The sequence below is a fragment of the Pseudomonadota bacterium genome (assembly GCA_027620075.1).
Classification (GTDB): Bacteria; Pseudomonadota; Alphaproteobacteria; order Rickettsiales; family UBA6187; genus 1-14-0-20-39-49.
Genome location: JAQCEY010000003.1, coordinates 230,686 through 283,158 on the forward strand (window position 1 = coordinate 230,686; position 52,473 = coordinate 283,158).

Here is a 52,473-nt window from a genome sequence, read left to right on the forward strand (position 1 = left end):
TACCAAGTTGCCGATTATCAATAATTTCCATTTTGCCTTATATATAATTAGTGATTATTTAAAATTCTCGCCCACGACAAAAATAACCGATGCTCGCTATTTCAATTAAATAAATATATTGAATATTATTTTTTCTGTTCAAGTGCAAGTTGCTTGTGCTAGAGTGTTTTTGTACTTCACGTTTTATAGTGAATTTTTATATGTATAATGTTTGAACTTTTCAATGATTATTAAAAGGTGTTGAAAACTTAGAAGCCTCCCCAACCCTCTCCCTGCGGGAGAGGGTTGGGGAGAGGGCGATACATGCAGGTATAAAAAATACTTGCGAGTTTTTACCCCTCACAAAAACACTTCGTGTTTTTAACTCTCCCTCAAGGGGAGAGTAGTTTTTTAACTTTTGCAGAGGATTCTATACTTTATAACAAGGAAATTGTCGCAACTAATTATGTTACAGAGAATATTTAACTTTTTGCAAAAAATGTGTTACAATGTAAGTCTTGAACATAGGGTTGAACTATGAGATTATCGGACAAATACCGTAGTAAAGGTTTCTCTCTTGTAGAGTTGGGTGTATCACTTGCTATTATAGGCATGATAGTAAGCAGTGCCATGTCCGTAGCAATCACAAATGATTTTGATGTCAAAAAAAATGAAACCGAAGCTAAATTAAACAGGATAGAAGAGGCATTGGCAGGATATGTATCCTTGAACCACAGGCTTCCATGCCCTGCAAACGGTGCTACTACCATTGCAAACACGGCATTCGGTCAGGAGGGTGTCGTAGGACCTTCTGCGGCTCCTGCCATCTGCCCTAACTCAAACTTCACAGCAGGTACATGGAATAATATAGGGGTGGTTCCTGTTGATACTTTGCAATTACCCGATGATTTTATGTTTGATGGTTGGGGAAGAAGGTTTACATATGTGGTTGATAGAAAATACGCAAATAATGACGTAACTAACACATCCTGCCCCGATACAAGTACTAGATGTTTTGTAATGAGCAGCGACCCGACCATAAATATAAATCAGTCATCGGGACGACGCATAACCACAAATGCCGTATATGCTCTAATCAGTCACGGTGAAAATGGGCATGGTGCATTTACTAAGAACGGTAGTGCAACAAGGTTGAACGGCTTTCCGGTCGGCAATCCTTACAGAGATGCAACGGCATCCGCCGATGAGATAAATAACTCGCATCTTTCAAATGCGGGAGCTGAGGGAACGCATGATGAGGATTATGTCGTAAGAGAATATATCAGAGTTGATAATAAAGCTGCTGCTGCCGCCGCAAGGATATATTTTGACGATATCTTGCGGTATAAAGAAAAGCATGTTTTGGTTAAAGATGCAGGGGCAATAATATTTGACCCTATATGTGTCACTTCCGGTGATATAGTCGATAGTCCGGGTAATAATCAATGCACGGGGGCTTCGGGGGAAGATGATTGCGAATCATTTGCCGTAGAGATATATAAAAGGTGTTTAAAGTAAAATAGATTTGTAAAATGAATTATAAAAACAAGCAGTTTGGATTTTCACTAGTCGAGCTATCGGTGGTTCTTGCCGTAATAGGTCTTACCATAAGCGGAGCACTTGTTATTGCTACCAAAAAAACAATATCCGACAAGATAGAAGAAACTAATTATAAAATGGACAAGATTGAAAATGCAATGGACGCATATCTTGCACGCCACGGCAGGCTTCCTTGTACGGCAGACGGTAGTCTGGAAAAAAGTAATGTTGATTTCGGATGGGAAGATAATATACCGACAATCAACGGTGTGAATGGTGAATGTGACAAAAGTAACTACGATGATGCCGGTAGCGTTTATTACGGTGGCGTGCCTACCAAAGACCTGATGATATCAGATGAGTTCATGTTCGATGGTTGGGGAAGACGCTTTTCTTATGCTATAGATGCAAGGTTTGCCCATAACGGCCCTGATTTTCAGGGTAGTGGGGGTGATCCAGATTGTAGCACTGCAAGTCAAGGCTGCACGAACCCTCTTTGTGATGATTCGGGAGCAGGTGCGAACAGTGCTTGTTTTAGATATCAGGCCACCGGATCTATAACGGTTGAAGATGCATCTGGACAAGACCGTACTACTGAAGCGGTTTATGTTCTGATAAGTCACGGTAAGAACGGTTTAGGTGCATGGCCGAACTTTGGCGGTGCTACTTTAACCGCACCTACTGATGCGAATGAGCGTGAGAACGCTGGAAATGACGAGGGTGCTTTTGACACTACTTTCGTACAAAAAGATACAACAACCGCTTTCGATGATATTGTAAGATACCGTACAAAATGGCAGATAATGGAAAATGCCGATATGATAGATGACTTCGATATATGTATTTCCGCTAAAGATGTCGTTGAAGTTGCTAATGGCGGTACGGGTAACTTAACCGATTCATGCAGCGGAGTAGTTGATCCTTCCGTCTGTCAGGGACTTGCTGCCCAAGTCTGGTCATGGTGCCTTGATATGTGAGTAGCGGTAAAGATTATTTTATTGAACACTCCATGCTTATTGCGTAAATTCTTTCTTAACAAATATGTCCTTATGTATTATTGTTCTGTGCAATAATGAATTTCAAGGCTATTTTATGAAATATAAGCGTGTTTTATTAAAGCTATCGGGTGAATCACTGATGGGCAAAGGAAACTACGGTCACGACAGGGAAACCATTGAAAGGATATGTTACGATATAAAACAGGTGCATGAAAAAGGAATTGAGGTATGCCTTGTGGTCGGCGGAGGCAATATATATAGAGGAGTTTCTGCCGCAGCGATAGGAATGGAAAGGGCAAGTGCCGATTATATGGGAATGCTTGCAACCGTTATAAACGCTCTGGCATTGCAAAATGCTCTTGACGGAATAGGAGTGCAAAGTAGGGTGCTTTCGGCTATACCGATGACAACCGTATGCGAGCCTTATATCAGACGCAGAGCGGTAAGGCACATGGAAAAAGGACGTGTGGTGATATTTGCCGCAGGTACGGGTAATCCGTTCTTTACAACCGATACGGCAGCATCACTTCGAGCCGTTGAAATGGGCTGTGATGCTATGCTCAAAGGTACTCAGGTCGACGGAGTATATTCGGCAGACCCTAAAAAAGATAAAAAAGCCAAACGCTATGATGTATTGACTTATAAGGAAGTTCTGACTAATGATTTGGAAGTTATGGATGCCTCTGCCATATCATTGGCACGTGAAAATAAAATCCCGATTCTGGTGTTTTCTATTCATAGCAAAGGGGCTTTCGCAAAAACCGTTTCCGGTGAGGGAATATTTACAATAATCAGGGAGAAGAAATAATGTCACAAGTAAGCATAAATGATTTAAAAAAACGTATGGAAGGAGCGATTGGCTCACTGCACCATGACCTCAAAGGGTTGCGTACGGGTCGTGCTAATGCGGCATTGCTGGATCATGTTAGCGTTGAAGCGTATGGTTCGAAGATGCCGCTTGACCAGTTGGCTACAGTTAGTGTGCCGGAGGCAAGGTTGTTAAACGTACAGGTGTGGGACGCATCAAATGCTAAAGCCGTTGAAAAAGCCATTTCAAATGCGGGCTTGGGTCTTAATCCGCAAACTGACGGTAATGTTATAAGAGTGCCTCTGCCCGACCTGAGTGAGGAAAGAAGGAAAGAAATGGTGAAAATAGCCGGTCAATACGCTGAAAAAGCAAGGGTGGCAGTGCGTAACATAAGACGTGACGGTATGGACAACGCAAAGAAAATGGAAAAAGACGGCGATATATCAAAAGATGAGCAGCATGATATAGGTGAGAAAATACAAAAGCTTACAGATGACTTCATTAAAACTATTGATGATACTTTGTCCACAAAAGAAGATGATATAATGGCTGTTTAGTGTTGAGTGGTTTTATATTGAATAACGCAATGTTCTGTAAGCGGTAGAGTAATTAATATGACCTGACACCAACATTTAACACTGATAACTATATGATGAAGGCTGATAGAAAAATGGAAAATGAATTTCCTCCCGTTCATATCGCTATAATAATGGACGGCAACGGTCGTTGGGCAAAGCAGCGTAATATGCCGAGAATATCAGGTCACAAAAAAGGTGCGGAATCTGTCAGGGAGGCTATAGAAGCGTGTATAGAAAAATCTGTTTCCCACCTGACTTTATACGCTTTCTCATCAGAGAACTGGAGCCGTCCGGTAGATGAGGTGGAAGGGTTGATGGAGCTGCTTAACTATTATTTGGGTAAGGAGCTAAAGCAGTTAAACGAGAAAAACATCAAACTTAACATTATCGGTGACAGAACTCTTCTATCTGATAAAATAAATGCGAAAATACAACAAGCAGAAGAGCTGACAAAAGATAATAAATCGCTGTGCCTGACTATAGCCCTTAGCTATGGCGGTCGTCAGGAAATAGTGTCGGCAGCTAAAAAGATAGTAAGCAACGTAATAGAAGGCGGTCTTGATAAAGATAAGGTAGATGAGAAAGTTTTTGAAAGCTTCCTCTATACGTCGGGTATTCCTGATCCCGACCTTCTTATAAGAACAAGCGGAGAAAAACGCCTTAGCAACTTCCTTTTATGGCAGTTGGCATATACCGAGTTGTTTTTTATAGATGTTTTATGGCCAGATCTTAAAAAACAGCATATATTAGATGTTATAAATGATTTTACAAAAAGAGAGCGGCGTTATGGAAATTCCTAAAATATCTGCAAATCTGAAACATCGTATAATATCGGCTGCCATTCTTGCCCCGTTGGTTTTGTTGATATTGTGGACGGGCGGAGCTTTTTTCAGTACGCTGGTGGTGCTTATGGCGGTTATAATGTCGTTCGAGTGGAAAGGGATAGTTGATAACGTACCTGAAGGCGGCAAAAAACTTGATGAAAAACAGCAGAAAATATGGACGGCAACCGGTGTTATGTATGTTTCTGTATTTGCCTCAAGCCTGTTGTTGCTAAGAAATGTTGAAGGCGGTGAGGATCTGGTGCTTTTTATGCTGCTTTTGGTATGGTCTACCGATATTGCGGCGTATTTTTCCGGCAAATTGATAGGGGGGGCGAAAATATGCGTGAAGATAAGCCCTAATAAAACATGGGCAGGTCTTCTGGGCGGAATGGCTGCCGCAGCACTGATAGGGGGGATTGCCCATTTTATATTTAACGTACACAGTTTTACGGTAATGTTCATAGGCGGTGCATTGATGGCGGTTCTGGCACAGGCGGGTGACTTTTTCGAATCATGGGTGAAACGTAAATTCGGTGTTAAAGATAGCGGTAATATAATTCCGGGTCATGGCGGTGTTATGGACAGAATGGACGGATTTGTAACCGTTTCGACAGTGTTTGCGTTTCTGGTTCTAATAAATGGCGGTAGTTTCTTGCAATGATATCAGATGATGCACCGGATTCTATAACTATACTGGGTTCTACCGGCTCAATCGGTTGTAACACCGTAAAGGTAATAAGCGAGTCGGATAAAAAATATTCCGTGACGGCACTGACGGCTAATTCAAACGTAGAGCTTTTAGCAAAACAGGCAAAGGAACTAAGAGCAAAATATGCGGTAATAGCTGATGAGTCTTTGTATGGTGATTTAAAAAGACTACTTGCAGGTAGTGATATACAAGCATTGGCAGGATTCGGTGAGGTAGCAAACGCCGCCTCTATAAAAACTGATATAGTTATGTCGGCGATTGTGGGTGTGGCAGGACTTGTGCCTACTATGGAGGCAATAAAACAGGGAAGTAAAATAGCCCTTGCAAATAAAGAGTGCCTAGTCTGTGCCGGCGGTATCATGACCGATGCGGTAAAGCAATATAAAGCCTCCCTTATTCCTGTTGATTCGGAACATAATGCCATTTATCAGGTGTTCGATTTTGATAACCCGCAAAATGTTTCCAAAATAATACTTACAGCGTCAGGAGGACCTTTCAGGACTTATACCAAAGAACAGATGACCTCGGTTACGCCTCAGCAGGCATTAGCTCACCCTAACTGGGATATGGGCAGTAAGATATCGGTTGATTCGGCAACTATGATGAATAAAGGGCTAGAAGTAATAGAAGCATATTACCTGTTCCCCGTCGAAAAAGAGCAGATAGATGTTGTCATACATCCTGAGTCTATTATTCATTCAATGGTGGAATATCATGATGGTTCGGTGCTGGCACAGCTTGGCACTCCCGATATGTGTACGCCTATCGGTGTTGCATTGGCATGGCCTCAAAGGCTTAAGATAAATACACAAAAGCTTGACCTTACAAAGATAGGGAGCCTTACTTTTGAAGAGCTTGATAATAACAGGTTTGAAGCTGTAAAACTTGCTAAACAGGCATTGCAGGAAGGAAGCATGATGCAAATAGCATATAACTGTGCCAACGAGGTGGCAGTCGAACAGTTCCTGAATGGAAATATAGGATTCAACGATATAGTAAGAGTTACAAAATCAATAATGGATTCTGTAAAATCCGGTAGTTTACAGAATATTGATGACGTGTTATTAGTGGTAGACGAGATAAATAAAAAAACAACATCGCTAACAAGTAAAATCGTAGCTTGAGGTTTTGATTTTTTATAAATTTCGTTGTAAAGTTAAACTCCTTAAATTAAAAAAAGTTATAAATTATGGTTCAAAGTCACGCCGCATTAGAAACTTATCTGGCACCATTAAAAGAATTGTTCGAAGAAGATGGAGTCGCAGAGATATCAATCAACAGACCCGGAGAAGCATGGATTGAGAAGCGCGGCGATATGTACATGGTAGAGCTTCCGGAGTTTGATTTTGAGCATTTAAAAGGTCTTGCAAGGCTTATTGCACAATCAACTGAGCAAAAAGTAAGTGAGGAACGCCCGCTTTTATCGGCAACCCTTCCTAACGGATTTCGTATTCAGGTGGTGTTCCCTCCTGCAGCGGAACCCGGACATGTAATTATGTCAATTCGTAAAGGCTCTACACTTAACTGGAACCTTGATGACTATGAAAAAATGGGAGCTTTCTCGCACACGGCAGTAGATGAACAAGACGATCCGCATGATAAAGAACTATCTGAATTGCTTGATAAAAACGAAATAAAACAATTCATGATAAAAGCTATTCAGTATAAGAAAAACATTATCATAAGCGGTGGTACTTCAACAGGTAAAACGACATTTACAAATGCTTGCCTAAAGGCAATCCCTGCCGAAGAACGTCTTATAACCGCAGAGGACGCACGTGAGGTTATTCTTGATCAGCACCCTAACCGTGTACACCTTCTTGCCTCAAAAGGAGGGCAGGGACGTGCACAGGTAACTACACAGGATCTTATTGAAGCCTGCTTACGTCTGCGTCCCGACAGGATAATCGTGGGAGAGGTTCGTGGTGCCGAAGCATTCAGTTTTCTGCGTGCTATCAATACCGGACACCCCGGTTCTATTTCAACACTGCACGCAGATACGCCGCAGATGGCTATGGAGCAGTTAAAGCTAATGGTTATGCAGGCGGGGCTTGGTATGCCTCCTGCCGAGGTAAGGCAATATATCTCGCAGGTAGTTGATATTGTGGTACAGCTAAAAAGAAGCGGTAAAGTACGTCATATTTCGGAAATATATTTCAAGAACAGACACCGCAAAACGGAAGAGGAATAATGTCCGAATTATCAAGAGCATTCAGGAATTTTGTTGCAATATCATTTGTATTTTGCGTGGTTCTGGGTATTTGCCTGACGGTTTCTGCATTTTTAGTAGTAATACTGGTTGAGGAAGTAAGAAGCGTTAGGTTTACAGGTGATATTATCGCAGATGTCGGTTATTTCTGGGGGCGGTTCATAGAATATTGGAAAGTCTGGTGGGATAATAAATACACTTTAAAGCCACTTGACGGTATAGTGTTATCAAACGGTAATATAAGTAAGTTCTTTGTAATAAAACTTTTTGCCGCAACTATATTCCCTGTTATTTCGATGGGTACTCTTATATTAATATTCAGGGCGCCGTTAATGGACTGGCGACCTTTCAGGAAAAAAGAGTCATTACACGGTGATGCTAAGTGGGCAACCGATAAAGATTTAGAGAAGGCAGGCTTACGTGCTAAGAAAGGAGTGTTGTTAGGCAAGGATAATAAAGGGAACTTTCTGGTAGCAGGAGGCTTTCAGCACGCTTTGCTATTTGCTCCTACCGGTTCGGGAAAGGGTGTTGGATTCGTTATACCTAACCTGCTTTTTTGGGAAGATTCATGTTTTATTCACGATATTAAACTGGAAAACTATGAGCTTACAAGCGGGTGGAGAAAAGAAAAATTAAAACAGAACGTATATTTATGGAACCCTGCCGACTCAGACGGCATAAGCCATTGCTATAACCCTTTGCAGTGGATTAGCCTCAAGCCCGGACAGATGGTTGATGACGTACAGAAAATAGCTAACATATTGCTTCCCGATACGTCGGATTTTTGGGAAAGTGAGGCAAGAAGTTTATTTACGGGGATAGTGCTGTATTTGTGTGCCGTACCTGAGAAGGTACAGTCTTTCGGGGAGGTAGTCAGAACCTTGCGTAGTGACGATGTGGTTTATAACCTTGCGGTGGTGTTAGATACCATAGGAAAAGACATTCACCCCGTTTCATATATGAATATAGCTTCATTCCTGCAAAAGGCAGACAAAGAGCGTTCGGGCGTTATATCGACATTGAACTCCAAGCTAGAGCTTTGGGCAAACCCGCTAATTGATACCGCTACCGCTACAAGCGATTTTAATATCAGTGATTTTAAAAGGCAGCCTACGACGGTGTATGTAGGGGTGACTCCCGATAACTTAAAGCGTCTGCAACCTTTATTGCAGGTGTTCTATCAGCAGGCAACCGAATTCCTTGCCCGTTCCATACCCACCGCAGAGGATAAGTATGGCGTTTTATTTATGATGGACGAGTTTCCGACACTTGGAAAAATGGATCAGTTCAAAGCAGGTATAGCATATTTCCGTGGATATAAATTAAGGCTTTTCCTTATCGTACAAGATACCGAGCAGCTTAAAGATATTTATGAGGATGCGGGAATGAACTCGTTTCTTTCTAACTCTACATACCGTATAACATTTGCCGCAAATAACGTGGAAACGGCAGAACTCATCTCTAAAATGGTAGGTAACAAAACGGTTGAACAGGTTTCTGCGAATAAACCCAAGTTCCTTGACCTTAACCCCGGTGCACGTTCCCTGCACGTTTCGGAAACACAAAGAGCCTTGTTACTTCCACAAGAGGTTGTGAGTCTGGATAGAGATCTTCAAATACTTCTGATAGAGGCAAGCCCTCCTATAAAATCTAAAAAGATAAAATATTATAAGGATTCTTTCTTCACTAAGAGGTTATTACCGCCGATATTTGTTCCGACACAAGAACCTTATGACCCTAGAAAACACGGCAAAAAAGCAGTTCAGGAACAACAGGAAGTGCAAGAAGAGGAGCAAGCGGCTTAGTATTTCGAGTCACCGTCAATATACCCTTCTTCATATTCTTCCTCATCAAGCCCGTCTAATTCGGCTAAGTCATCAAATAACTCGGAAATTGAATTTCCCCCACGTTGCTGATTATATAAGGTTTTGTCAACACAAGCGTTAAAAATATCAGTAGGGTTGTCATCGGCTATAAGCTGAGTGTAGCATACTGTTAAGGTTGTATTAAACTCGCTTCCGTCAAATAAAGCGATAGTTTCAGAGGATATGTTATCTATTATACGGTTTATTATAACGTCTTTGGCACTTTGTGTATTACAATCAAGTAAAACCAGACCGATTACCTCGTTTTCAATATGTGCCGCAATATCCTCATTACGGCATGTTTTCTTAATAATGTCCGTGTATTTATTTATAACTTTAGATACGGTCATTTCATCATGCTTTGCAAGCTTTGAAAAATTATCTATTCCAAGTGTTACGAATGTGACTTCAATAGGATCTTCGGCAATAAATTTATAGGCAGTGTTATATGCGTGCATTAAAGTGCTGATATCATTAGAACCACGCCCGTTCATTTCAGAGGCTATCTCATTTTTTAGCTCCTCAATTTTCTTGGTAAGCCTTATATCCCTTAATAATATCTCATAATCCTGAACTGTCGGATTTTTAGATGTTAGATAAAATATCTTCATGCTAACTTCTATTTTTTTGCCGTTCTTATTTTTTACCTGAAAATTAGGTATCTTTCTTGCAACCGAGGCAAAATCATATGAAGGATCTTCAAACTCAATATTTTCTTCGAGAGATTCATTTATCCTTTCGGGTAAAAGTGAAGCAATCCTGCCTCCGACAAGTTCTTCGGGCTTATATCCTGTTAATTTTTCCGCAGCAGGGTTCATACCGACAACTTCAACAACTTTATTATTGTTATGCTGCCTGATGGTTATTAGTGCGTCACCCTTCCTTTTAGCTGATAATGTAGTTTCCATTTATTAATCACTTTATCTTTAATTAAGCCGGATTAAGCCTGCATCGTTGATATTTTAGTGCATTTGAATTGCAGAACATCTTTCACCAAACTAACTGTTACAACGCCACCTTTAGATAATTTTCCGAATAATATCTCATCTGCCAGCGGTTTTTTAATCTGTTCGTTTATTATTCTTTCTAAAGGTCTTGCACCGTTCTTCGAGTCATAGCCGTTTTCGGCAAGGTGTTTCCTAACCTTCTTATTCATCTCTATCTTTACCGCTTTATCCGCAAGTTGCAACTGCAAATTAAGTATAAATTTATCTACTACTTTTTCAACTACCTTAGGAGATAGCGGTGTAAACGGAATTATAGCATCAAGCCTGTTCCGAAATTCGGGAGAGAATGTTTTATTTATAACATCGGAATCCTCACCGTTTCTATCAAAGCGACCGAATCCCATAGGTGCTTTGCTTACTTCCTCCGCACCGGCATTGGTGGTCATTATTATTATACTGTTGCGGAAATTCAAATTCTTGCCGTTATTATCGGTTATTCTTCCATAATCCATCATCTGCAACAAAAGGTTGTATATGTCGGGGTGAGCTTTTTCTATCTCGTCAAATAATATTACCGAATAAGGGTTTTTTTCTATAGCCTCGGTCAATATACCGGCTTTGTCATAACCTACATATCCCGGAGGTGCGCCTATTAACCTTGCTATCGAATGCTGCTCCAGATATTCCGACATATCTATTCTTACCAGCTCCATATCCATTATAAGTGCAAGCTGTGCCGCAAGTTCGGTTTTCCCCACCCCTGTAGGGCCTGAAAATAAATAACTGCCCATCGGTTTGATATTGTCCCTAAGACCTGCTCTTGACATTTTTATAGCGGTAGATAAAGACTCAATCGCAAGATCCTGTCCGAATATTATTTTCTTTAAACATGATTCGAGTTTCCTTAACTTTATACTCTCGTCCATTCCTACGTTGCGGATAGGGACTTTTGCTATTTTCGCAACTATGTTTTCAATATCGGATACACCTATTACCGCTTTCCTTTTTTCTTTCGGTGCAAGCTTTTGATGTGCGCCTGCTTCGTCTATTATATCTATTGCCTTATCAGGCAATCTTCTATTGCTGATATAGCGTCTTGAAAGGTCCACCGCAGATATGATAGCATCTTGAGTATAAGAAACACCATGATGTTCTTCATAGTAAGGTTTTAAACCCTCAAGTATGGAAATACACATATCCCTTGTCGGCTCTTCAACGTCTATCCTTTGAAAACGTCTTATCAATGCCTGATCTTTTTCAAAGTGGCTGTGATATTCCATATAAGTTGTAGAGCCTATACATTTGAACTCGCCCCTTGCTAAGGCCGGTTTTAAAAGATTGCCGGCATCTAAAGAGCCGCCGCTTGTAGAGCCGGCTCCTACTATGGTGTGTATTTCATCAATAAATATTATGGCATGGGGTAATTTTTCTATTTCGGCAATTACAGATTTTATCCTTTCTTCAAAGTCACCGCGGTATTTTGTACCGGCAAGTAACGACCCCATATCCAGAGCGAATATAACCGCTTTTTTCAAAATCCCCGGAACCTGCCCCTTCGATATTTTTAGTGCAAGACCTTCTACAAGAGCGGTTTTCCCCACACCGGGTTCACCGACAAATAACGGGTTATTCTTGGTTCGCCTGCATAGAATTTCAATCGTCCTTTGCACCTCTTCTTCCCTGCCGATAAGAATATCTACCTTGCCGGCCTCTGCCTTTTTGTTCAGGTTAATACAATATTGTGACAATGCGCTGTTATTATCTTTTTCGGTATTTACGGTAGACGGCGATACGGTAGGCTTAGGTTCATGTGCCTTCTCAAAAAGCTTTTTCGGAAATTCATCAAACAAGCCCTGCTCGTCATCGTTATAATCATCACCCTCGTCAGCGAATTTAATCACACCGTGCGATATATAGTTAATTACATCAAGATACGTAATTCCCTGTCCCTTTAAAAAAAAGACGGCATGTGATTCATGCTCGCCGAACATCTCTGCCAATACGTTCGCACCCGTCACTATCTTGCTGTTAGCCGAATGTGCATGTATCGCCGCCCTATGAATTACTCTTTGGAAACCGGCAGTGGGCTTTACGTCCGTGTTGTTCTCAACAACTAACGCCTCAAGGTCATTGCCTAAAAAATGCTTTAACTCCTCGCATAATGAAGGAAGGCTTCCCCCACACCCGTTAAGTACTGCACATGCGTCCGGATCTTCAGTCAATGCCAGCAATAAATGTTCTAAAGTAGCGTATTCGTGCGAACATTTATGAGCCAGCGTTAATGCTCTGTGCAAACTTAATTCAAGGTTTTTTGATAGCATTACTTTCGCCCCTTCTAAGTGATATGTTAAGAGTTATTCCACTTTCAAATGCACTTTCGTTAGCAAATAATATCTTTGTCTCTGCAACATCCTTGGTATAATTCTTCAATATGATGCGGTCGGTCTTGGAAAATATTTTTAATTCGTTTGATATCTGTTTGTTGTCTTTGTGGAAAACTTCCGATAACAGGTAATATACAAAACTGTTAGACTCATTTTTATTACCTGTTTCGTTCTTTATAATAATGTCATAGAAAGAAGGGTAATGTGAGCTGTAATGAATATTTTTTATAATATTACTTATACATTCTGAAAATTTATTTTTATCATAATTCATAATATAAACACTCAATCTAAGTATATCCCAGAACCAATTATAACCAACATTCCTTACTAAATTGTTAACGTGGTTCATGATAATTTAACCGAGACTAAAAAGACTCAGGCTTCGTTGACACTATTGAGACTTCTGCAGAATGACATGTTCAACCACTAAACTTATAGTTGTGAAAACAATTAACCGTACATACCGATGATAAATCCGCATACTAATTGAATAATCAATATGCACAACACTTTAACGAATAATGTATATTTAAACAATCGTTATACAACTCTAGGTAGTTAAAAGCGGCATCTATAAGCCTTATTGTAATAAAAATGTTAGTAATTTATTAAGGTTTTGAATGTATAATGATTTTAGATTTGAAATAAAATTTCATTTTTTGGTTTAGGGGATAAATGCAAGCAAAAAAGAGAATTTTATCTGAAGTTGATATTGATGCACTGCTAAAAAGTCCGAAAGATATCAAGTTGGATATAATAAAGAAAATAGGTAAATATTATACCGCAGGCAGTTTTTCAGATGAACAAAAAAAGGCCGCCGAGAAGATAATATCTACCATCGCCGATAGTGAGTCGGATGAGCAGGTCAGGCAGGCTATGTCCGAGTCCATCAAAAATTCTAATGACATTCCTCATAAAATAGTAATGCATCTGGCGGAAGACGTTACTATCGTATCCATACCGGTATTGGAATTTTCTCCTGTTCTTACAGATGAAAACCTTATCTATATAATACAAAAAACAGATGACATTGAAAAAGAAAAAAGCATTTCTAAAAGGGTTAATGTTTCGCAAGTAGTATCAAATGCCCTGATAGATAAGAAGCATGAGCCTGTTATAGTAACATTGCTGCGTAATAAAAGCTCACGTGTGCCTGACAAGGGTTATGAGGATATCATAAAAATCTTTGCCCATAAAAAATCAATTATGGAAGAAGTCATGCAGCGTCCTAAAGTGCCTTTATATATAGTACGTGATGCTGCTCGAAAAATGTCGCCGGATAATACGAATGATACGGTAGAGAATAATGCCGACATGGAATATAACAGCTTTATAAAGCGAGCAAGGGAAAAAGGTATTAACGATGATATAATGCCGATTTATGCTTTATGTAAGGGAAGTTTTAAGCTGTTTAAATTATGTGTGGCAAGAAATATTTACATACCGGTTGTAAATATTTCAAAGCTACTTAATAATGACGAAAGCGGTGAAAAATTCGATATCATATATCAAAGGGCAAACCTGCCGGAGAAACTTCATAGTTCTAGCAAGGTACTGTTTTTGGTATTAAGGGATTTCAGTGAAGATATTGATACCGAAATATCAAGCCTGACTGAATCGGAAGCTAAAAGAGTAATAAATAATATGATAATGCTCGCAGAAGAAATGGATGTTACCGAAAATCTTGAGTATCTGGTGTCATTAATCAATATTGGGGTAAATAAGTAATTAAAGCCTGAGGAATAAAAGTTTGTTATGAGTGCAGAAAAAAATATAGTATCTCATGTAGATATTGAATTGCTTTTAAATAGTCCTTTAGAAGCAAAAATAGACGTAATAAAAAAAATAGGTAAGTATTACACTGAGGGAAGTCTGTCCATTCAACAAAAAGAGGCTGTAGAAAGAATACTAAGTACACTTATAAAAGAATCCGATACTCAGGTTAAACAAGGAATATCCGAGTCTATAAAAAGTGCGTCAAACGCTTCAAATGAACTTGTTATGCAGTTGGCTCAGGATATTGATATTGTTGCAATACCTATATTGGAATTCTCAAAAGCCTTAACCGATGAAAACCTAATCTATATAATAGAAAGAACCGATGACATTGAAAAACAAAAAATCATATCAAAACGTGAAGCGGTTTCAGAGGGTGTTTCGGAGGCACTTATACATAAAGGACATGAAGACGTTGTAGTTACTTTATTAAATAACAAAGGAGCTGCAGTTTCAGAAGACGGATATAAAGAGATAGTTGAAAAATTCCCTGAGGTAAAGAATATCCTTGGTTCAATAAAACAAAGGGCAAAAGTACCTTTAAGTATTCTCAAGACCGTTAAAGAAAAGCTTATTGTAGAGGGTGATGAACAAGATATTGATAATAAGAAATCCAAGCAAGATGTCGATAAGGAATATTACCAGTTTACGCAAGTTATCAAAAAACGTGGTGTGCAGGATAATATAGCTCCGATTTATGCTTTATGTATGGGTAACATAAAGCTTTTCGAAACATGTGTTGCAAGAAAGTTAAAAGCACCAGTTATGAATGTCAGAAAAATACTGGATAGTGATGCATCAAATAGTTTTAGTGAACTTTATAAAAGAGTGGGACTGCCGGATAACCTGTTTGATTCTACCGAAACACTACTTTGTGTTCTCAATAACCTTAGCGAAGAGCTTCCGGGTACAGGTGTAAAGCTCTCGGACAGGGATTCAAAAAGAATCATCACAAATATGCTTATGTTCGATGAAGAGGAAGGCGGTATAGAAAATATCGAATATATAATAACCCTTATAAAAAGCACCGTAGAAGGGAATGGTTAAGACGATTGCTTTTTAGCGTCCGGTTTCCTTATATAAAGAGGAGAGATAATTTTCGGATAATCATTAGCCTTGAATTTTTTATATGCGGCATATGCTATAGATACCGATTCAGATGCTGCGTTCTTGTTAATGATTTTATAATCGCAGTTATTTTCCGACAGTATATCCGCTACAAGCATACTGCCGTTACCGGTTAATATGATTTCATTGTTTTTATTGAACTTGATTATTTGGTCGTAGCTAATTAATTCCGGTTCGGTCAGAGGTTCTAGATTTGTGCCAAAAAGCTGTGTATATAGCTGCTTCCTTTTGGCATCTAGTACGACAAGTATATCCCTTTTGTTATTTTTAAGGTCAAGCTGCATGGCAACAGACTCAAAGCTTGTGACAGGTACTATAGGCGTTCCGGTTACAAGGTTAATACCCTTTACACCCGATAGCCCTATCCTGACACCCGTAAAGCTACCCGGACCTATATTTACCGCTATAGCATCTAGCTCTTTATAATTAGTGCCGCCGTTTTTTAGTACGGTCCGGATTAGCGATATCATTTGTTCGGCTTGTTTGCCGGACTCGGTCTGAGTAATTTCACAGGCAATATTGCCGTCTTTTAGCAGTGAAACGGAACAGTCGCCGTGAGTAGTGTCTACAGAAAGAATTTTCATATTGTATAAAGAACAAAAAATAAAAATTGGAAAATAGTATAGTTTTTATATAGTAACGTATAATTAATTTCAATCAGAGTATTTTTCATGGCGTTTTCAAACAAAAAATGTGTTCCTTGTGAAGGGGGAGTCAAGCCGTTATCTCAAAATGAAGTAAAGAAGCTTTTAAGTGAAATCGAAGGCTGGCAGACAAATGCCGAATTTAATTCGATTCTAAAAGATATCAAATTCAGGAATTTTGAACAGGCATTGGAATTTGTCAATAAAGTAGGAAAAATAGCGGAAGAACAAAACCATCACCCCGATATTAAAATGGGCTGGGGATATTGTAGTATAACCTTGCAAACCCACTCCATAGGCGGTCTGCATGAAAATGACTTTATTGTTGCAGCTAAAATAAACGAGATAAAATAGTGGAACTTATTGAGATAAAACCTGAAGAATATAATGTTCAAACGGACATAGTATATGCTACCGACAGGAACGTTACCGGCAAAGCTATATATAAGAACGGTTACTGTTTTTTACACACGGATGCGGCGGCGGCTTTAAAAAAAGCCTCAGAATTTGCAAATAAAATAGGTTATAAAATAAAAATATTCGATGCATTTCGACCCCTTGAAGCCCAATGGGCATTATGGAATAAATTTCCCGACCCTGAATTTGTTTCAGATCCACAAAACGGTGTTACCCCTCATTGTAGAGGTATTGCGGTTGATATGACGCTGGTTGATGCTAATTTAAAAGAGCTTGATATGGGAACGGAATTTGACGCTTTTACTCCGCTGTCACATCACGGAAATCAGGAAGTTAGTATTGAAGCACAAAAAAACAGATACGTTTTAATGGGAATAATGGCGGTGTCCGGTTGGAAGCATAATCCTAACGAGTGGTGGCACTATCAGCTACCTTTTCATGAGAAATATAAAAAATATACTGATATTGAAGCAAAAACTTGTATAATTTAATAATATGTTAATAAAGTTTGTTTATTGTGTTTATTGTGGGTATTATATAGTTTCTTAGCATAAAGATTTAAAGCCCGCTTTAAAAAGGTAAATCTGTTTTTATTGCTAGAGCGAAATAAATATTGTAACATAAGGGTGTTTTAATAACTCACATTTATATTAAGAAAGGTAAATCTTAATGTTTTTTAAAAAAAAGAAACAAGACGAATCAATCGCAGCGAGTAAAAACTGGTATGAGGACAGATATCAAACTGTTGTTGTACAAAGAAACTTTCTGGTCATTTTAATATTGATATCAACTGTCGGGATTATTATATCTACCCTCGGTATCATTGAGGTTACCTCAAGCAAGAAAATAGAACCTTTTGTTATCGAGATTGAGGAAAAAACCGGTATAACTAACGTTATAAGACCTTTCCTGCGTGAAAGAATCGGTCAGGAAGAGGCTCTGAAGCGTTACTTCCTATTCCAATATGTGCAGGCACGAGAAGGTTATAACCCATCCACATATAAAGATGATTACTATAAAAAGGTAAGGCTTTTATCGAACCAAGCGTCTTATACCTCTTTCAGGGAAAATTTGAGATCCGGAGAGATAGACGATATACAATCATCGATACGGTCGCGTGGCTCAAGAAGGGATATTGAAGTATTATCAATCAATGACAGGTCGAATTTGAATCTCCAAAAAGGTAAAGATAAAAACGTGGTTATGACTTATCTTGTTAATTTTAAGGCAACAACCACAGTATCAAGGGGCAAGACCTTAACGAGAAGATATAGTGCAATAATAGATTTTCAATTTGAGGATCTTGAAAATACATTAGCGGAACTAAGTATCAATCCGTTAGGATTTCAGGTAACAAGATATGCCGTAAACCCTGATACTTATTATGAGACCGAGGATGTTTTGAGTACTGTTCCGAGTGAATCTGCGGTCGGTCAATAATTAAGAGATGATTTTATAAATTATATATAACTTAGCGTGAAGGTGAAAAAAGGATGAAAAATAATATATATAAATTTTTAATCATAGTATGTGCTGTTTTTTACAGTGATTCGGTCGCATACGGTAAAACACCTATAACTACGGATAGTAGGATAAAAACCTTTGTCTATAATGAGAACGAGGTTTTTCATGTTACGGTGCAGTACGGATACCAGTCTAATATAGAGTTTGCTAAGAATGAAGAAATAGAAACTATTTCAATAGGTAATAACTATTCTTGGAAAATAACTCCTGTTGATCGCCGCCTGTTCATAAAGGCTATAGAGGGTGATGCACAGACTAATATGACCGTAATAACCAACAAGAGAACTTATCAGTTCGAGTTACAGTCTAAATATCCCGATGATAATCTTGATGAAGATCTTGTGTATGTGGTACGCTTTTTCTATCCTTTAGAAGACCTTGATAAACCGAAGGTCGAAATTGTCGATATGAACATGGATATCGGTAAATATACGCCGGAAACAGTCGAGGTGTATCAGCCGGTTGTAAAAAAAGAAGAATATAATTTTAATTACACCTTGACGGGACCTGAGGATTTTGCTCCGGTCAAGGTATTTGATGACGGTCAAAGTACATATTTACAATTCCGTAACAATAATGCCGTAGTTCCTAAGTTGTTTACGGTTTCAAATGACGGAAAAGAAGAAAGAGCCACCTATTCCAGAGAGGGAGATTATATCGTAGTAAAGCAGTTAATCGATAGACTGGCGTTAAGGATGAATGACGATGTTGTTTATATTTATAATGAGGGGTAATAAGTGTTAGTAGGTAACAACAATAATAATATACCTGACGATGATGATTATGATTCTAATTCTAATATCGGCAAGGGTGATTATGAAGAGCAAATCAATACGGTAAATGTTGATAACCTAGATGATGATATTGAAGTTCAGGAGGAGGCTTCTGCACTAGCATCAACTCCCGGCAAGAACATATTATTACTTGGTGTCGTATTAATAGGTAGTTTATATCTTGTATATAATCTTGTATTTAAACAAACCGATGAAGAGATAAAAGCGAAAAAAATACAGGAAGACATAAAATCACAACCCGTTAAAAATGCAGTCAAACCAACGCAGGATTCCGACGGCATTCAGTTGAACGTAGGTGTTGCACAAGCACCTGAACTCCCCAATTTTGAAGATGAAATATCTCTGGTAGATGATAGCAAAATGAACATGCCTAAAGGTGATGGCTTTAGTGACGAAGATAGTGATAAAAACATTTTCGAACAGTGGCCTACCTTCAATCAGAATCAGACTAATGATCAAGAGTTTGATCCTGAAGGGTGGAAGGAAATTACCGTACAAACAGAACGACCGACAGGTGCCGGCGGTATATTACCTCCTACCATGGAAGTAAAGGCATCAGTCCCTGCCGTACCTGTTGTAGCTCCGGCTACTACATCGATTACTTCAAGAGTTGCAAGGACACCTGTGCAGGTCAACGTAGGAGGTCCTACTCCTGAAGAGATTGCTGCAAAAGAATCAGCTAAAAGACGTCAGCCGATGTTGACGATAGGCGGTGGAGGAGGAGGCGGAGCCGGAAACGCAAGTACACGGCAAAAAGAACTGGATGAACTGTTAAACGGTGATTTTGAAATGCAGCTAACTTCTGCCGATAAAACCAAGGCGGCACTGATCGGTAATACCGATAATATGATAGCTCAGGGAAAAATGATTGATGCTGTTTTGGAAACGGCTATTAACACTGACCTTGAAGGTATGATAAGAGCTATAATAAGTAGAGATACTTATGCCGAATCCGGTAGAAATATATTAATTCCTAAAGGATCAAGGCTTATAGGTAATTATACCGTTCCCGATGAGGGAGCCGGAAGGGTTGTAATTGAGTGGACAAGGGTTATAAGACCGGACGGTATTGATATAATGATAGATTCACCGGGAACAGATAAAATGGGAAGGGCAGGTATTCCGGGGTTTGTTGACTACAAATATTTTGATATAATCACTAATGCTCTATTATTGAGTACTTTATCAATAGGAACTTCACTGTTAGTTGATGATATTAACGAATCGCAACAGCAGACCTCAACTTCAACTACAAACACCGATGGAAGTACCACTACTTCTAATACGGGAACAACGACAGATGCTGCGGTACTTTCGTCTGTTAGTGATATTAGCGATATTGCCGATAGTATAGCCGAGGGATTGTTAAATGACAAACCTACCGTAATAATTCAGCAGGGGGTCAGAATAAAAGTGTTTGTTAACCGTGACTTACATTTCCCTAACTCCGCTGCAAATAACATTACATTTGTACAATAACAATATTAATGTAATATAGGGTCGCTATAGTATTTAACCTTTTAAATAAGGCATTTGTTTATGCGACCGAACATATTGTTCCCGTTATTTGCAGATGTTTCCAATCTAGCCGGTATCGGTAGTAAAACAAGGAGCATCTTCAAGCGTATCATCGGCGATAAGGTAATCGACATATTGTACCACTACCCCAAAAGTGCCGTAGACAGGAGATATATGCCTTCGGTCGGGGACATGAAAGAAGGAGATGTGGTAACGGTAGTAATAAAAGTTGATGACCATATTCCTCCGGCAAGAGCATATGATAAAAGTTCTCCTTATAAAGTACGCTGCTATAATGAAACCGGTTTTGTAACTTTGCTATTCTTTAATGCATATCCGAACTATCTTAAGAAACTCCTACCTGTAGGGCAGACAAGGGTTATAAGCGGTAAGATTGATAAATTCGCAGGTGAAATACAGATAGCTCACCCCGAATATATAGCCCCTGTAAGCGATATAGATAAAATCAGGATTGTTGAGCCTGTCTACCAGCTATCTTCCGGTATAGGCAGAAAAACCCTCATGAAGGCTATGCACGATGCTTTAAAACGAGTAATCCCGTTGCCCGAATGGATAAGTGCAGACTATTTACAACGCAATAAATGGGATAGCTGGGCAAATTGTATAATTAACATGCATAAACCCACCGAACCTGAAGATATACTGCCCGATTCAAAAATAATGTGCAGGCTGGCATATGATGAATTACTGGCAAACCAACTGGCACTGGCTATCGTCAGAAAATATGTAAATAAAACCGGTGGCGTTTCAATGCGGGGTGACGGTAGTTTAAGAAAGCAATTATCCGATAGCCTGCCTTTTGAACTGACGGCAGGGCAGATTCAGGTAATCAAAGAGATAAATGACGATCAGGAGTCAGACAGCCGTATGATGAGGCTATTGCAGGGCGATGTGGGTAGCGGAAAAACTGTTGTGGCATTAATGGCGGCGTTAAATGCAGTAGAGGCAGGAAAGCAGGTGGCCGTTATGGCTCCTACCGAAATACTGGCATTGCAGCATATGAAGTGGATAACACAGGTTACCGAGGGTATTAATTGTAATGTCCGTCTGCTAATCGGTAAAACAAAAGGGAAAAAACGTGAGGAAATAATTAACGACCTAAAAGGCGGAAAGATAGATATAATTATCGGTACGCATGCATTATTCCAAGATGCGGTGGGATTTAAAGATTTAGGGCTGATTATTATAGATGAACAGCACAGATTCGGTGTAGCACAGCGTATGTCATTAGCCGCAAAGGGGCAAAATGTTGATGTGTTGTTAATGACCGCAACTCCTATTCCAAGAACTCTTACCATGACATTATATGGCGATATGGAGTGTTCAAGGCTTACAGATAAACCTAAAGGGCGGAAAATGATAGATACACGCATAGTTCCGGCTGCAAAAATAGATAATATAGTTGAGAGGCTTTGGAGTGTAATAGACAGAGGTGAAAAAATATATTGGATATGCCCCCTTATAGAAGAATCGGAAATGACGGGGCTGGCTAATGTAGAAGAGCGGTTTAAAGCACTAAGCAAGATATTTAAAGGTATGGTAGGCATGGTACATGGACGTATGGACGCACAAGAGCGTGAAAAAACCATGACGGACTTTAAAGAGGGTGACATAGACATACTGGTAGCAACCACCGTAGTGGAAGTGGGGGTGGACGTACCCGATGCTACCGTAATAATCATTGAACATGCCGAAAGGTTCGGGCTGTCACAATTACATCAGCTAAGAGGCAGGGTGGGGCGAAATGATAAGCAGTCTAGTTGCGTGTTACTATATCACGATTTGGGAGATATATCGGTCAAACGTCTAAAAATAATGCGGGAAAGTAATGACGGTTTCTATTTATCCGAAGAAGACCTGAAAATAAGAGGCGGAGGCGATGTTCTGGGAACAAAGCAGTCAGGATTGCCGGAGTTCAAAGTCGCAGACCTCTACACCCATATGGATTTACTAAGAGATGCCAATAAAGATGCCGCATATATAATGGAAACAGACCCTAAATTACAGTCTGAAAGAGGCAAGTCATTGGGAATGCTGCTTTATCTATTCGGTTTTGAAAAACAAGTTTCTTACATTGAAAAAACTAAAGAAACTACATTTGCTTAAATTGTACTTTTTATTAAACATTTTGTTTTAAATGTGATACAATTGTGTATGTTTAGAACGTTTTGTTCTGAAATATCTGACCATATTAAAAAAGGTTAGTACATGATGTTTAGATTAAAATTCGGTTCAAGCAGAGGTTTTAGTTTCACTGAGATGTCTGTGGTTTTAGCGTCGGTTTCTGCAATAGTAGTAATGGCTTTGGGTGGTTCTGCGGTTCTGAATAAGACAAAAAATAATAATGTACTTTCCCAAATATCTAAATTTTCTACAGCCGTTGAAAAATTTGAGAAAGAATATAAAGCCCTTCCGGGAGATATAGCAGATGTTAGCTCATTGCCGAACGCAAATCCCGGCAACGGTAACGGTGTTATTGATACCGAGGCTGAGGCAATCGGGTTTTGGCATCATTTGTCGGTTGCAGGGCTTCTTCAGGGGAGATATGACGGTAGCTCGACTTATACACCGGGCAAAGGTGTCCCTTCCGCAGATATTGAAGGTGGGGGATATAAAGTAAGGCTGACCGGCACGATTACTTCGGGTAATATTTCCGAACAGGCAATAGCAATTGAGCTTGCAGGTTATAATCATTTAGATAGTAATAATACGCTTGCCATAATAACCGCCGAGGATGCAAAGTCCATAGATGAAAAGCTCGATGACGGAAACCCTCGTAAAGGAATAGTACTTGCTGAGGGCGACGGTACGGATTGTATTAATTCCGACGGAAAATATAATGTTTCTATGAAAACGGCTTCATGCCGTTTAATTTTTATTATAAGAGGTAGTAAGAATATAGATATGGAACCTGTAACGGGTAGTTGTAACGCACTTGGACTTACAAGGCAGAAAAGCGATCCTTCACAAACATGTCCTGACGGATATGAGGGTTCGATAATAGAAACTTGCCGTGTAAGTGAGGATAATGTCGGTAGCTGGGAAGTTATGGATAGAAAATGCGAAGAAGTAAAATGTAGTGATGGAGGTTTATTCGGAGATACAAGACGCTTGAGCTGTATAAATAATATGGTCGGAGCGGGAATTCTGCAAAGATGTAATGAGAGCGGTGTATGGGAGATAGAAAACGAAGATTGCTCGGTAAAGGATAGTAGTCCGTGCAAAAATAACGGTGAAGTTAGAAAGACACAGGCGTGCGGTCTCGGTCAGGAAGGATATTTACTTCAAACCTGTACGGACAACAAGTGGGTTAACACTGACGATTCATGCTCACCTACCCAATGTGATTTTAAAGATATAGGTGTATCGGGCAATTCGGGATTAAGTTGTGGAGCGGATTATATAGGAGCGGTAAAAGAAGTTTGTACTATTTCAGGTAGTTGGGAAGTAACTTCGGTAGGTTCGACATGTGTTCCCGACTATAGCGGTTCATGTACTGTCGGTGATACTAAAGATATAGGCTGTCCGAGAGGCAAGGTCGGAAAGCACACACTGATCTGTATGGACGCACAAGCTCCGGATCCTGATTATTGGACTACATTAATAGATACCTGCTCCCCAATTATATGTGACGGAGGTGAATACGTAGGTTCATATAGGGTAAAAGAAGGAGCCTACTGTGATAACGGGGCTAACGGCACGATAACAGAATATTGTAATGCGAACGGTGTATGGAAGCCGGCTAGTAATAATTGCACAAGCGGTATATGTAATGCTACAAATGATCTGGTCGGAAACGCTTACTGGCCTGCAACCCCAAAAAACAGTATAGCACATTCAGATAGGTGCAATGAAGGTTATCATGTTATAGGAACGGCTCAGAGAAGATGTAATGCTGATGAAACATGGGGTGATGTTATCGTACCGTGTGAAAGAATAGTATGTAATGCAGGAAAGGCAGTTAACAGTACCGCCTCTACGGGTGATGATGCTACTTATCCTCAGACATTTGCCGGTGAAGATGATATTAAGGGGCAATGTGATACCGCTAACGGCTATGAAGGTAGTCCGGTTGCGGATTGCTCAATTGAAGGCGTATGGGTAAATGAAAGGCTTTCTTGCAGAAAATTTTGTCCCACAAAAACTATTAATAACGCAACGTACGATAAGACTTTTAGTGGAAAAAACGGTGTTAACGGAAAATGCGATACAGGTTACTCGGGTTTTCCGACGATGGATTGTGATTCCGACGGTAACTGGGTAAATCAGATTGGAGCCTGCACACCTGATTACGTACCTGAAACTCATTGTCAGGTTGCCGTTATAAATAATGCCAGATATCCTAAGACACCGGTTAGTACAAATAATGTTACAGGTGTTTGTAACGAAGGATATAACGGATCTCCTCTTATGAATTGTGATAAATCAGGTCAATGGGTGAACGAGAGAAATGCATGCACTCCAAATATTGACTACGACAAAGTTACTATTTCGGATATGGTGATGTGGTTTGACGCACAAGACGGCAATACGGTTTTCAAAAATACTAATTGTACGGGTAAAGCAAATCCCGGAGGGGACAGGATTGCTTGCTGGAAAGATAAATCAGGTAATAATTATCATGCCAAACAAAGTGATACGTCGCTTAGACCTTTATATACAAGCAAGTCGCAAGGAAAAAACGGTTATCCGACTGTAAGGTTTAACCAGAATCTCTTATATTATCCGTATAAAAGTTATACCGCAGGTTTCTCGCTTTTTGTGATGCATAAGGAAAACAAGTATCAATATTCAGGTATTGGTTCGAGCAAATATATGACGCTTATAGGATCTAACGGCGATGTTGAGGATGACTCGGTATGGCTAACGTTTGATGCTAGTCCGTCCAGATTAATGCTATATAGAGGAAAAGACAAAACAAGGTATGTGTTCGGTCATCAGTACCGAGTCGGTATACATAATATTTCCGTAGTATCATACGATGCCAATAGAATTTCATACTATAGAAACAGTTCTTATAAAGGCGGCGGTACAAACCCTGCTACTAAGAATAAATTAACTCAATGGGGACCCGGAGGCATAGGAGGCTGGAAAGTCGGTTCGGTATTTACTGAAGTTTATTACGGAGATATCGGTGAGATAGTTCTGTATGATGATAAACTTAATAATAAAGAAAGGAATACCGTAGAAACTTACCTTAGTGATAAATGGGGAATTCCTTTACAATAAGCGTTACTTTCTATAGCTTTCGGTTTCCATTTCACGGATATCCACGGACAACTTGTCACATGAGGCTATAGCTTTACGAGCGGTATCAAATACGCTGTTGCTAAGCGAAGCTTTCTGACCCGTACTTTTGCCTTCCAGTATTGAAACCGTTATATGGATAAAGCTTTTAGCCCCTTCGGGTAATACATAGTCGCTATAGCCTATAGCACGAGCCTTTACGGCATCAGGAGAAAACAAGCCGGATTCTGTGACCGCCTTATGCAGTTTTTCGGTTACACTCGAATCCTTGATATCTTTTTTTAAGTTATCGGAATATTCAATTATTATGTGCGGCATGTTTTTATTTTAAACTAAATTAATAAGAAGCATATTATATAGATAAAAAATATCAAAACGGCAAGAAATATTGTTTTTAGCAGCCTTTAGGATATGGGATAAATACCTGAGCTTGTCCTTTTTTGTTTATGTAGTCTATCCAGCCAATATTTCCTTCAGGAATGTCTTTTATTTTGATATCGCCATTACATAGCTTTGAAAAGCTTTCATTTTGGTCAACAAGTACTAACATACGGTTATTGTTCTTATCGATTTCTTTGATATATAGATCGGAACTGCCCGTATAATATCCCGTAGCTTCGTTGTTTGTACTATTGCTATATAAAGGTAAATTATAATATGATTGTATGATATTACTATGAGGGTCGTCAAAATAGCTTTTCCATGACACATAGCTATATAAAGTGTTTGGTTTTACCCAGCCATACTGAGTTTCAAGCCAACCGTCTTTTTCATTTACCGGTAAAACGGCTGTATCATAATCAATTAATATGGAATTTAGAGGCTTCTTTTCAGACTTTTCGTTATAAATATATATAAAATTTTCTGCACTTATTACTCCAATCTTTTCAGAGGAAGTGTTGGGATTTTTATATAAAGTGAGATTTTCAATTTCATTGGAGTTTTGGTTTTTATTGTAGAAGTCATATAATAAGTATCCGGTACTTAGTTCTATGTTATCATTGCCTAAATCGCTGCTTGAATGTAAATAAGGCGTGTTAGTAATTTCGTTGCCGTATGCGTTGTTATAAATGCCATTAGCTAATATTGCTATTAGGCATAGTTTAAATATGCTTTTAGATATTCTCATGATTTTTAAAATTCCTTCACTGCAACAGTCATTCCTTCAGTTGTGGGTATCATAATCGAACTGTATTTTTCAATATTTGCAAGGCGGCTATTAAATTCTTGCATTATTTTTATGGTTTCCTCCGGCTGATTGCGTACGTTGTCACCATATACAGAGCCGAACAGGAACGTATTATCGCCAATTATCAAGCCGCCTTTTCTTACGTTGCGTTCCGCCCAGTCAAGGTAATTACAGTAATTAGCTTTATCGGCATCAATAAATACCATATCAAACTGTCCGTGAGAGGATATTTTATCAAGGTTTGATAAAGCCTCACCATCAATTACGGTGATTTTATCTGCAACATTGCATTTTTCAAAGTTCCGAGTGCATATACCGGCTCGTTCCTTGCTTTTTTCCAGTGCGTAAAGCTTGCCTCCTTCAGGCAATGCCCTTGCCAGCCAGATGCTAGAATATCCGTTCAAAACACCAATCTCAACAATTTTTTGTGCATTTATCATTCTTGCCAGAGTGAATAGAGTTTTGCCTTCGTCAGCACCTATTTGCATACGCTTTTCATTGTCGGGCAGGTTGCAGCCGACACTTGCAAGTGCTTCATCGGTTTGTGCAAAAACCTCCCTTATATAATCTATGCGTCTTGAATCGACTTCTATTCTTGAATTTAGCATTTTATTTCCTTTACTATATCTGCCCCAGAGTTTTTATCTTTACCTTAGGGTGAATTTCATTTTGTGATAATACCACTGTAGAAGGGCGGAAACGTTCAACTACCGAGCGTACATACGGTCTGATTGACGGATTTACCAATAAAACGGGGCTTTCACCACGCATTTCATGCTGATTAAAGGCACGCTTCACGTTTGTGATGAACTCTTGTAATTTTGAAGGAGGAATAGAAAGCTGTCTGTCTTCGCCTTCACCCAGTCCTTCGGTGAACATTTTTTCCCAAAGTGAGGATAGTGCCAGAAGCTCAATCACATTATCGTCATTAACATTGTCAAAGCTTATCTGACGTGATAAACGCCCCCTTACATATTCGGTAATCAGGGTAACGCTCTTGGTAGATGCCGAAACTTCCGATATTGCCTCTAATATGGTAGGTAGGTCACGGATAGACACCCTCTCGGAAAGCAGGTTTTGTAATACACGCTGAACACCTCCGACAGACATTTTTTCAGGAACCGTTTCATCGACTAGTTTCTTATGCTCTTCGCCCAAGCCGTCAAGTAATTTCTGTGTTTCGCTATAAGATAATAGTTCGTTGATATTGTCTTTTGCTATTTCGGTAAGGTGGGTGGTAATCACCGTAGGAGGGTCAACAACGGTGTAGTTTCTAAATAATGCATCCTCACGTGAAGACTCTCCGACCCATTTTGCAGGAAGCCCGAAAGTCGGTTCTTTGGTTTCTTCACCCGGAATATTTATTTTCTGCCCTCTTGGATCCATTACAAGCAACATGTCGGGGCGAACCATTCCCCTGCCGCATTCAATATCCTTTATCCTGATAACATATTCGTGGTTTTGGAGTTGCATATTATCCTGAATCCTGACAGACGGCATAACAAAGCCCATATCCTTTGCCATCTGCTTCCTTAAAGCCTTTATCTGGTCAGGCAGTTTATTGCCTTTTTCATAATTAATAAGAGGCAACAAACCGTAACCAAGCTCAAGTTTTATGTTCTCCAGTTGCAGGACGTTGGCAATAGGTTCTTCTTCAACGGCTTTTTGCTGCTCTTTTGCTTTTTCCTGTTTGGACTCTTCTTTTTTCACTTCCTCGTTCTGTTTGCCTTTTGCATATACGTTCCATGCGATGCCGCCAACCGAAGCCGAGATGAACAGGAACGGTACGGCAGGTATGGCAGGCATAAAAGCCATTAATGCCATAATAAAGCTGACAAGCCCTAGTGCTTGCGGGTGAGTTCCCAACTGCTTGAATATAGCTTTATCGGTTGAACCCCTTACTCCCGATTTAGAAACCAGTAAACCTGCCGAGGTGGAAACTATTAAAGCCGGTATCTGCGATACCAGACCGTCGCCGATAGTAAGTATAGTATATGATTCGATAGCCTGCGAAAAGCTAAGGTCACGCTGTACTATCCCGATTATCATACCGCCTATCAGGTTAATGAAAGTTATAAGCAATCCGGCAATGGCATCGCCACGCACGAATTTACTTGCACCGTCCATTGCTCCGAAGAATGTGCTTTCGTCCTCCAGTTCCTTGCGTCGTCTTTTCGCCTCGTCCTCATTTATAAGACCTGCCGATAAATCCGCATCAATAGCCATTTGCTTTCCGGGCATGGCATCTAAAGAAAAGCGTGCTGCAACTTCCGCAATACGTCCCGAACCTTTGGTTATAACTATAAAGTTAATGATAGTCAGGATACCGAATACTATAGCCCCGATAACTACCGAACCTGCCATTACAAAACCACCGAACGCCTCAATCACATGACCGGCGGAGGAGGGGCCTTCATGACCGTTTGCCAGTATAAGGCGGGTAGATGCTATATTGAGTGACAGGCGGAACATTGCCGCAACAAGCAATATAGTAGGGAAGGAACTAAAATCCAGTGCCTTATCAATAAATAACACCGTCATCAGTATCATAACTCCGAAAGTTATAGATACCCCCAGTAAAAGGTCTAACATGAAAGTGGGAACGGGAACAAGCAGGACAACCAGAATACCTATTATGCCCAACGCAAACATAATATCGGTATGCCGCATTATCTTATCCATTCCAAAGGGAAGGGAAGACACCTGTTTTGCTGCTACATCTTCTGCCATAGGTAGTAAGCTTAAATATTTAGCTATAAAAAGTTAAAACAAATTTTAGCTCCTACCTGGTGCAAGTAATTAAATGTAGTATATATATCTACGAATAACAACTATATTTAGTTTTTTTCCACAGATTTTATAGTCACTTTGAATTTAATTTACGTATTAAAAAAGTTTCCTAACTTTTTAAAATATGGATTCCACTATAATTTGTTTTACTAAACAAATTCGTGGAATGACAAATGTAAGTAATTAAAATCAAATTTAATATCGCTGCATAAAAAAAGAGAGGACTTAAACCCTCTCTTTGGTAAAATATTTTGCATATATTACGGGTTTATCCTTAAAGGGATAATTCCTGTGAAGCGTTCTCACGCTCGTCTTCAATGCTACTTCTGAAGTCCGCTGTCGTAGCACCTGATAAAATAGCAGCTACAGTTAGCGAGTTAGAAATGTTCTCTGAATTTGAACCGGTTATCGAATTTGAGCGTATGCTGCTTCCGTGACGGAAGTCTACACCTGAACTAGGGTCTTTTCTTTGTCTTAAATCATTATCGGACATAAATTATACTCCTTTTGAATTTTAATGTGTTATCCGAAGTTGTTAATACTATATATGACTATTTTTGTCAACTATTTATAGGTGTATAAAAAAGGGAGGCTAATGCCTCCCTTTGAAATTATTTGTTCTTTCATAATAATTATAGACGACCTGCACCGGCTGCTATTGAAGCAGCTTTGGATTCGTTAACCTGTTCTGCCTTTGTGCGGTTTTCTTTGGCAGCCCTTTCGGCAACTATGCGTCTGGCGATACCGGTTCTTTCAGGTTGTTGTTCGCTTTCTTCTTTAGACTCTCTAGCCTTTTGTTCTATTACTTCTTCTTTTTGTCCTAATCCTTCGGTAACATTTAAAGCCATATTCTGTCTCCTCATATGTATTTTATCAAATTAAAATTATGCATGTATGATGACCTGAAATTTTAAAATTATTTCAGAATCAGTAGTACCATAATAGGCTTTTATTAAGGATATTTTACAAAATCAATTTTTTGTTTTGTTACTATATTCATCTTTTGTCAGTGCCGTAACGGAAAGTGCGTGTATCCTGTCCTCAATTTCCTGCCCGAGTATTTTATATATCGTTTTATGCCTTGCCACCTTGCTTTTTCCGATGAAATCATCAGTTACAACTTCTATCTTAAAATGAGTTTCCCCACCTTCAATATATCCTGCATGCCCTTGGTGCTTGTGGGACTCATCTTCTACTTTTAGTTTGAAAATCGACAATTGTTCATTTAATTTTCGGTTTATCCTATCAAAAATAGTCATAAAAAACCTCCTTCGGTGTTGCAAAAATGTTTCAATTTGCAACCGAGTGTGTTATATTAGTGTACCAAAAGTATTATTTGGGAAGTTTATTATATTAATATATTTTAAAAAAACTAATAATATTACAATTATTTTGCTTGATAAACCTTGAGTTTATTGCTATCTACGGGTGCAAATGAAAAAATGGCACATAAGTTGCACATATAAACGATAGCAAATAATGCTAAAAAGGATTACATACGGGAGATTAAAATGGCAAGAAAAAATGAATTTACAGAGAAGATTGATACGTATATCGGTATGAAAATACATGAACTGCGGATTTCTATGGGTTTGTCCCGTCAGCAGTTAGCTGACAAAATAGGTGTAACACACCAACAATTACAAAAATATGAAAAAGGTACTAACCGTATCTCCGCAGGAAGATTGGCAGCTATAGCAAAAGCTTTGAATAAACCTGTGGCTTTTTTCTTTGAAGGTGTGGAAGACGATAACGGCGATATGCTGCCAAGTCAGCACCAAAGAATGTGTATTGAGGTTTCACGTAACTTTTTACGTATTAAAAACCCAATGCACCAAAATGCTATCAACCTTTTAGTTCGCACATTATCAGAGAACTAATTAAATATAGTATTTTTATTTTAGAGCTTTTATATTTATATAGGAGTTTTTTAAAATTTAATACTATATAAGTTATAGTTATGAAAGCAGTCGAGGTAGCGGGGGATAGCGTCCCTTTAAAGATAGGTAGTCGTGAAATTCCCGCTCCGAAACTCGGTCAGGTACTTATAGAAGTATGTGCCGCAGGTGTAAACCGAGCCGACATACTGCAAAGAAACGGCAAGTATCCTCCGCCTATAGGGGCTTCCGATATATTGGGGCTTGAAGTTTCGGGAATAATCATAGAAACGGGTGAAAACGTATCGTCTTTTAAAGAAGGCGATAAGGTTATGGCTTTGCTTGAAGGCGGCGGATATGCAAGCCATGTGATAGCAAATGAAGCCTGTATCCTGCCGATACCTCTCAATACAGACTATGTACAGGCGGCATCTTTGCCTGAGGCATTATTTACGGCATGGAGCAATTTATTTACATACGCCGATATGAAAAGAGGGGAAACCCTGCTTTTTCACGGCGGAACTAGCGGTATAGGTGTAATTGCTCTGCAGATGGCAAATCGGTTCGGGATAAAATCTATCGCAACGGCAGGCTCAAGGAAAAAATGTGATTTTCTGGAGATTCTTGGCGTTGAAAACGCAATTAACTATAAAGAACAGGATTTTGTCGAAATCGTAAAAGGTCTGGGCGGGGCAGATGTGGTGATTGATATGGTAGGCGGTGATTATTGGTCGAAAAACCTGAAAGTGCTAAAAGAAGAAGGTCGCCTGATATCCATAGCCATGATGGGCGGAGCTAAAGCCGAGGTTAATTTTGTTCCGTTACTGATAAAAAACCTTTCCGTAAAGGGTACTACTTTGCGTAATAAGCCTTTAGCATTCAAAAGGAAAATAAGGGACGAACTCATCGAATATGTTATGCCCATGATAGAAAACGGTGATATAAGACCGGTTATAGATACCGTATTTGAACTCGATGATGTGCAAAAAGCCCATAATCTAATGGAAACATCTGAGCATATAGGCAAAATTGTCTTGAAAATTGATTAAACAGCCTGTATAAGAAGTTTTTCCCCAATAGGATTGTTTTAATTTTTAAATCGGAGAAAACGATGACATTGCCCTTATTGCCGAAAGCGACCGCAGTTTGGTTGGTTGATAATACAGCTTTATCTTTTGGACAAATTGCCGAATTTTGCGGTATGCACCCTTTGGAAGTACAGGGAATTGCAGATGGCGAAGTAGCGTCCGGCATCATCGGTAAAGACCCGATAGTATCACACCAGCTTACCCGTGAGGAAATAGAGCGTTGTGAGAAAGACCCTAAAGCAAAGCTTAAATTACAAGCCGATACCGAAAAATATCTCAAAAAAGAAAAGAACAAGAAGAAAAGCAGATATACACCTGTTGCCAGAAGACAGGATAAACCCGACGCTATTGCGTGGATATTAAAACACTGCCCTGAGGCAACAGACTCGCAGATAACAAAGCTTATCGGTACTACCAAGAAAACTATCGAGGCAATCCGTACAAAATCGCACTGGAATTATGCGAACCTGACTCCGAGAGACCCTGTTTTATTGGGATTATGTTCACAAAGAGACCTTGATGTTTTGTTAAGGGTAGTGAATGAAGCTAAGGAAAAAAAGAATTCCGCTTAAGTTCATGACCGTTATACAATCTATAGATTCCCCGATTTATAGTATGTTAACTTTTCAAAAAGCATTGTCATACCTGCCTTGTTCGGGTATCTCTATAAAATTAAATAAAATCTCCCTATAATTTGCTTTACAAATGCACAGGGATGACAGCATTGTTGAAAAGTTAATGTGCTTAAATCGGATAATGACAGGGGAAAAACAAGATATTTAAACAAGTTTTGTATGACATTTTAATAAATCGTTAATAAAAAAAGCCTATAATTTTTTATATTGTTAACCATAGATTTTTTTGGACAAATACATGCATGTTTATAATTCTAAGAGTCAAGAGTCAAGAGTCAAGAGTCAAGGGTCAAGGGTCAAGGGTCAAGGGTCAAGGGTCAAGGGTCAAGGGTCAAGACCTGAGAAAGGCTTTACTCTGATTGAGCTATCTATAGTTATTGTAATTATAGGGCTTATTGTTGCGGGAGTCGTTGGTGGGCAGGCTTTGGTTGAGCAGGCTAAATTAAGGCAACAAATAGCCGATCTCAAAAAATATGAAATTGCAGTAAATACTTTTAAACTTGAATACAATTCAATTCCCGGTGATTTCATAAACGCAAATTCTTATTGGGGAGTAGCCGGTGGAGACGGGAACGGTAGAATGAGTAACTATGTTGCTGATATGTCTGATCCTAACCTTGAAGGGATTAAGTTTTTTTACCATTTATCATTAGCAGGATTATTAACTGAATCGTATAACGGCACATGGGAATTAGGTGTTGGTTACCCAAGTTTAAAAATTGCACCTTCAAAAGGACTTCTTGCAGGGGGAGGAATCGAAGGATGTTGTGCATCTGCTCACCAATTAAGTGTAGCATCAGCAACAAAGTTGCGTAAATTAGGCTTGTATATGGAGGTCTCAAATCCTGATTTAGTAGGGGGAGGGTTTAATGATCAAGTGGGTGTTTTAACACCTAGGGTAGCTTCTAATATTGATACAAAAATTGACGATGGAGTTGCAAGAACCGGAAAATTTGAATCTTATAGAGTTCTTCCAAATGGTGCTCCTTTATTAGATTGTCTTACAGGTGATGAAGGTGATTATGATTTAACGGGGAATACAGCCGGATGTATGAGCGGTTATATTATTTTTGATTAATCCTGCCCACAAAACTGTTGGAATTCCAAGGTAAGTCAGGCTCTTGTTCGAAGCATACGGATTGTACGATTAAAGATTTAAAACCATTTTAATTTTTTAAATATAGCAACCTGAGTGATAACCAATGCTAATAGCATTCCCGAAAACATCATAAATGCCGAGTTGTTTTCCGCACCCGGTATGCCTCCGACATTGATACCCAACAAACCGGTTAAAAATCCTAAAGGAAGGAAAATAGCCGCAATTACAGACAAAACATACATATTCTTGTTAAGCCTGTCCGACAGGATATTAGCCAGTTCGTCTTTTACTATCTGCGCACGTTCACGTATTGCGTCCAAATCTTCCACATAACGGGTTATGTGGTTATATGATTCCTGTAAATGCCTTTTGTCGGTATCGTTTAGCCAGTTAACGTCGCTCATACGCAACTGACCGACAGCGTCACGTTGCGGAGCCATATAGCGACGAAATACTATAGCTTTTTTGCGAACGTCAATTATTGACCCGCGTAATGCCGCATCGGCATTTTCTAAAACTTTCTCTTCAATATCATCGGTAGAATCGTCAAGTTCCGTTAAAACAGGTTCCATTCTTTCAAATAAGCGTGCAACCAGCATACATATAAAATGACCGGCATCTTTTGGTCCTTTTCCGGCTTTTATCTTTTCTTCAATGTCTAAAACCGCTTTAAGCTTACGTTTCCTGACAGATATAATACGGTGTTTGTCTATCCATAGGCGGATAGACACCATATCTTCGGGGTCGGAGTTTTCATTCAGGTTAACTCCTCGTAAGATAAGTATAACCCCGTCATCTATCTGCGTCATGCGAGGTCTTGTCTCTTCGGCAAGTAACGCTTCGATAGTGAGGCTGTCAAGGTATGATACCTCTTTTTTTATCCATTGTCTGGTTTCAGGCTGATTTGCGTCAAGATGAACCCATGACAGCTTTTTACTTTTTGTTTCCGCTACTATGTTCTCACCCGTAATGGGAGTAGCACCGCCCTTACCGTCAAAGCTATAAGCAAAAATAATGTTATCGTCCATATGTACCTTACCGTATATTCTATTATCGGTATTTATAATATGTAATAATATTTTACAAACCATAGTTTTTCTTTCGGCACCGGACTTCCGTAAGCTCGGATTATAAGAGCCGGATATTTTTATACATATATTTTGACACGAGCAAATCCTTAATATATTAACTTTATGGTGCTTAAATGTTGGAAATATAGGATAAACTATTCATGAAAAATACAAAGACAAAATCAGGTAGCAAACTGCCTTCAATTCCGGAAGATAAAGCTCCCGATATAAAAGTAGATGGTGATGTAAGGTCTTTTTTATTCACAGATATGGTTGAAAAAGCAAACAAATTAGGCGGAGCAAGTCAAATCAAGCGTCGCAGCAGAAGTGATGCCGTTACATCTGAAGAGGAAGCATTAAAAAAAGAACCTGTCAAAAAAACAGGTTTTGTTGAAAAGGTATCTGAAAAAAAATCTCTCCAAAAATAATGTGTATTAGTTAAAATATAATAATGAAGCAATAACCGAGTTAATTAGAGTTTCCGGTAATTTTAGTGACATAATTAATATAAAGGGAAACTGCAAAAAGTGCTAAAGCTACCATCTGGTGGGCAGATGCAAGCGGTATCGGAACTACATGTATTAATGTCAGCACCCCAAGGCAAAACTGTATTATCAATATAAAAAGCAAAAGGTTGGATACCTTATAAATAGGTGTCCTTCTTGCTTTTAACCAGAACACAAAAATAACCAGTGATAAGAATATAGCGATACATCTGTGGGTGAACTGTACGGTTTTTACGTTATCGAAAAAGTTGATATACCACGGCTCTACCTCAAGCAAGCCTTTCGGGACTATTGCCCCTTCCATCAGAGGGAACGTGTTATATATCAGTCCGGCATCAAGCCCTGCTACTAACGCTCCCCAAAATACCTGAACGAATATTAAAGCCGTAACAAAGTATGAGAATTTTTTTATACCTTTGGAGTTTATCAGCAATTGTTTATTCCCCATATATCTGCCAAGCCCCATCAGGAACAATATGGCAAATAAGATAAATGCCATGCATAAATGGAACGCAAGCCAATACTGGCTTACATGCGGAGTATCTTTAAGTCCGCTACTTACCATAAGCCACCCGACCACCGCCTGAAATCCTCCGAGGAACAAAACTCCGGTTAATTTTAATGCAAGCTTTTTATCAATTACTCTTTTATAAATGAAAAACACTAACGGAATAAAAAATACCAATCCGGTAATCCTTCCGGCAAGCCTGTGTATGAATTCCAGCCGGAATATCCCCTTGAACTCGTCTAGCGTCATACCGTAATTTATATGTTTGTATTCGGGGCTTTTCCTATATCCTTCGTAATGTTCCAGCCAGTGGCTTTGTGTCAATGGAGGCAGCCACCCAGTAACGGGTTTCCACCCTGTCATTGAAAGCCCTGACTCGGTAAGCCTTGTAACACCGCCTATACCCACCATCATAGCTACCATAAAACAACATACGAACAGCCATAGGGCTATTTTCCTGTTATTTGAATTACCGACCGTATCATAAGGTGATAATTTGCTTTTCTTATTTACTATTGTAGCCATGACTTATAAAATCAAACCTTGCACTATAATCTTTCGCTGATATATGTATCTGTATATTTTTTAAGAACTATATAAAAAGATGACAAAAAGTCTAGAATTAAATATTCCTGACGATAGCAGGATACGGCTTATAAGATACTGGATATTACTGGCTGTTGCGTCATTGGCAGCGGCAGGCTTGTATTCTTTGCCTCCCGTAATATTAAGGGGATCTTATTTTTCCGATAAATTTGATGTTGAGCATATTTTTGCCACTGCACTTGTGGTGCATGTTGATTTGTCCGTATTGGTATGGTTTTTATCCATAGCAGGAGCGTTATGGAGTTTTTTGGCATGTCCTGCTTATTATAAAATATACAGGACGGCTTTTATCATAGCGACAATAGGTGCGGTAATGATAGCCATTTCACCGTTTATCGGTGAAAGTTACCCGATAAAGAATAATTATGTCCCGATGCTGCATAACCCTGTTTTCATAATAGGTTTAAGCATATTTGCAACCGGCATATTGTTCCAGATGTTCCTTACCCTTGCTATGTTCGAAAGGATTAAAGAAAGCATTTTGAGTGCGGGAATATATATTTCTGCGGTAATAACCCTGATTGCTGCGGTTTGCTTTTTTATAGCACACCACAAAACCCCCATACCGATGGTTAAAGACGATTTGCACCATTATTATGAAGCAATTTTCTGGGGAGGCGGTCATATTTTGCAATATACATTTACCGCATGTATGCTAATTATATGGCTATATATCGCAAACGCCTGCAAAATAAAGCAGTTACTGCCGAATGCCGTTATTTATACACTTTTGGTTTTTAACCTTATCATTACCATACCTTCGCCGTTATTTTATTTTTCGGATAATGCCTACAACCTTTTTACCCAACAAATGCGTGGAGGCGGCGGTGTATCGGCATTATTTATCGGAGGTGCTATAATATTCGGAGCGTTTTCATCTAAATTAAGTAAGGAAGTACCGCATGCCATAAAGGCAAGCCTTATTTTATCTATAATACTGTTTGGCTATGGCGGCATACTCGGCTATATGATAAGCGGAGTGAACGTTACTATACCTGCTCACTATCATGGTTCGATAGTAGCCGTAACCCTTGCGTTTATAGCGTTTTGTTACCGGGTGCTGCCGAAAGTAGGGTATGGCACGATAAAGGGCAGATTAGCTACATCACAGCCATATATTTACGGCATAGGGCAGATATTACATATAACAGGTTTAGCGTGGATGGGCGGCTACGGTGCGTTACGTAAATCTGCGGCATCTTCGCATGAAATAACTAACGTTTTTCCAAAATTGATGTTCTTTGCGGGCGGCTCTATGGCTATCCTCGGAGGGCTGCTTTTTATAATAGTAGTGTTCCGTTCTATAACGGTTTCAAGCCGCAAATCCCGATAATGAGTTTCATGTGCCAAAATGGGACACTTTCCACATAACCGCCTGAAATATCAGGACTTCATTATATACGTAAAGCATTGTTATTGAAAACCTGACGATAATGAAAATTATCAAACTGTTTCAAAATGCAAAATGGAACATACAAAGTATCGTCGCTTTTCCTTGACACAAGTGCATCTGATAGGGTATAATTTAATATGAATTAAGTATAAAATTACGCTTATGCGATTAAAAAAATTAACAAATCGTATTTTTTAAAATAACTTTAATATTTTATTATCATAATATCAAAGTTATATATCTTATATAATAAAATAAATGCACAAAAACGGGCGTCAAAGGCAGAAAAAATCATGAAAATAACAAATTTATACTATAAATTTTTACAATCATTTTTAGTATTAACTCTGTTTTTAACGGTTTTTTGCTATAGCGCCACAAGTAATGCAGCCAACTATAATTTTATTATAAATCAGAATAATGGCACCTTAAACCTTACAACAACACCTACATTTGTACCGGGAGCTAGTGGACTGACGCTAGAAAGAAAAGTAAGATTTGCTCCGGACGCATCATACGTAGCTGTCGGTACATTATTTGGCTCTCCTTTTGATTGGGGACCTCTCACTCTTGCTTCGGGAGATTATACATTCAAGGTTTCAGACCCTCTCTTGGGTATAGCGGAAACACATGATATTGTTGTAAAAACTCATGCGAGTGACAGGTTTATTTTTGATTACACACTTTCCGGCAGCAACCTTAGCGTTCAATTACTGCCTGGCACAGAACCTTTTGGCGATGGAGCGGGTAGTTTTGTTAACAAAATGACCCTAGAATATAAGTTGGCCAGTGCTCCTGTCGCAGCTTACACAGCTATAAATACCTATAATTATGCAACGCAGCCAGGTTCATACAACCTATTATTCAGCACCTCTCTTCCAGCCGGAAACTATAATTTAAGAGCTACAGCCGAATACACCGTACCACTGCCGGCAGTAAAACCTCCACACAGTCAAACTATTGACATGTTTATAGGGCAGGCAAGTGCCACTCCTGCCGGTGGCGGAGGCTTTCCGTCAATTGCTAACGCATTTACGTTTGACGATCTATCTGAAAATAGCGGTAATCTCTTAATTACGACCACTTACACAGGTTCCCTACCTCTGGAATCGGTGAAATTATTTATGGAACGACCTACCGCACCGGGTGTTTGGGAAGAAGTCGGTGCCATAATCACCTCTCCGCCAGCTACTATTACATGGGATCATCTGACATATCCTCTTTTAGCCGGACTGCCTAGCGGAATGTATAATTTCAAGGTTGAGGGTGTTTCATATAACCCTTCTTCTCCTACATCAAGATTCAATCCTTTTGCCGAAACGCCGTTTGAAGTTATAGGTAGTATTTTAGATATTGCCACAGAGGAAATAACATTCGGTAATATCGGAGTTGAAGTAACCGTACTTGACCCTAGCGTCACTGTTAGTGCCGTAAAGCTATACATAAAGGATATAAGTACGGCTACGTGGGATCCGGTCGGTCACTTCATCAGGGAAGATACAACAAGCGTAGGCGGTCCGTTCTTATGGGGTTCGAAAAACCCTACATTTAACGATATAAAACTTGAAAAACTTGATCCGGGTGACTATACGCTGAAAGCCGAGACTGAAATCGCTAACCCTAACGGATCGGGAACCATCATAATTGATAAAGAACTTGATTTTACCGTATTCGGTACGCCTATAGAGTTCTCATATGATGAAGTTAATAAAGATATCGGTATCGAAATAATTCCTGTGACAGCTTTGAATGCCAACGTAAATAATATATCGCTTTTTATAAAAGGAATATCAGAACCGGATAGTGCTTACCAACTGGTTAGGCACGATTCTACACCAGGTTACGAGTTCGGCATTCTGGATGTTTTTTATGACGACACATTATTAATGAACATGGCTTTAGGTACATATAATGCTAAAGTGGAGCTAACTGCAACCGGACAAGGCGACCCGGCAAATTACGTTCAATGTGATGCAAATACGGGCGTAGTTACAAATTGTCTTATAAGCCATGATGCAAGTACTAACACCGTAGAATTACTATACGAGGAAGTCTTCGAATTTCAAGTTCAGGATATTGTAACAGATGCCGCACTTGTAGCTCTTTTAGACGAACTTTTTGCAAAAGAGTTTGAATTTGAGGTAAAGATTCTTAATAGTGAGTTCTACTCTCCTAGTGAAAATTTAAATCACGTCGGTGTAAGGTTAATTCCAAGCACTAACATTGATCTTGCCGAAGTAAACTGGGTAAATCTTAGAATAGCAGCGGTTCCACCGGGAATGTCGGGCGGCACTCCCGTTATCCAGCAGCATAATAGTAACAATCCGGCAGATTGGGTATGGGGTCTTTTCTATATGGGTGGTACGGCACATCCTAGTTTGTTGAATTTACCTGTGGGCGAATATATTATTCAATCAGAGATTAATATGACCAACAGAACCGTTACTAAGCAGGAACGGATAAGGATATCCGATGATGTAGAAACCGATGGTTCGATTTTAGGTGACAGGGTCGGTACACCGATTGATATTCCTTAATATAATCGGTGTGGCTCTGTCGCATCTGTTGACAAATTACGTGGAAATATATCCCTGGGCTTTGCTGGCTTTTCAGTTGCGATTAGTGAAGTAAATTGGTAGTAATTACTTTGCTTATTTGTTGTGGTGTTTAATTGGTTTTTTCTGATCATATTCACTGTTTCTATTCCTGCTATTGTTATTCCGGCACTTGCAAATGATTTAAATCCCGGCATCGGCCGGACAATTCGTTTGATAAACCTATGGTCTCCTTCAATCCGATTATTCAGATATTTGTTCTGCCTTATCTCAATTTCAGCCTCATTATTTTCCTCATACTCGCTGTTAATATCCGCCACAGCATAAGTGTTCGAACCACTTTTGTCGATATTGACCTTCGCCGGTTTTCCGTTTTGTCGGATAGCTTTTCTGAAAAATGCTTTTGCTGCCACCTTATCTCTTTTAGCCCGCAGAAGAAAGTCGATAGTATAGCCATATTTATCAACAGCACGGTACAAATATTTCCATTTTCCACGAACCTTAATATAGGTCTCATCCATACGCCAGCTGTCTGAAACAGATTTCTTGCACAGCCTAAAACGCTTATCCGGCAAAGGAATAAAACGGATCATCCGGCGATGAACCGTGGCATGATCAAGTGTAATGCCACGCATCTCACACAGTTCTTCAATGTCACGATAGCTCAATGCAAAACGGCATTTCATATAAACCGCTGTTAATATTATATCAGCCGGAAATGAGAAGCCTTTAAAATAACGCAGCAGTTTAGCGGCAACTTTCATCCTAAATACTCTCCAACAACATAAAACACTGCTAATACCTAAACGATAGAGCCTTAAACGTCAACACATGCGACAGAGCCGAACTATCTTAGGAAAATTATTTTCCATTTAAACTCCAGTTATAATCAAAATAATCGTCTGTCTTTTTATCGCTGGCTTGTGGCAGATGGCGGTGAATAAATTTCTCCACACCCTTTTCACCACCAAAATCTTCTGCAAACCATTTGAATATTTCCGATATTTTCAAGCCGGAGTTTGTGATTAATACACCTTTGCTTTTGTTGGTGAGGAATAACGTTGTTTGCTCATCCAGTTGGCTTTCTAGCTCTTCTGCCGTATATGGTTCGGCGCGTAAATCCGGACAAGAAAGCGATGCGCAATTAATGGCGACATGGATTCTGGGATCATTCATCGGGCGGAGAATCTGGTGTTCTATTTCATCAAGCGTATAATTTTTGCCGTGGATTTCCCAATCATGGCTTTTCCATACATTCTTAAACAGGCTACCTTGGTTTCTGATGCTTTCGGTTTCACCGGTTTTAATAATCAGGTCAACCGTCAGAAGGTTATAGGCATTAATCCAGAAAGCCATTTTTTCGTTGCCGGAGAGGGTTTTAGGGTTTATTTGCTGGAATGACTCCAGTGCTTTTTTATGCAACGGGTCTTTGCCCCAGGATGCATAATCCACCAGCATTGCTTTTATTCCCTGCTTTTCTCCTTCCTGTACGTATTTTGCAAGCAACGTGCCGTAATCAGTTATATATGCATGTTTTTTATCGGCATGAGCCAGAGGTGCTGTAACTAATGCAAGCAGGACAACGAATAAATAGGATAAGTTTTTCATGGGCATAACCTTCAACATTTTTCACAAATCTGTTTAACGTTTGTTCGATTTACTTTAGGTTGAAAGTTACATGACCTCAAAATTTAATGGACAGGTATGGATTACAGCGATGACAGGGAAGATAAATTTGTACAGTTGATGCACCGCGCACAAAGTGGTGACCATGCTTCCTATACAGAACTGTTACGCTCCATCACTCCGCTTATTCGTGGCTTTATTTATAATCGTATCGGCAATGGCGCAGATCATGACGATATCCTGCAGGAGGTGCTGCTGGGCATCCATCGCGCTAGCCACACCTATAACACTGACCGTCCTTTTACAAACTGGATGTTTGCTATTGCCGATCACAAGGTAAAGGATTATTTACGCGCCCATTACCGCAAAAAAGCCCTGAAAGAGGTGGATTTTGAAAAAATCGAGGATTTTATTGCCGCTCCTGTAACTTCTGAAGCATCTCCAGGCGAAAGACTTAGTGAATTACTTGATAAACTGCCTGAGAAACAGAGGAAAATTGTCCACATGATGAAGATTGAAGGATACTCGGCTCAGCAAGTAGCAAAAACAATGGATATGAGCGTTTCTAATGTAAAAGTGACGGCTCATCGTGCTTATAAAATATTGGTTGCTAGCGGGCAAAAGAAGGAAGAAGTATAATGCAAACGGAAGACTTTATAAAAACATTAGCAAAAGAAGGAGCCAGAAAGCCTTTTCCGTGCCCCTCAAAGGTGACGTTTGGCTGGCTTCTGGCGATATTTGCGTATTTCGGCTTGCTGATCGCTTTTTATGGCTTCAGGCCGGATATGTCTATAAAGCTCACCCAGCCTGTATATTTAGTTGAAATTATCGGAATGGCGGTAACGGCTATCATGGCCGCATGGGCGGCAAGTTGGCTTGCCCTGCCGGATACCAATCAAAAATCATGGGTGCGGTTTTTACCGTTTATTCCGCTGGCATTCCTAATGGGTATGCTTGTCTATGGCATGTTCACCAACAGCTCGCTAACACTCACCGAGTGCCTGAAATTAGGACGCTATGACTGCATTGTGCGTATCATTCTTTACAGCCTGCTTCCGGGTGGCCTGATGTTTTACACCATACAAAAAGCTGCGCCGGTACTTTGCTGCTGGGCTGGAACTATGGCGGGATTATCAGTTGCCAGTTTTGGTTACATCCTGCTGCGCCTTATCGGAAAAAGTGATGATCCGACACAATTGCTTGTGTGGCACTTCCTGCCTGTTTTCCTGATTATGGCTATCGGCATGATAATCGGGAAAGTCTATCTTGGCCGAATCTGGCAGTCTTAAAAATTTTATCTAACTTTTTTTCGCGGTTTGTAACTTTCGCCTGTACCCGTGGCGAACGTACCCATACGAACATTAAAAAATTGCAGGGAATTCATGGAATTATATATCATCATAGCAGTTATCCTTCTGGCCTTTTTAAGCTTTGCCAATGGTGCAAATGATGTCTCAAAAGCAATAGCGACGCTTGCCGGGGCGAAAGTGACTTCCATGCGTAAGGCGGTGATGTGGGGGACGCTCTGGACATTAGCCGGAAGCATGAGTGGGCTGTACTGGGGTGCTGCTATCATTAAAAATATCACCGAAAATATTTATACCACCCAGCCTGATTTCTCCTTTGCCATGGCATTTGCTATCGGTCTGGCTCCAGCACTTTGGGTGATACTTGCCACATGGCGTAAATGGCCGGTATCAACAACCCATGCCGTGGTGGGCGGATTGCTTGGCGCAGGTGTAACAGCTCTTGGAGCATCAGGCATTGCATGGGGCTCTACCTTATCTAATATTGCCTTGCCGCTTCTGGTCAGTCCATTTTTGGCTATCGGTCTTGCGTATCTATTAAGTCCACTATTGCAAAAAACGGCTACCACTCTTGAAAGGGTGCGTTTCTGTCTTTTGCCAACACCAAAACTTGCGTTTGTGACTGCCAACAAGATGCAGACGGTTGAAGCAGAAAGTTGCATCGTGTGTGACTGTAACAGCCCGGAAGCAGCGGCAAATCACAATATTGCCGTTTCAGTTGACCACATGCACTGGCTGACCAGCGGCATGCTTTCTTTCTCGCGTGGCTTGAATGACACGCCGAAACTGATTGCGGTTATTCTTCCCTTCCTGCTTGCTGGTGATATGGCCAAAGAATCCATAGGCTGGATGTTTTTGGTTTCTGCCATCGCCATGGCCTCAGGTGGATTGCTGGTTGGAAGCCGTATCACGGAAGTGCTTGGCTTCAAAGTGACTGAGTTGGATCACACGCAAGGATTCTCCGCAAACGCCGTGGCAACTTTTTTGGTATTATTTGCCAGCAAGTTAGGTTTGCCGGTTTCTACCACGCATGTGTCGGCCTGCTCTATCATGGGGCTGGGATTATCTGATGGAAAAGGCGTAAATAAAGAGACGGTATTCTCCATGCTGTTTGCGTGGGCGGTGACTGTGCCTTTATCGGCATTATTTGCAACAATCATTTATTTTATGGCAGGGACATTATGAATAAAAAAATAATAAAAATCGGATTGCTTATCCTGTTGGCTTCTGCCATTGCCGCCTTCTTTGCGTTGGATTTAGGACAATATGCCACGTTAGATTACGTCAAAGGGCAGCAGCACAGTTTGCTTGAATATTACGAGCAGAACACAGCTCTGGTGCTGGCTATCTTCGGGCTTACCTACGTTCTGGTAACGGCGTTGTCTCTACCTGCTGCCGCTGCACTTACCTTGCTGGGTGGTGCTTTATTCGGATTGCCTGTGGGGTTGGTGATAGTTTCTTTCGCTAGCACGATCGGCGCAACACTGGCCTTTTTGATGGCGCGGTTTCTGGCACGTGATTATGTGCAGAAAAATTACAGCAAGCAACTATCTAAAATTAACGCAGGCTTTGAGCGTGAAGGTGCTTTTTATCTGTTTGCCCTGCGCTTAGTTCCGGCGTTTCCGTTCTTCATGATTAATGTGGTTATGGCGTTGATGCCGATTAGAACCTGGACATTCTATTGGGTAAGCCAGCTTGGTATGTTGCCCGGCACGGCGGTTTATGTCTATGCAGGGACGCAACTGGCGCAGATTGAATCATTTTCTGACATTGCTTCGCCCTCATTATTAATAGCTTTTGCGTTGCTGGGACTATTTCCACTGATTGCCAAAAAGCTGGTTCAATTTATTCGTAAGGAGAAAATCCATGAGTAACTATGATTACAATATTATCGTCATTGGTGGCGGTTCTGCCGGACTGGTATCAAGCTATATCGCAGCAGCGGTGAAAGCCAAAGTCGCCCTTATTGAAAAACACAAGATGGGCGGTGATTGCCTCAACACCGGCTGCGTACCAAGCAAGGCACTACTACGCTCTGCAAAAATGCTTTCCTATGCCAAACGTGCGAAGGAATTTGGCTTTAAAAAGGCAGATATAGAGTTTGATTTTAAAGACGTGATGCAGCGTGTGCAGAGCGTCATCAAAGCCATTGAACCGCATGATTCACGGGAGCGTTATACCAAGCTAGGTGTAGATTGCATAGAGGGCGCAGCAAAAATCACCTCACCGCATAGTGTTGAGGTAAATGGCAAAACACTCACCGCACGTTCCATTATCGTTGCTACCGGAGCACGTCCAATGGTTCCACCGATTCCCGGACTTGATAAAATTGATTACCTCACCAGTGATAATGTCTGGGAATTAAAAGAATTACCTAAGAAGTTAGTGGTGCTTGGCGGTGGGCCGATTGGTTCGGAAATGGCGCAGGCTTTTGCACGATTAGGCGCGGAAGTTACCTTAGTAGAAATGGCTCCACAAATCCTTATCCGCGAAGATGAGGAAGTCATCAAACTGGTAACAGAAAAATTTACCAAGGAAGGCATAAAGGTACTGGCCAACCACAAGGCTAAGGAATTCAAAGGAAACACCCTCGTTTGTGAATATGAAGGCAAGGATGTTGAAGTCGCATTTGATAAGGTGATTGTTGCTCTTGGGCGTGCTGCCAATACCAGTGGTTTTGGCCTGGAAGAGCTTGGCGTAGAATTGCGTGGCAATAAAACGATAGAGGCCAACCCATTCCTGCAAACCAACATCCCAAGCATTTATGTCTGCGGTGATGTGACAGGCCCATACCAATTTACGCATACCGCAGCGCATCAGGCGTGGTACGCTTCTGTCAATGCGCTGTTCGCACCTTTCAAAAAATTCAAAGCAGATTACTCTGTCATCCCTTGGGCAACCTTCACTGATCCGGAAGTTGCGCGTGTGGGCTTAAATGAAAAAGATGCCAAGGAAAAGAATATTCCTTACGAAGTTACCACTTACGGCATTGATGATTTAGACCGTGCCATTGCCGATTCAGAAGCGCATGGGTTTGTCAAAGTGCTGACCGTACCTAATAAGGATAAGATTCTCGGCGTGACTATTGTCGGTACTCATGCTGGTGATCTGATTGCCGAATATATACTTGCTATGAAGCACGGCATCGGCCTGAACAAGATTCTTGGCACAATCCATATCTACCCGACACTGGCCGAGGCTAATAAATATGCAGCAGGTGAATGGAAAAGAGCGCATGTGCCAGCTTTTGCCATGAAAATATTAGAAAAATTCCACGCTTGGAGAAGGTAAATGAAGACGTTTGAAGCGGCACTCCGCGAACATAATATTGAGCTAAAGCGCGATGCTATCAAGATTTTACAGGTCAATATCGGCAAGCGCTGTAATCAGGCGTGCCATCATTGCCATGTGGAATCAGGCCCCAACCGCACCGAAAACATGGAGCTGGAGACGGTGGAGCGTCTGCTGGAGTTGCTCAGAAAAGAGCCGCAAATTCACACGGTGGACATTACCGGCGGTGCACCGGAATTGAACCCGCATTTTCGTTATTTTGTAACCGAGATACGCAAAATGGGTAAAGAGGTCATCGACCGCTGTAATTTAACAGTATTTTTTGAAGAGGGGCAATCAGATACACCCGAATTTCTGGCAGAAAACAAGATACAAGTGGTCGCCTCTTTGCCTTGCTATAAGGAGGATAATGTCGATGCCCAGCGCGGCAAAGGTGTATTTGGCAAAAGCATTACTGCCTTAGAAAAATTAAATAGCCTTGGCTATGGTAAAGAAGGCTCAGGGCTTATCCTTAACCTTGTTTATAATCCCGTTGGCGAGTATTTGCCACCAGCTCAAGCTAAGCTGGAAGAAGATTATCACGCGCACCTGAAGGATGAATTCGGCATTGTATTTAACCATCTTTTTACCATCACCAACATGCCGATTAAGCGCTATGCCCATATGCTGGAGCGTGATGGCAAAATGAAAGATTATATGCAGCTCCTTATTGATAATTTCAATCCGCAGGCGGCAAAAGGCGTGATGTGTAACGAGCTGGTGTCTATCGGCTGGGATGGGCAGATATATGACTGCGACTTCAACCAAATGCTGGAGATTCCGCTTAACTGGAAACCATGTAATGTCTGGGATATTGAGCGCTTCAGTAACATTGAATCCGGCATTGCCGTTGCCAGCCATTGCTTTGGCTGTACAGCGGGCTCGGGTAGTTCATGCGGAGGTGCGCTGCTATGAAAAAACTTATATTAATAGCTCTTATCACCCTAATGCAGGCTAACATTGCCTATGCTAATGATGCCTGGAAATCCGAATGGCCAAATACGGACTTTAGCAAAACAACCATTGATTTTAGTGAGGTTATGTCTGGCGGCCCACCCAAAGACGGCATTCCTTCCATTGATAATCCTGTATTCAAATCGGCGAAAGAAATCAAAGATATTGCCGATAAAGAACCGGTAATCAGTCTGGATATTAACGGTGATGCGCGGAGCTACCCCATCCGCATTTTAATGTATCACGAGATTGTTAATGATATGGTAGGTGGCGTTCCCGTATCAGTCACCTATTGTCCGCTATGCAATGCCTCGCTCACCTTTGAGCGGACATTGGATGGCAAGGTGTTGGATTTCGGCACCACCGGCAAATTACGCAAATCCGACATGGTGATGTATGATCGGCAAACCGAAAGCTGGTGGCAGCAATTTACCGGTGAAGGGATTGTTGGCGAATATACTGGCAAGAAACTAACGCTTGTGCCTTCACGTATTGAGTCCTTCGCTCTGTTTAAAGAACGTCATCCACAAGGAAAAGTGCTGGTTCCAAATAATCCAAACGCAAGGCCATACGGCAACAACCCCTATGCAAGCTATGACTCTTCCCAGTGGCCGTTTTTGTTTAAGGGCGAATATGATGGCCCAGTGCCACCGCTTTCAAGAGTGGTTGCCGTCGGCAATGATGCGTGGCCGCTTTCACTGTTAGAGGAGAAGAGGCACATAGAGCGTAACGGGTTGGTGATAAGTTGGCAAAAAGGTCAGCACTCTGCCCTAGATAGCCACGCAATTAACAAAGGTCGCGATATAGGCAATGTCACCGTGCAAAAAGACGGCAAAGATGTGGTTTATCACATTCCCTTTGCCTTTGCATTTTTGGCCTTCAATGACGAAGGAATAATTCATACGGAAGCAAGCAATGGAAAATGAAATAGCATTACGTTTGGGTTTTTTCTTCGGAGTGCTGGTTATTATAGCACTGGTGGAATATTTGCGTCCGAAACGTAAGCTGGAAATCAAGAAAACAACACGCTGGACTAGGAACCTATCCATAGTGGCTATTGATAGTGTGGCTGTCCGGGTGTTGGTTCCCTTTACCGCCGCAAGTGTGGCCGTTTACGCAGAGCAACAGCAGATCGGGCTGTTTTATGCACTATCCATGCCGCTTGTTCTATCCGTTATTGTTTCAGTTATTCTGCTTGATCTGCTGATTTATGCCCAGCACGTGGCCTTTCATTATATCCCGCTATTCTGGCGTCTGCACAAGGTGCACCACATCGATCAGGAAATTGATGTCACCACCGGAGTTCGTTTTCATCCGGTCGAGATTATACTTTCCACCCTTATTAAATGCACAGCAGTGTTGTTGCTAGGCGTTCCATTTATCGCAGTGGTGATATTTGAGATTCTCCTCAATGCCACCTCGCTATTTAACCATGGTAATATTAATCTGCCTGCGAAAATGGATAAATTCCTGCGTCTGTTTGTCGTCACGCCGGATATGCACCGCGTGCATCACTCGGTCATCATAAAAGAAACCAACAGCAATTTTGGTTTTAACCTGCCGTGGTGGGATAGATTGTTTAAGACTTATCGGGCGCAGCCGGAGCGTGGTCATACGAAGATGGAAATCGGACTAAAAGAATACAGGGATGCAAGAAAAACCGGACTTACCGCCATGCTTGCCATTCCATTTTATAAAAAATCATAAAGTAACGGAGTAATTATGACTAAAACAAACACAGTAACCAAAAGCGTGCAGGAATATTACGGAGAGGTTCTAAAAACCAAAGAAGACCTCAAAACCAGTGCCTGCTGCCCCATTGATGCCATGCCTGTGCATTTGCGCCCCTATATGGCGAAGGTGCATGAGGAAGTGCAGGAAAAATTCTATGGCTGCGGCTCACCTATTCCGCACGCACTAGAGGGGCGAACCGTGCTTGATCTGGGCTGCGGCACCGGGCGTGATGTCTATACCGCCTCACAGCTTGTCGGTGAAAAAGGCCATGTGATCGGCGTGGACATGACGGAAAACCAGCTTGCCGTTGCCAAGAAATATATCGGCTATCACATGGATAAGTTTGGATTTAAAAAGCCTAATGTCACGTTCCATCAAGGCTATATCGAAGATTTGAAAGCACTTGGTATTGAAGATAATTCGGTAGATGTGGTGACATCCAACTGCGTGATTAACCTCTCACCAAACAAAGAGGCTGTATTTAAAGAGATTTTCCGTGTGCTTAAACCTGGTGGAGAATTATATTTTTCAGATGTATTTACTGGCAAACGAGTGCCGGAAGATTTAACGCACGATCCTGTGTTGCTTGGCGAGTGTCTGGGTGGCGCAATGTATATCGAGGATTTTCGACGCATGCTTCGCAATATTGGCTGCTTCGATTACCGCATTGTCACCAAAGGCGCAATTACCTTAAACGATTCGGAAGTGCAGCGCAAAGCCGGAATGATTGATTTTTATTCGATGACAGTCCGCACTTTCAAATGTGATTTTGAAGATATCTGCGAAGATTACGGCCATGTCGCGTATTACAACGGCACGATTGAAGATAGCCCACACGCCTTTGTACTAGACGACCATCATATTTTCAAGAAAGGCCAGCCGGTTCCTGTATGCGGCAATACAGCCAAAATGCTGATGGAAACGCATTACGGTGTTAACCCGCATACAATAATGACCCACTTGATGGGTTAATCTGCGTTCAAAACTGACCCACCTTATGGTGGGTTTTTTGTTATGTAGTTGATCCATTATTATCAACCTATACTGTTGTTATTTTAACCGTAAGCATCCGGTGAAGGCGGTCTATAATAGATAATTTGCATTGATATTATATTTCTCATTGAACATAACACATGAGGATATAAAAATGAGCAAATCCAGAGAATCGACGATAGATGCATTTAGTAAATCAGAGATATTGTCAGAATCATATGAGCCTGGAGCAGTTATAGCCGATGTTGCCCGTCGACATGGTCTTGAGCCCAGCGTATTATATGGTTGGCGAAGCGAAGCCCGTCAATCAGGTGCTATCAATCAGCCTTCAGATTTTGTTGAGGTTGGTGTTTCTGATGATGCCTCTTCTCCTGATAAAGCAGATATTCATCGCGTTTCCATAGATTTCAGTCATTGCAGCCTATCTGTTGAAGGTAAGATCACATCTGAATCATTATGCGGTATATTAAAGTTGTTGGGGGAGTGATGCTAAATTTAAACGGCAATATAAAGATCTATTTAGCGACAGGTCATACAGATATGAGAAAAGGAGTTCATAGCCTTTCTCATTTGGCCGAGTCTGTTTTATCGCAAGAGTTTTGTACAGGAGCACTGTTTGTATTCAGGGGTAAGCGTTCAGACCGACTAAAGATATTATGGTATGACGGTCAGGGCTTTTGTATGTATTACAAGTTACTTGATCAAGGCAAATTTACCCGGCCGAAGTCTGAAGGATGTAAGTCTGTCAGTATAACATCGGCTCAACTTTCTATGTTGTTAGAGGGCATAGATATATAGGCTGAATATGTTGTATTTATTGGCATTACGGCTTGTTTGCGGCTTGTATTTGTGCTATAAAACGGTATGAATATTACTCCTCAAAAACTGCCTTCCGATATAAGTATTTTACAGGGAATCGTAACTAAACTTATGTTGGAAGTTTCGCTTCTTAATAGCGAGAATAAGTCTCTATCAGATCAACTTCGTCTTTTGAAGAAGAAGATGTACGGTAGTTCATCTGAGAAGTTATATAATCTTGTTGATCAGCTAGAGCTTCAGCTTGAGGATAATAAATCAGTAACAGCAGCATCTGAACTTCCCTTGTTGAAAGAAGAAGAAAAAACGAAGGATAAAGCCAAGCGTAAGCCGTTACCTTCGGACCTTCCTCGTGAAGATGTGGTGATAGAGCCGATAACACAATGCTCCCAATGTGGCGGTGATAACTTCCGTAAGATAGGTGATGATGTAACCGAGAAACTTGAGGTTAGACCTGCATCATTCTTCGTTAAGCGTTATATCCG

The 52,473-nt window shown here is 40.4% G+C and carries 50 protein-coding genes and 2 pseudogenes (1 of these 52 only partly in view); 36 read left to right on the forward strand and 16 right to left on the reverse strand.

Annotation, left to right across the window (positions count from 1 at the left end):
- Positions 1–31, reverse strand: partial view of a prepilin peptidase gene (locus O2942_06630; protein MDA0781925.1) — the beginning only. 701 nt of this gene lie to the left of the window's left edge; 31 of the gene's 732 nt are visible here — the first part of the coding sequence; it begins with the start codon at positions 29–31; its stop codon lies off the left edge, out of view.
- Between the two features lie 485 nt (positions 32–516).
- Between O2942_06630 and O2942_06635 the strand changes: the two genes are divergently transcribed.
- The 9 genes from O2942_06635 to O2942_06675 all read left to right on the forward strand — a co-directional run bounded on the left by O2942_06635 (position 517) and on the right by O2942_06675 (position 9,449).
- A complete protein-coding gene (locus O2942_06635) occupies positions 517–1,497 on the forward strand; it encodes a type II secretion system protein (GenBank protein ID MDA0781926.1) in 981 nt (326 codons plus the stop codon).
- Positions 1,498–1,511: 14 nt separating this feature from the next.
- Positions 1,512–2,495: a type II secretion system protein gene (locus O2942_06640; GenBank protein ID MDA0781927.1), complete on the forward strand. Its 984-nt coding sequence runs from the start codon at positions 1,512–1,514 to the stop codon at positions 2,493–2,495.
- Between the two features lie 115 nt (positions 2,496–2,610).
- Positions 2,611–3,324, forward strand: a complete 714-nt coding sequence (gene pyrH, locus O2942_06645; protein MDA0781928.1) for a UMP kinase — start codon at positions 2,611–2,613, stop codon at positions 3,322–3,324.
- A complete protein-coding gene (gene frr, locus O2942_06650; protein ID MDA0781929.1) occupies positions 3,324–3,881 on the forward strand; it encodes a ribosome recycling factor in 558 nt (185 codons plus the stop codon). Before pyrH ends, frr begins: the two co-directional genes overlap by 1 nt.
- 113 nt (positions 3,882–3,994) lie before the next feature.
- Positions 3,995–4,702: an isoprenyl transferase gene (locus O2942_06655; GenBank protein ID MDA0781930.1), complete on the forward strand. Its 708-nt coding sequence runs from the start codon at positions 3,995–3,997 to the stop codon at positions 4,700–4,702.
- Positions 4,662–5,387, forward strand: coding sequence for a phosphatidate cytidylyltransferase (locus tag O2942_06660; GenBank protein MDA0781931.1), 726 nt, complete (start codon positions 4,662–4,664; stop codon positions 5,385–5,387). Before O2942_06655 ends, O2942_06660 begins: the two co-directional genes overlap by 41 nt.
- Positions 5,384–6,559, forward strand: a complete 1,176-nt coding sequence (dxr, locus tag O2942_06665; protein ID MDA0781932.1) for a 1-deoxy-D-xylulose-5-phosphate reductoisomerase — start codon at positions 5,384–5,386, stop codon at positions 6,557–6,559. The genes O2942_06660 and dxr overlap by 4 nt, the downstream gene beginning before the upstream one ends.
- A gap of 65 nt (positions 6,560–6,624) precedes the next feature.
- Positions 6,625–7,626 (forward strand): P-type DNA transfer ATPase VirB11, encoded by a 1,002-nt coding sequence (gene virB11, locus O2942_06670; GenBank protein MDA0781933.1) that lies wholly within the window; start codon positions 6,625–6,627, stop codon positions 7,624–7,626.
- Complete coding sequence (locus O2942_06675; GenBank protein MDA0781934.1) at positions 7,626–9,449, forward strand: type IV secretory system conjugative DNA transfer family protein; 1,824 nt, start codon at positions 7,626–7,628, stop codon at positions 9,447–9,449. Before virB11 ends, O2942_06675 begins: the two co-directional genes overlap by 1 nt.
- Here the strand turns inward: O2942_06675 and O2942_06680 are convergent.
- From O2942_06680 to O2942_06690, 3 genes are read right to left on the reverse strand one after another with little or no spacing between them, the layout of a single operon-like run.
- Positions 9,446–10,417 carry a PAS domain-containing protein gene (locus O2942_06680; protein ID MDA0781935.1) on the reverse strand — a complete coding sequence of 324 codons (972 nt, stop codon included), beginning with the start codon at positions 10,415–10,417 and terminating at the stop codon, positions 9,446–9,448. The genes O2942_06675 and O2942_06680 overlap by 4 nt on opposite strands.
- A gap of 32 nt (positions 10,418–10,449) precedes the next feature.
- Positions 10,450–12,777: an ATP-dependent Clp protease ATP-binding subunit ClpA gene (gene clpA / locus O2942_06685; protein ID MDA0781936.1), complete on the reverse strand. Its 2,328-nt coding sequence runs from the start codon at positions 12,775–12,777 to the stop codon at positions 10,450–10,452.
- Complete coding sequence (locus O2942_06690) at positions 12,758–13,192, reverse strand: hypothetical protein (GenBank protein ID MDA0781937.1); 435 nt, start codon at positions 13,190–13,192, stop codon at positions 12,758–12,760. The genes clpA and O2942_06690 overlap by 20 nt, the downstream gene beginning before the upstream one ends.
- Positions 13,193–13,518: 326 nt before the next feature.
- Here O2942_06690 and O2942_06695 point away from each other — a divergent pair, with 326 nt between their 5' ends.
- Positions 13,519–14,571, forward strand: a complete 1,053-nt coding sequence (locus tag O2942_06695; protein ID MDA0781938.1) for a DUF2336 domain-containing protein — start codon at positions 13,519–13,521, stop codon at positions 14,569–14,571.
- 27 nt (positions 14,572–14,598) lie between these two features.
- The gene (locus O2942_06700) at positions 14,599–15,666 is read left to right on the forward strand and encodes a DUF2336 domain-containing protein (GenBank protein ID MDA0781939.1); all 1,068 of its coding nucleotides are present in this window, start codon (positions 14,599–14,601) and stop codon (positions 15,664–15,666) included.
- On the opposite strand, the gene tsaB is transcribed toward O2942_06700, so the two are convergent.
- Entirely contained in the window at positions 15,663–16,331 is a 669-nt protein-coding gene (gene tsaB / locus O2942_06705; GenBank protein MDA0781940.1) for a tRNA (adenosine(37)-N6)-threonylcarbamoyltransferase complex dimerization subunit type 1 TsaB, read from the reverse strand. The two genes, O2942_06700 and tsaB, sit on opposite strands and share 4 nt — an antisense overlap.
- An 87-nt stretch (positions 16,332–16,418) precedes the next feature.
- Here tsaB and O2942_06710 point away from each other — a divergent pair, with 87 nt between their 5' ends.
- The 7 genes from O2942_06710 (at position 16,419) to O2942_06740 (ending at position 25,894) form a co-directional block, all read left to right on the forward strand.
- Positions 16,419–16,745: a 4a-hydroxytetrahydrobiopterin dehydratase gene (locus O2942_06710; protein MDA0781941.1), complete on the forward strand. Its 327-nt coding sequence runs from the start codon at positions 16,419–16,421 to the stop codon at positions 16,743–16,745.
- Positions 16,745–17,299 carry a D-alanyl-D-alanine dipeptidase gene (gene ddpX / locus O2942_06715; protein ID MDA0781942.1) on the forward strand — a complete coding sequence of 185 codons (555 nt, stop codon included), beginning with the start codon at positions 16,745–16,747 and terminating at the stop codon, positions 17,297–17,299. Before O2942_06710 ends, ddpX begins: the two co-directional genes overlap by 1 nt.
- A 178-nt stretch (positions 17,300–17,477) precedes the next feature.
- Entirely contained in the window at positions 17,478–18,248 is a 771-nt protein-coding gene (locus tag O2942_06720) for a type IV secretion system protein (protein MDA0781943.1), read from the forward strand.
- A 53-nt stretch (positions 18,249–18,301) separates the two neighbouring features.
- A complete protein-coding gene (gene virB9, locus O2942_06725) occupies positions 18,302–19,066 on the forward strand; it encodes a P-type conjugative transfer protein VirB9 (GenBank protein ID MDA0781944.1) in 765 nt (254 codons plus the stop codon).
- A gap of 3 nt (positions 19,067–19,069) precedes the next feature.
- Entirely contained in the window at positions 19,070–20,605 is a 1,536-nt protein-coding gene (locus O2942_06730; protein ID MDA0781945.1) for a TrbI/VirB10 family protein, read from the forward strand.
- Positions 20,606–20,665: 60 nt separating this feature from the next.
- Positions 20,666–22,771 (forward strand): ATP-dependent DNA helicase RecG, encoded by a 2,106-nt coding sequence (gene recG, locus O2942_06735; GenBank protein ID MDA0781946.1) that lies wholly within the window; start codon positions 20,666–20,668, stop codon positions 22,769–22,771.
- A gap of 102 nt (positions 22,772–22,873) precedes the next feature.
- The gene (locus tag O2942_06740; GenBank protein ID MDA0781947.1) at positions 22,874–25,894 is read left to right on the forward strand and encodes a hypothetical protein; all 3,021 of its coding nucleotides are present in this window, start codon (positions 22,874–22,876) and stop codon (positions 25,892–25,894) included.
- 3 nt (positions 25,895–25,897) lie between these two features.
- On the opposite strand, the gene O2942_06745 is transcribed toward O2942_06740, so the two are convergent.
- The 7 genes from O2942_06745 to O2942_06775 all read right to left on the reverse strand — a co-directional run bounded on the left by O2942_06745 (position 25,898) and on the right by O2942_06775 (position 31,150).
- A complete protein-coding gene (locus O2942_06745) occupies positions 25,898–26,230 on the reverse strand; it encodes a 5-carboxymethyl-2-hydroxymuconate Delta-isomerase (protein MDA0781948.1) in 333 nt (110 codons plus the stop codon).
- Between the two features lie 76 nt (positions 26,231–26,306).
- A complete protein-coding gene (locus O2942_06750) occupies positions 26,307–27,041 on the reverse strand; it encodes a hypothetical protein (GenBank protein ID MDA0781949.1) in 735 nt (244 codons plus the stop codon).
- Between the two features lie 5 nt (positions 27,042–27,046).
- Positions 27,047–27,709, reverse strand: a complete 663-nt coding sequence (locus tag O2942_06755) for an O-methyltransferase (GenBank protein ID MDA0781950.1) — start codon at positions 27,707–27,709, stop codon at positions 27,047–27,049.
- 13 nt (positions 27,710–27,722) lie between these two features.
- Positions 27,723–29,831: a flagellar biosynthesis protein FlhA gene (flhA, locus tag O2942_06760; protein MDA0781951.1), complete on the reverse strand. Its 2,109-nt coding sequence runs from the start codon at positions 29,829–29,831 to the stop codon at positions 27,723–27,725.
- Between the two features lie 334 nt (positions 29,832–30,165).
- Positions 30,166–30,384, reverse strand: coding sequence for a hypothetical protein (locus O2942_06765; protein ID MDA0781952.1), 219 nt, complete (start codon positions 30,382–30,384; stop codon positions 30,166–30,168).
- A 139-nt stretch (positions 30,385–30,523) separates the two neighbouring features.
- Positions 30,524–30,739: a hypothetical protein gene (locus tag O2942_06770; GenBank protein MDA0781953.1), complete on the reverse strand. Its 216-nt coding sequence runs from the start codon at positions 30,737–30,739 to the stop codon at positions 30,524–30,526.
- A gap of 123 nt (positions 30,740–30,862) precedes the next feature.
- Positions 30,863–31,150 (reverse strand): BolA family transcriptional regulator, encoded by a 288-nt coding sequence (locus O2942_06775; protein ID MDA0781954.1) that lies wholly within the window; start codon positions 31,148–31,150, stop codon positions 30,863–30,865.
- A gap of 252 nt (positions 31,151–31,402) precedes the next feature.
- Here O2942_06775 and O2942_06780 point away from each other — a divergent pair, with 252 nt between their 5' ends.
- From O2942_06780 to O2942_06795, 4 genes are all read left to right on the forward strand, one after another.
- Positions 31,403–31,771 (forward strand): helix-turn-helix transcriptional regulator, encoded by a 369-nt coding sequence (locus tag O2942_06780; protein ID MDA0781955.1) that lies wholly within the window; start codon positions 31,403–31,405, stop codon positions 31,769–31,771.
- Positions 31,772–31,851: 80 nt separating this feature from the next.
- Positions 31,852–32,817, forward strand: a complete 966-nt coding sequence (locus O2942_06785) for an NAD(P)H-quinone oxidoreductase (protein MDA0781956.1) — start codon at positions 31,852–31,854, stop codon at positions 32,815–32,817.
- A 62-nt stretch (positions 32,818–32,879) separates the two neighbouring features.
- Positions 32,880–33,428, forward strand: coding sequence for a DUF1013 domain-containing protein (locus tag O2942_06790; GenBank protein ID MDA0781957.1), 549 nt, complete (start codon positions 32,880–32,882; stop codon positions 33,426–33,428).
- Positions 33,429–33,729: 301 nt separating this feature from the next.
- Positions 33,730–34,569, forward strand: a complete 840-nt coding sequence (locus O2942_06795) for a prepilin-type N-terminal cleavage/methylation domain-containing protein (GenBank protein MDA0781958.1) — start codon at positions 33,730–33,732, stop codon at positions 34,567–34,569.
- 77 nt (positions 34,570–34,646) lie between these two features.
- Here the strand turns inward: O2942_06795 and O2942_06800 are convergent, their stop codons facing one another.
- A complete protein-coding gene (locus O2942_06800; protein MDA0781959.1) occupies positions 34,647–35,618 on the reverse strand; it encodes a zinc transporter ZntB in 972 nt (323 codons plus the stop codon).
- Between the two features lie 203 nt (positions 35,619–35,821).
- On the opposite strand from O2942_06800, the gene O2942_06805 reads away from it, so the two are divergent.
- Positions 35,822–36,088, forward strand: coding sequence for a hypothetical protein (locus tag O2942_06805; protein MDA0781960.1), 267 nt, complete (start codon positions 35,822–35,824; stop codon positions 36,086–36,088).
- Between the two features lie 40 nt (positions 36,089–36,128).
- Here O2942_06805 and O2942_06810 read toward each other — a convergent pair whose 3' ends face one another.
- Complete coding sequence (locus O2942_06810) at positions 36,129–37,199, reverse strand: COX15/CtaA family protein (GenBank protein ID MDA0781961.1); 1,071 nt, start codon at positions 37,197–37,199, stop codon at positions 36,129–36,131.
- 79 nt (positions 37,200–37,278) lie between these two features.
- On the opposite strand from O2942_06810, the gene O2942_06815 reads away from it, so the two are divergent.
- Together O2942_06815 and O2942_06820 are read left to right on the forward strand one after the other, a co-directional pair.
- Positions 37,279–38,613 (forward strand): cbb3-type cytochrome c oxidase subunit I, encoded by a 1,335-nt coding sequence (locus O2942_06815; GenBank protein MDA0781962.1) that lies wholly within the window; start codon positions 37,279–37,281, stop codon positions 38,611–38,613.
- Positions 38,614–38,966: 353 nt separating this feature from the next.
- The gene (locus tag O2942_06820) at positions 38,967–41,210 is read left to right on the forward strand and encodes a hypothetical protein (protein ID MDA0781963.1); all 2,244 of its coding nucleotides are present in this window, start codon (positions 38,967–38,969) and stop codon (positions 41,208–41,210) included.
- A gap of 131 nt (positions 41,211–41,341) precedes the next feature.
- Here the strand turns inward: O2942_06820 and O2942_06825 are convergent.
- Positions 41,342–41,992 (reverse strand): annotated as a pseudogene (locus O2942_06825) (IS6 family transposase).
- Positions 41,993–42,089: 97 nt separating this feature from the next.
- Positions 42,090–42,842 (reverse strand): DUF547 domain-containing protein, encoded by a 753-nt coding sequence (locus tag O2942_06830; protein ID MDA0781964.1) that lies wholly within the window; start codon positions 42,840–42,842, stop codon positions 42,090–42,092.
- A 90-nt stretch (positions 42,843–42,932) separates the two neighbouring features.
- Here O2942_06830 and O2942_06835 point away from each other — a divergent pair, with 90 nt between their 5' ends.
- From O2942_06835 to O2942_06885, 11 genes and pseudogenes are all read left to right on the forward strand, one after another.
- Positions 42,933–43,493, forward strand: a complete 561-nt coding sequence (locus O2942_06835; GenBank protein MDA0781965.1) for a sigma-70 family RNA polymerase sigma factor — start codon at positions 42,933–42,935, stop codon at positions 43,491–43,493.
- Positions 43,493–44,143 (forward strand): NrsF family protein, encoded by a 651-nt coding sequence (locus tag O2942_06840; protein ID MDA0781966.1) that lies wholly within the window; start codon positions 43,493–43,495, stop codon positions 44,141–44,143. The genes O2942_06835 and O2942_06840 overlap by 1 nt, the downstream gene beginning before the upstream one ends.
- 93 nt (positions 44,144–44,236) lie before the next feature.
- Complete coding sequence (locus tag O2942_06845; protein MDA0781967.1) at positions 44,237–45,346, forward strand: inorganic phosphate transporter; 1,110 nt, start codon at positions 44,237–44,239, stop codon at positions 45,344–45,346.
- Positions 45,343–47,452 (forward strand): annotated as a pseudogene (gene lpdA / locus O2942_06850) (dihydrolipoyl dehydrogenase). The gene O2942_06845 and the pseudogene lpdA overlap by 4 nt, the downstream one beginning before the upstream one ends.
- Positions 47,453–48,406 carry an arsenosugar biosynthesis radical SAM protein ArsS gene (gene arsS, locus O2942_06855; GenBank protein ID MDA0781968.1) on the forward strand — a complete coding sequence of 318 codons (954 nt, stop codon included), beginning with the start codon at positions 47,453–47,455 and terminating at the stop codon, positions 48,404–48,406.
- Positions 48,403–49,371 carry a DUF3179 domain-containing protein gene (locus O2942_06860; protein ID MDA0781969.1) on the forward strand — a complete coding sequence of 323 codons (969 nt, stop codon included), beginning with the start codon at positions 48,403–48,405 and terminating at the stop codon, positions 49,369–49,371. The genes arsS and O2942_06860 overlap by 4 nt, the downstream gene beginning before the upstream one ends.
- Entirely contained in the window at positions 49,361–50,152 is a 792-nt protein-coding gene (locus O2942_06865; protein ID MDA0781970.1) for a sterol desaturase family protein, read from the forward strand. Before O2942_06860 ends, O2942_06865 begins: the two co-directional genes overlap by 11 nt.
- Positions 50,153–50,167: 15 nt before the next feature.
- A complete protein-coding gene (locus tag O2942_06870; protein ID MDA0781971.1) occupies positions 50,168–51,151 on the forward strand; it encodes a methyltransferase domain-containing protein in 984 nt (327 codons plus the stop codon).
- 175 nt (positions 51,152–51,326) lie between these two features.
- Positions 51,327–51,659, forward strand: a complete 333-nt coding sequence (locus O2942_06875; GenBank protein ID MDA0781972.1) for a transposase — start codon at positions 51,327–51,329, stop codon at positions 51,657–51,659.
- Positions 51,659–51,970 (forward strand): IS66 family insertion sequence element accessory protein TnpB, encoded by a 312-nt coding sequence (tnpB, locus tag O2942_06880; GenBank protein MDA0781973.1) that lies wholly within the window; start codon positions 51,659–51,661, stop codon positions 51,968–51,970. Before O2942_06875 ends, tnpB begins: the two co-directional genes overlap by 1 nt.
- A 66-nt stretch (positions 51,971–52,036) precedes the next feature.
- Positions 52,037–52,473, forward strand: a 437-nt coding sequence (locus O2942_06885) for an IS66 family transposase zinc-finger binding domain-containing protein (protein MDA0781974.1), incomplete at its 3' end; no start/stop codon positions are given.

Excerpts from the sequence above, each read along its gene's own strand:
- O2942_06675 (MDA0781934.1), top strand. The coding sequence starts at position 7,626 with ATGTCCGAATTATCAAGAGCATTCAGGAATTTTGTTGCAATATCATTT.
- O2942_06815 (MDA0781962.1), top strand. The coding sequence starts at position 37,279 with ATGACAAAAAGTCTAGAATTAAATATTCCTGACGATAGCAGGATACGG.
- O2942_06655 (MDA0781930.1), top strand. The coding sequence starts at position 3,995 with ATGGAAAATGAATTTCCTCCCGTTCATATCGCTATAATAATGGACGGC.
- O2942_06700 (MDA0781939.1), top strand. The coding sequence starts at position 14,599 with ATGAGTGCAGAAAAAAATATAGTATCTCATGTAGATATTGAATTGCTT.
- tnpB (MDA0781973.1), top strand. The coding sequence starts at position 51,659 with ATGCTAAATTTAAACGGCAATATAAAGATCTATTTAGCGACAGGTCAT.
- O2942_06635 (MDA0781926.1), top strand. The coding sequence starts at position 517 with ATGAGATTATCGGACAAATACCGTAGTAAAGGTTTCTCTCTTGTAGAG.
- O2942_06840 (MDA0781966.1), top strand. The coding sequence starts at position 43,493 with ATGCAAACGGAAGACTTTATAAAAACATTAGCAAAAGAAGGAGCCAGA.
- O2942_06740 (MDA0781947.1), top strand. The coding sequence starts at position 22,874 with ATGATGTTTAGATTAAAATTCGGTTCAAGCAGAGGTTTTAGTTTCACT.
- O2942_06745 (MDA0781948.1), bottom strand. The coding sequence starts at position 26,230 with ATGCCGCACATAATAATTGAATATTCCGATAACTTAAAAAAAGATATC.
- O2942_06820 (MDA0781963.1), top strand. The coding sequence starts at position 38,967 with ATGAAAATAACAAATTTATACTATAAATTTTTACAATCATTTTTAGTA.
- O2942_06870 (MDA0781971.1), top strand. The coding sequence starts at position 50,168 with ATGACTAAAACAAACACAGTAACCAAAAGCGTGCAGGAATATTACGGA.
- O2942_06810 (MDA0781961.1), bottom strand. The coding sequence starts at position 37,199 with ATGGCTACAATAGTAAATAAGAAAAGCAAATTATCACCTTATGATACG.
- O2942_06865 (MDA0781970.1), top strand. The coding sequence starts at position 49,361 with ATGGAAAATGAAATAGCATTACGTTTGGGTTTTTTCTTCGGAGTGCTG.
- O2942_06755 (MDA0781950.1), bottom strand. The coding sequence starts at position 27,709 with ATGCTAAATTCAAGAATAGAAGTCGATTCAAGACGCATAGATTATATA.
- O2942_06780 (MDA0781955.1), top strand. The coding sequence starts at position 31,403 with ATGGCAAGAAAAAATGAATTTACAGAGAAGATTGATACGTATATCGGT.
- O2942_06660 (MDA0781931.1), top strand. The coding sequence starts at position 4,662 with ATGATTTTACAAAAAGAGAGCGGCGTTATGGAAATTCCTAAAATATCT.
- O2942_06875 (MDA0781972.1), top strand. The coding sequence starts at position 51,327 with ATGAGCAAATCCAGAGAATCGACGATAGATGCATTTAGTAAATCAGAG.
- O2942_06720 (MDA0781943.1), top strand. The coding sequence starts at position 17,478 with ATGTTTTTTAAAAAAAAGAAACAAGACGAATCAATCGCAGCGAGTAAA.
- arsS (MDA0781968.1), top strand. The coding sequence starts at position 47,453 with ATGAAGACGTTTGAAGCGGCACTCCGCGAACATAATATTGAGCTAAAG.
- O2942_06640 (MDA0781927.1), top strand. The coding sequence starts at position 1,512 with ATGAATTATAAAAACAAGCAGTTTGGATTTTCACTAGTCGAGCTATCG.
- O2942_06770 (MDA0781953.1), bottom strand. The coding sequence starts at position 30,739 with ATGGCTTTAAATGTTACCGAAGGATTAGGACAAAAAGAAGAAGTAATA.
- O2942_06765 (MDA0781952.1), bottom strand. The coding sequence starts at position 30,384 with ATGTCCGATAATGATTTAAGACAAAGAAAAGACCCTAGTTCAGGTGTA.
- O2942_06860 (MDA0781969.1), top strand. The coding sequence starts at position 48,403 with ATGAAAAAACTTATATTAATAGCTCTTATCACCCTAATGCAGGCTAAC.
- O2942_06830 (MDA0781964.1), bottom strand. The coding sequence starts at position 42,842 with ATGCCCATGAAAAACTTATCCTATTTATTCGTTGTCCTGCTTGCATTA.
- O2942_06680 (MDA0781935.1), bottom strand. The coding sequence starts at position 10,417 with ATGGAAACTACATTATCAGCTAAAAGGAAGGGTGACGCACTAATAACC.
- virB9 (MDA0781944.1), top strand. The coding sequence starts at position 18,302 with ATGAAAAATAATATATATAAATTTTTAATCATAGTATGTGCTGTTTTT.
- pyrH (MDA0781928.1), top strand. The coding sequence starts at position 2,611 with ATGAAATATAAGCGTGTTTTATTAAAGCTATCGGGTGAATCACTGATG.
- tsaB (MDA0781940.1), bottom strand. The coding sequence starts at position 16,331 with ATGAAAATTCTTTCTGTAGACACTACTCACGGCGACTGTTCCGTTTCA.
- O2942_06805 (MDA0781960.1), top strand. The coding sequence starts at position 35,822 with ATGAAAAATACAAAGACAAAATCAGGTAGCAAACTGCCTTCAATTCCG.
- O2942_06695 (MDA0781938.1), top strand. The coding sequence starts at position 13,519 with ATGCAAGCAAAAAAGAGAATTTTATCTGAAGTTGATATTGATGCACTG.
- O2942_06835 (MDA0781965.1), top strand. The coding sequence starts at position 42,933 with ATGGATTACAGCGATGACAGGGAAGATAAATTTGTACAGTTGATGCAC.
- virB11 (MDA0781933.1), top strand. The coding sequence starts at position 6,625 with ATGGTTCAAAGTCACGCCGCATTAGAAACTTATCTGGCACCATTAAAA.
- O2942_06690 (MDA0781937.1), bottom strand. The coding sequence starts at position 13,192 with ATGAACCACGTTAACAATTTAGTAAGGAATGTTGGTTATAATTGGTTC.
- O2942_06750 (MDA0781949.1), bottom strand. The coding sequence starts at position 27,041 with ATGAGAATATCTAAAAGCATATTTAAACTATGCCTAATAGCAATATTA.
- frr (MDA0781929.1), top strand. The coding sequence starts at position 3,324 with ATGTCACAAGTAAGCATAAATGATTTAAAAAAACGTATGGAAGGAGCG.
- clpA (MDA0781936.1), bottom strand. The coding sequence starts at position 12,777 with ATGCTATCAAAAAACCTTGAATTAAGTTTGCACAGAGCATTAACGCTG.
- O2942_06785 (MDA0781956.1), top strand. The coding sequence starts at position 31,852 with ATGAAAGCAGTCGAGGTAGCGGGGGATAGCGTCCCTTTAAAGATAGGT.
- O2942_06800 (MDA0781959.1), bottom strand. The coding sequence starts at position 35,618 with ATGGACGATAACATTATTTTTGCTTATAGCTTTGACGGTAAGGGCGGT.
- O2942_06790 (MDA0781957.1), top strand. The coding sequence starts at position 32,880 with ATGACATTGCCCTTATTGCCGAAAGCGACCGCAGTTTGGTTGGTTGAT.
- recG (MDA0781946.1), top strand. The coding sequence starts at position 20,666 with ATGCGACCGAACATATTGTTCCCGTTATTTGCAGATGTTTCCAATCTA.
- O2942_06845 (MDA0781967.1), top strand. The coding sequence starts at position 44,237 with ATGGAATTATATATCATCATAGCAGTTATCCTTCTGGCCTTTTTAAGC.
- O2942_06775 (MDA0781954.1), bottom strand. The coding sequence starts at position 31,150 with ATGACTATTTTTGATAGGATAAACCGAAAATTAAATGAACAATTGTCG.
- flhA (MDA0781951.1), bottom strand. The coding sequence starts at position 29,831 with ATGGCAGAAGATGTAGCAGCAAAACAGGTGTCTTCCCTTCCCTTTGGA.
- O2942_06795 (MDA0781958.1), top strand. The coding sequence starts at position 33,730 with ATGCATGTTTATAATTCTAAGAGTCAAGAGTCAAGAGTCAAGAGTCAA.
- O2942_06710 (MDA0781941.1), top strand. The coding sequence starts at position 16,419 with ATGGCGTTTTCAAACAAAAAATGTGTTCCTTGTGAAGGGGGAGTCAAG.
- dxr (MDA0781932.1), top strand. The coding sequence starts at position 5,384 with ATGATATCAGATGATGCACCGGATTCTATAACTATACTGGGTTCTACC.